Annotated in this window: 49 protein-coding genes and 1 riboswitch (1 of these 50 only partly in view); of the genes, 16 read left to right on the forward strand and 33 right to left on the reverse strand. The window is 72.3% G+C overall.

Annotated features, from left to right (window positions below; all coding sequences use genetic code 11):
• Positions 1–155 precede the first annotated feature (155 nt).
• Positions 156–1,028: a LysR family transcriptional regulator gene (locus AC2YHB_RS20475; protein WP_179647652.1), complete on the forward strand. Its 873-nt coding sequence runs from the start codon at positions 156–158 to the stop codon at positions 1,026–1,028.
• Between the two features lie 263 nt (positions 1,029–1,291).
• On the opposite strand, the gene AC2YHB_RS20480 is transcribed toward AC2YHB_RS20475, so the two are convergent.
• Both AC2YHB_RS20480 and AC2YHB_RS20485 read right to left on the reverse strand, forming a co-directional pair.
• Positions 1,292–1,798: an ASCH domain-containing protein gene (locus AC2YHB_RS20480; RefSeq protein WP_179647653.1), complete on the reverse strand. Its 507-nt coding sequence runs from the start codon at positions 1,796–1,798 to the stop codon at positions 1,292–1,294.
• Positions 1,771–3,273, reverse strand: a complete 1,503-nt coding sequence (locus tag AC2YHB_RS20485; protein ID WP_179647654.1) for a PIN domain-containing protein — start codon at positions 3,271–3,273, stop codon at positions 1,771–1,773. Before AC2YHB_RS20485 ends, AC2YHB_RS20480 begins: the two co-directional genes overlap by 28 nt.
• A 182-nt stretch (positions 3,274–3,455) precedes the next feature.
• Between AC2YHB_RS20485 and AC2YHB_RS20490 the strand changes: the two genes are divergently transcribed.
• Positions 3,456–3,779, forward strand: coding sequence for a hypothetical protein (locus AC2YHB_RS20490; RefSeq protein WP_179647655.1), 324 nt, complete (start codon positions 3,456–3,458; stop codon positions 3,777–3,779).
• A 374-nt stretch (positions 3,780–4,153) separates the two neighbouring features.
• Here the strand turns inward: AC2YHB_RS20490 and AC2YHB_RS20495 are convergent, their stop codons facing one another.
• Together AC2YHB_RS20495 and AC2YHB_RS20500 are read right to left on the reverse strand one after the other, a co-directional pair.
• The gene (locus AC2YHB_RS20495; RefSeq protein ID WP_179647656.1) at positions 4,154–4,504 is read right to left on the reverse strand and encodes a hypothetical protein; all 351 of its coding nucleotides are present in this window, start codon (positions 4,502–4,504) and stop codon (positions 4,154–4,156) included.
• Between the two features lie 13 nt (positions 4,505–4,517).
• A complete protein-coding gene (locus AC2YHB_RS20500; RefSeq protein ID WP_179647657.1) occupies positions 4,518–4,985 on the reverse strand; it encodes a VOC family protein in 468 nt (155 codons plus the stop codon).
• 88 nt (positions 4,986–5,073) lie between these two features.
• On the opposite strand from AC2YHB_RS20500, the gene AC2YHB_RS20505 reads away from it, so the two are divergent.
• On the forward strand, positions 5,074–6,078 hold the full coding sequence (locus AC2YHB_RS20505; protein ID WP_179647658.1) for an SGNH/GDSL hydrolase family protein: 1,005 nt from the start codon (positions 5,074–5,076) through the stop codon (positions 6,076–6,078).
• Here AC2YHB_RS20505 and AC2YHB_RS20510 read toward each other — a convergent pair.
• The 6 genes from AC2YHB_RS20510 to AC2YHB_RS20535 form a co-directional block, all read right to left on the reverse strand.
• Positions 6,075–6,779, reverse strand: a complete 705-nt coding sequence (locus AC2YHB_RS20510; protein ID WP_179647659.1) for a GNAT family N-acetyltransferase — start codon at positions 6,777–6,779, stop codon at positions 6,075–6,077. The two genes, AC2YHB_RS20505 and AC2YHB_RS20510, sit on opposite strands and share 4 nt — an antisense overlap.
• Positions 6,780–6,783: 4 nt before the next feature.
• Complete coding sequence (locus AC2YHB_RS20515; RefSeq protein ID WP_179647660.1) at positions 6,784–7,746, reverse strand: pyridoxamine 5'-phosphate oxidase family protein; 963 nt, start codon at positions 7,744–7,746, stop codon at positions 6,784–6,786.
• A gap of 9 nt (positions 7,747–7,755) precedes the next feature.
• Complete coding sequence (gene ilvD, locus AC2YHB_RS20520) at positions 7,756–9,438, reverse strand: dihydroxy-acid dehydratase (RefSeq protein WP_179647661.1); 1,683 nt, start codon at positions 9,436–9,438, stop codon at positions 7,756–7,758.
• A 38-nt stretch (positions 9,439–9,476) separates the two neighbouring features.
• Positions 9,477–11,324 carry a dihydroxy-acid dehydratase gene (ilvD, locus tag AC2YHB_RS20525; RefSeq protein ID WP_179647662.1) on the reverse strand — a complete coding sequence of 616 codons (1,848 nt, stop codon included), beginning with the start codon at positions 11,322–11,324 and terminating at the stop codon, positions 9,477–9,479.
• Positions 11,325–11,464: 140 nt separating this feature from the next.
• Positions 11,465–11,914, reverse strand: coding sequence for an SRPBCC family protein (locus AC2YHB_RS20530; RefSeq protein ID WP_179647663.1), 450 nt, complete (start codon positions 11,912–11,914; stop codon positions 11,465–11,467).
• 26 nt (positions 11,915–11,940) lie between these two features.
• Positions 11,941–13,020 (reverse strand): WD40/YVTN/BNR-like repeat-containing protein, encoded by a 1,080-nt coding sequence (locus tag AC2YHB_RS20535; protein WP_179647664.1) that lies wholly within the window; start codon positions 13,018–13,020, stop codon positions 11,941–11,943.
• Positions 13,021–13,169: 149 nt separating this feature from the next.
• Between AC2YHB_RS20535 and AC2YHB_RS20540 the strand changes: the two genes are divergently transcribed.
• Positions 13,170–13,484: a hypothetical protein gene (locus AC2YHB_RS20540; protein ID WP_036541448.1), complete on the forward strand. Its 315-nt coding sequence runs from the start codon at positions 13,170–13,172 to the stop codon at positions 13,482–13,484.
• 4 nt (positions 13,485–13,488) lie between these two features.
• Here AC2YHB_RS20540 and AC2YHB_RS20545 read toward each other — a convergent pair whose 3' ends face one another.
• Complete coding sequence (locus tag AC2YHB_RS20545) at positions 13,489–16,314, reverse strand: ATP-binding protein (protein WP_179647665.1); 2,826 nt, start codon at positions 16,312–16,314, stop codon at positions 13,489–13,491.
• Between the two features lie 214 nt (positions 16,315–16,528).
• Here AC2YHB_RS20545 and AC2YHB_RS20550 point away from each other — a divergent pair, with 214 nt between their 5' ends.
• From AC2YHB_RS20550 to AC2YHB_RS20575, 6 genes are all read left to right on the forward strand, one after another.
• Entirely contained in the window at positions 16,529–18,448 is a 1,920-nt protein-coding gene (locus tag AC2YHB_RS20550; RefSeq protein WP_487354534.1) for a hypothetical protein, read from the forward strand.
• A gap of 93 nt (positions 18,449–18,541) precedes the next feature.
• On the forward strand, positions 18,542–20,455 hold the full coding sequence (locus tag AC2YHB_RS20555) for a hypothetical protein (protein WP_487354535.1): 1,914 nt from the start codon (positions 18,542–18,544) through the stop codon (positions 20,453–20,455).
• Positions 20,456–20,543: 88 nt separating this feature from the next.
• On the forward strand, positions 20,544–21,434 hold the full coding sequence (locus AC2YHB_RS20560) for an EamA family transporter (protein ID WP_487354536.1): 891 nt from the start codon (positions 20,544–20,546) through the stop codon (positions 21,432–21,434).
• A gap of 63 nt (positions 21,435–21,497) precedes the next feature.
• Complete coding sequence (locus AC2YHB_RS20565; RefSeq protein ID WP_036541439.1) at positions 21,498–21,707, forward strand: hypothetical protein; 210 nt, start codon at positions 21,498–21,500, stop codon at positions 21,705–21,707.
• A 55-nt stretch (positions 21,708–21,762) separates the two neighbouring features.
• Positions 21,763–22,716, forward strand: a complete 954-nt coding sequence (locus AC2YHB_RS20570) for an alpha/beta fold hydrolase (protein WP_487354537.1) — start codon at positions 21,763–21,765, stop codon at positions 22,714–22,716.
• Positions 22,713–23,879 (forward strand): PQQ-dependent sugar dehydrogenase, encoded by a 1,167-nt coding sequence (locus tag AC2YHB_RS20575; RefSeq protein WP_487354538.1) that lies wholly within the window; start codon positions 22,713–22,715, stop codon positions 23,877–23,879. The genes AC2YHB_RS20570 and AC2YHB_RS20575 overlap by 4 nt, the downstream gene beginning before the upstream one ends.
• 34 nt (positions 23,880–23,913) lie before the next feature.
• Here the strand turns inward: AC2YHB_RS20575 and AC2YHB_RS20580 are convergent, their stop codons facing one another.
• The 7 genes from AC2YHB_RS20580 to AC2YHB_RS20610 all read right to left on the reverse strand — a co-directional run bounded on the left by AC2YHB_RS20580 (position 23,914) and on the right by AC2YHB_RS20610 (position 32,526).
• Complete coding sequence (locus AC2YHB_RS20580) at positions 23,914–24,840, reverse strand: hypothetical protein (RefSeq protein ID WP_487354539.1); 927 nt, start codon at positions 24,838–24,840, stop codon at positions 23,914–23,916.
• 65 nt (positions 24,841–24,905) lie between these two features.
• Positions 24,906–25,745, reverse strand: a complete 840-nt coding sequence (locus AC2YHB_RS20585) for an ECF transporter S component (RefSeq protein WP_487354540.1) — start codon at positions 25,743–25,745, stop codon at positions 24,906–24,908.
• Complete coding sequence (locus AC2YHB_RS20590) at positions 25,742–27,379, reverse strand: ABC transporter ATP-binding protein (RefSeq protein ID WP_487354541.1); 1,638 nt, start codon at positions 27,377–27,379, stop codon at positions 25,742–25,744. The genes AC2YHB_RS20585 and AC2YHB_RS20590 overlap by 4 nt, the downstream gene beginning before the upstream one ends.
• The gene (locus AC2YHB_RS20595; RefSeq protein ID WP_487354542.1) at positions 27,376–28,473 is read right to left on the reverse strand and encodes a CbiQ family ECF transporter T component; all 1,098 of its coding nucleotides are present in this window, start codon (positions 28,471–28,473) and stop codon (positions 27,376–27,378) included. Before AC2YHB_RS20595 ends, AC2YHB_RS20590 begins: the two co-directional genes overlap by 4 nt.
• Before the next feature lie 19 nt (positions 28,474–28,492).
• Entirely contained in the window at positions 28,493–29,332 is an 840-nt protein-coding gene (locus AC2YHB_RS20600) for an ICP22 family protein (protein ID WP_179647671.1), read from the reverse strand.
• Positions 29,333–29,371: 39 nt separating this feature from the next.
• On the reverse strand, positions 29,372–30,946 hold the full coding sequence (locus AC2YHB_RS20605; RefSeq protein WP_179647672.1) for a prenyltransferase/squalene oxidase repeat-containing protein: 1,575 nt from the start codon (positions 30,944–30,946) through the stop codon (positions 29,372–29,374).
• Positions 30,947–31,019: 73 nt separating this feature from the next.
• Positions 31,020–31,145, reverse strand: a riboswitch (cobalamin riboswitch).
• 88 nt (positions 31,146–31,233) lie between these two features.
• The gene (locus AC2YHB_RS20610; RefSeq protein WP_179647673.1) at positions 31,234–32,526 is read right to left on the reverse strand and encodes an HNH endonuclease signature motif containing protein; all 1,293 of its coding nucleotides are present in this window, start codon (positions 32,524–32,526) and stop codon (positions 31,234–31,236) included.
• A 446-nt stretch (positions 32,527–32,972) separates the two neighbouring features.
• Here AC2YHB_RS20610 and AC2YHB_RS20615 point away from each other — a divergent pair, with 446 nt between their 5' ends.
• A complete protein-coding gene (locus tag AC2YHB_RS20615; RefSeq protein ID WP_179647674.1) occupies positions 32,973–33,557 on the forward strand; it encodes an SH3 domain-containing protein in 585 nt (194 codons plus the stop codon).
• 37 nt (positions 33,558–33,594) lie between these two features.
• Entirely contained in the window at positions 33,595–34,716 is a 1,122-nt protein-coding gene (locus AC2YHB_RS20620; RefSeq protein WP_487354543.1) for a hypothetical protein, read from the forward strand.
• Here the strand turns inward: AC2YHB_RS20620 and gatB are convergent.
• The 3 genes from gatB to gatC are packed head-to-tail and all read right to left on the reverse strand — an operon-like array spanning position 34,694 to position 38,006.
• Complete coding sequence (gene gatB / locus AC2YHB_RS20625) at positions 34,694–36,187, reverse strand: Asp-tRNA(Asn)/Glu-tRNA(Gln) amidotransferase subunit GatB (protein ID WP_179647676.1); 1,494 nt, start codon at positions 36,185–36,187, stop codon at positions 34,694–34,696. The genes AC2YHB_RS20620 and gatB overlap by 23 nt on opposite strands.
• The gene (gene gatA, locus AC2YHB_RS20630; RefSeq protein ID WP_036541420.1) at positions 36,184–37,710 is read right to left on the reverse strand and encodes an Asp-tRNA(Asn)/Glu-tRNA(Gln) amidotransferase subunit GatA; all 1,527 of its coding nucleotides are present in this window, start codon (positions 37,708–37,710) and stop codon (positions 36,184–36,186) included. The genes gatB and gatA overlap by 4 nt, the downstream gene beginning before the upstream one ends.
• Positions 37,707–38,006: an Asp-tRNA(Asn)/Glu-tRNA(Gln) amidotransferase subunit GatC gene (gene gatC, locus AC2YHB_RS20635; protein ID WP_036541416.1), complete on the reverse strand. Its 300-nt coding sequence runs from the start codon at positions 38,004–38,006 to the stop codon at positions 37,707–37,709. Before gatC ends, gatA begins: the two co-directional genes overlap by 4 nt.
• Before the next feature lie 43 nt (positions 38,007–38,049).
• Between gatC and AC2YHB_RS20640 the strand changes: the two genes are divergently transcribed.
• Complete coding sequence (locus AC2YHB_RS20640; protein WP_179647677.1) at positions 38,050–38,487, forward strand: hypothetical protein; 438 nt, start codon at positions 38,050–38,052, stop codon at positions 38,485–38,487.
• Here the strand turns inward: AC2YHB_RS20640 and AC2YHB_RS20645 are convergent, their stop codons facing one another.
• Genes AC2YHB_RS20645 through ligA form a run of 3 tightly spaced genes read right to left on the reverse strand, consistent with a single transcriptional unit; the run spans position 38,488 to position 43,922 of the window.
• Complete coding sequence (locus AC2YHB_RS20645) at positions 38,488–40,761, reverse strand: protein kinase domain-containing protein (protein ID WP_179647678.1); 2,274 nt, start codon at positions 40,759–40,761, stop codon at positions 38,488–38,490.
• Between the two features lie 28 nt (positions 40,762–40,789).
• A complete protein-coding gene (locus AC2YHB_RS20650) occupies positions 40,790–41,824 on the reverse strand; it encodes an alpha/beta hydrolase family protein (RefSeq protein ID WP_179647679.1) in 1,035 nt (344 codons plus the stop codon).
• A gap of 4 nt (positions 41,825–41,828) precedes the next feature.
• Positions 41,829–43,922 carry an NAD-dependent DNA ligase LigA gene (gene ligA / locus AC2YHB_RS20655; RefSeq protein WP_487354544.1) on the reverse strand — a complete coding sequence of 698 codons (2,094 nt, stop codon included), beginning with the start codon at positions 43,920–43,922 and terminating at the stop codon, positions 41,829–41,831.
• A 192-nt stretch (positions 43,923–44,114) separates the two neighbouring features.
• On the opposite strand from ligA, the gene AC2YHB_RS20660 reads away from it, so the two are divergent.
• The gene (locus AC2YHB_RS20660) at positions 44,115–44,717 is read left to right on the forward strand and encodes a TetR/AcrR family transcriptional regulator (protein WP_051931525.1); all 603 of its coding nucleotides are present in this window, start codon (positions 44,115–44,117) and stop codon (positions 44,715–44,717) included.
• Between the two features lie 42 nt (positions 44,718–44,759).
• On the forward strand, positions 44,760–46,412 hold the full coding sequence (locus AC2YHB_RS20665; protein WP_179647681.1) for a DHA2 family efflux MFS transporter permease subunit: 1,653 nt from the start codon (positions 44,760–44,762) through the stop codon (positions 46,410–46,412).
• A gap of 65 nt (positions 46,413–46,477) precedes the next feature.
• Here AC2YHB_RS20665 and AC2YHB_RS20670 read toward each other — a convergent pair whose 3' ends face one another.
• From AC2YHB_RS20670 to AC2YHB_RS20710, 9 genes are all read right to left on the reverse strand, one after another.
• Positions 46,478–47,059, reverse strand: coding sequence for a hypothetical protein (locus AC2YHB_RS20670; protein WP_487354545.1), 582 nt, complete (start codon positions 47,057–47,059; stop codon positions 46,478–46,480).
• A gap of 67 nt (positions 47,060–47,126) precedes the next feature.
• Positions 47,127–48,140 carry a uroporphyrinogen decarboxylase/cobalamine-independent methonine synthase family protein gene (locus AC2YHB_RS20675; protein ID WP_179647683.1) on the reverse strand — a complete coding sequence of 338 codons (1,014 nt, stop codon included), beginning with the start codon at positions 48,138–48,140 and terminating at the stop codon, positions 47,127–47,129.
• Positions 48,137–49,261, reverse strand: coding sequence for a tRNA 2-thiouridine(34) synthase MnmA (mnmA, locus tag AC2YHB_RS20680; protein WP_218864868.1), 1,125 nt, complete (start codon positions 49,259–49,261; stop codon positions 48,137–48,139). Before mnmA ends, AC2YHB_RS20675 begins: the two co-directional genes overlap by 4 nt.
• A 24-nt stretch (positions 49,262–49,285) precedes the next feature.
• Positions 49,286–50,458 carry a cysteine desulfurase family protein gene (locus AC2YHB_RS20685; protein WP_179647684.1) on the reverse strand — a complete coding sequence of 391 codons (1,173 nt, stop codon included), beginning with the start codon at positions 50,456–50,458 and terminating at the stop codon, positions 49,286–49,288.
• A 102-nt stretch (positions 50,459–50,560) separates the two neighbouring features.
• Positions 50,561–51,478, reverse strand: coding sequence for an ABC transporter substrate-binding protein (locus AC2YHB_RS20690; protein WP_036541395.1), 918 nt, complete (start codon positions 51,476–51,478; stop codon positions 50,561–50,563).
• Positions 51,479–51,501: 23 nt separating this feature from the next.
• Positions 51,502–52,248: an ABC transporter permease gene (locus AC2YHB_RS20695; RefSeq protein WP_179647685.1), complete on the reverse strand. Its 747-nt coding sequence runs from the start codon at positions 52,246–52,248 to the stop codon at positions 51,502–51,504.
• Positions 52,248–52,889, reverse strand: coding sequence for an ABC transporter permease (locus AC2YHB_RS20700; RefSeq protein WP_179647686.1), 642 nt, complete (start codon positions 52,887–52,889; stop codon positions 52,248–52,250). The genes AC2YHB_RS20695 and AC2YHB_RS20700 overlap by 1 nt, the downstream gene beginning before the upstream one ends.
• Positions 52,886–54,019: an ABC transporter ATP-binding protein gene (locus AC2YHB_RS20705; protein WP_036541391.1), complete on the reverse strand. Its 1,134-nt coding sequence runs from the start codon at positions 54,017–54,019 to the stop codon at positions 52,886–52,888. Before AC2YHB_RS20705 ends, AC2YHB_RS20700 begins: the two co-directional genes overlap by 4 nt.
• Positions 54,020–54,167: 148 nt before the next feature.
• A complete protein-coding gene (locus AC2YHB_RS20710) occupies positions 54,168–55,622 on the reverse strand; it encodes an aromatic amino acid ammonia-lyase (protein ID WP_179647687.1) in 1,455 nt (484 codons plus the stop codon).
• Between the two features lie 131 nt (positions 55,623–55,753).
• On the opposite strand from AC2YHB_RS20710, the gene AC2YHB_RS20715 reads away from it, so the two are divergent.
• Positions 55,754–56,433: the 5' portion of an IclR family transcriptional regulator gene (locus AC2YHB_RS20715; protein ID WP_036541388.1), read on the forward strand. 73 nt of this gene lie beyond the right edge of the window; only the first 680 of its 753 coding nucleotides appear in the window; the start codon lies at positions 55,754–55,756; its stop codon lies off the right edge, out of view.

Genomic DNA, 56,433 nt, shown 5'->3' on the forward strand with positions numbered 1-56,433 from the left:
GCGAGGCGCGGGGCCCGGCGCGGGGACACGGACGGAACACGCATGACGACTCCTCGAACGGGGTGCGAAGGAAGTGGAACGCGTTCTAGATTCGTGGCGGGCGTCACACGACGTCCAAGACCCGTTCGGCATGCCCGGGAGAGAGGAGGCGGACGGTGAACATCCAGCAGCTGCGGTACGTCGTCGCGACGGCCGAGCACGGCAGCATGACCGCGGCCGCGGCGGCGGTCCCGGTGGCCCAGCCCGCCCTGAGCCGCGCCGTGCGCCAGCTCGAGCGCGAGCTCGGGACCACCCTGTTCGAACGGTCCGGGCGCGGCGTCGCCCTCACGGCCGACGGGGAGTCGTTCGTCCGGCGGGTCCGCGAGGTGCTGGCCAGCATCGACGCCCTGCGCACCGCCGCGACCAGTGCCGATCCCGCCGCTCCCCTGGTCATCGCGGCGTCGCCGACCCTGCAGGCGGCGATGGCGATCCCGATCCTAGCCGCGCTGCGCGACCACGGCGTCGTCGTACCGACGCGGCTGGTGGGGTGCGCGTCGTCGAACGAGGTGGTCGACCTGGTCGAGGCCGGTCGCGCCGACCTCGGCATCTGCGACAGCGCCGTGACCACCGGGCTGACCGTGTCCGGCATCGGCCGGGCCGAGGTCCGGCTCTACTCCCCCGCCGCGACCGACCTGCCTGAGCGGGTGACCTTCGCCGACCTCGCCGGCCTGCCCCTCGTGCTGCCGACCGCGGGCACGGCCCGGCGCGAGGCACTCGACGGCTTCTTCGCCCGGTGCGGCGTCACCCCCGAGGTGGCGGTCGAGACCGACGAGCGCAACGCGTGGCTCGCCGCCGTCAGCCACGGCCTCGCGTCGTGCATCTGGCACAGCGTCGACCGCTCCCGCGACCCGCTGCCCGGCGTCGTCGCCCGCAGCTTCGAGCCGCCGATGCACCGCGACCTGGCCGCCGTGCACCGCGCGGGCAACCCGTCGCCGGCGCTGGTGCCGCTGCTCGACGTGCTGCGGCAGGTGGGGTCGCTGGTCGGCTGAGGTCAGTCGGGCAGCACGATCGCCGACAGCCCCGGGTCGGGGTTGAACGCGATCTCCCACCAGAAGCCTCTGCCACGACTGGTCCGCCGAACTAGAAGCCGACTACATCTCACTTGTTGCGCCAATCAATCAGCAGCAGGGCCGGCACCTCGTGAAACACGCGGGAATGGCCGCCGTTCCTGCTGGTGAACCACACGCCGCCGCGAACCGTCTCCTTGAGACCCTTCGTGGCTACAGAATCTTGGTAAGCCGATGCGGCCGCGTCAGCCGACGGGCGCAGCCTCCGAGCCGTTCCTGAGGATCCGGCCGATCCCACGCCCGAGTTTCGCTGCCCCGCGAGCCAGTGACCGCTCCGGAGCAATCGAACCAATCACGTCCGCAGCCAAGTACTGGAATGACTGCGGCGGTCTGAGAGTCGGGTCGATCTCGGAGAGCGGTAGGGGCGAGGCGAGGCGCTGCACACGCCGGACCTTGATCACGTGTGCAGTGGCAGCACCGGCGTAGTAAGCGTTGAAGGCGGTCTTCTCGATTGCACCGACATCGCTGTACTTGCGCCAAGCACTCGACGGACTGAGTGCCTCGACCCCGTCTACTTCGAAGATGCCCACCACCATCTTCGTCGGGGCCGTCGCGTAGACAACGACGTGCGTTACGTCATCGGCGAGCGGCGTCCGACGGAACTCGACCGACTTGGTCCCAGCCAGAATCGCCTCGGCGTACTGCGGGTGGATCGAGAACAGTGCTACGCGCCCAATCGCTGCCGAAGCCATTGCGCTCCTTCGGGTCGCGTGCGTGTGATTGCTTGTGGCCAGGTCCGTGCGACGCCCGCCCGTTTCAGGTCTTCCAGCGTGATGGGGTCCTCCCTTAGAACCCGGTCCTGTCGAAACAACACGACTAGGACCTCTCCGTTCCGCACACGATCCTCGATCTGCGCGTAGGAGTAGACCGTCCGCCGACCGACCAACGCCGCGATCTCGGCGGGGTCTCGGCTGACGTACGTCTGCTCACACACACCCACCACAAAGACCGCCTTCTCATCGTGACTCCGATAAAACAGCAACGGAGATCCCGGCACGAGGAGGCGGGTCGGCGAGTTGCAGAGATACGCCTTCCGGAGCGCGTTTCCGAACGGCTGAGTCTGGTGTCCCAGCAGTTCCGGGAAGAGACCTCCCTGCGGATCGAATGGCTCGGCATCCGGAAACAGCACCTGATGCCAACGCGGCTCGATCGGCACCAGAAAGGGTTGCACCCCGACCATCCGCAGTGCGGGCGGCCCATGCGTCACGTGGAACTCAAGTGGAGACATCGAGGCAGGTGCGAGGGACCCTCGCAGATCTTTCGCCAGAACCAACTCGCCTGCGTCGGTCGTGACAGGCTGCACCCTGAACCCGAAGTCATCGAGCAAGTCGATCAGCGCCTGCTGCTTGGCAAAGACCGTGACGAAGATGCCCGCCATCTCGTCGGTGTGGGCTTGTTCAAAGATGGCCTTGAGGAGCAACTCTCCGTACTTCTGCCCGCTGTAGTTTGAAGCGACCTTGAAGGTACTGATCTTCAACAGCGGGCCAGGAACTCCGTGCTCTCCGCTTGGTTCAATCTTGAGCAGCGCGATCGCAGCGTGTGCATCGTTCTGTCCATCGATTAGGAGCGCGTCCCGCCCACCTTGCGCGGCCTTCTCCTGAAACCACCTATCGAAGGCCGCCCCTCCGTAGTCCTGGCGAAGACCGTCGAAGATCTCGTCATCCAGCCTCAGCTCGTGGGCCTTCACCCGGCGAACCGACGGCGGAGGAGTCGGAGGCGCCGGGTGCAAATTACGGAGGAACGCGATCGCGTCCGCAAGGGTCAGGACCCGGTCACCGATGCCGAGCCGATGGGCCTTCGAATGGATGCCTTGATCCTGTGTGACCAGATAGCCCACCGCGTGTCCCAAAACGGCGGCGAGCAGGTGTTGATCGACATCGTCGTTCGAGCCAGGAGTTGGCACACCAAGTTCGGCCCGCTGGTCGTCACTGATCGCGGGAGGACTCACGACGCGCTCGTACCGCTCGAACACGGTCAAGCGTGCCGATCGCTTCGCTGCATCCTTAATCCGCGCAAAGTCGTCCAGCGAGGCGGGATGCACCCGGAGGTCGTGGTGATGGGTCGTGGCCAGCCGGTGGAACTCCATCGCGAGGGCAGCGTCCGGCTCGACCGTTATGGACAGCGGATCACTCTTGATCGCGATGTTGCTGTCGAGCAGGAACAGCATGCCGACAGCATGGCGGCCGAACAGCGCTAACCAGGCGATTTCGACCGGAAATGCGGGGGCAGATCCAGACTGAACCGGCAAAATCGCCCGGTCAGCATCACCGAAAGGCGATTGGCACTTGAGTACAACGCGCTAGGACGATCGAACCGAGTCCTGGATCGATCCGTGGCTAGGATCGCACCATGTGGCGTCGCCATCAGCGCACGTGGTTCGTGCCGGTGCAGGACGGCGTGGTCGGCTGGGTTTCGGGAGGAGAGCCGATCGACGGCTGCGACCTAGTGTCGGCACTTATCTTCGCTCCCACGCCGGAGGCGGTAGAGCAACGGATGGAGCAGATCGGGCTGTGGAGCCCGTACACCATGCCGAAGTTCTACAAGCATGGCCGTTCTGGCGTCGCGGCCGCCGTTGCCGATCCCGAGGGTTTCGTCTGGAATCGTGCCGACGGAGGCTCATGGATGCCGTCGTCGGACTTGCCGCGCCCGCTGAGCGGTCCACCGTCGGAGTAGCCGAGTTTTCGCGACCTGCGGCGCTCTACCCCGGCAAGACGATCCGCCCAGACTGGGGTCTGGGTTGAAGGGGACCTCCCCACCGGCACCCGCCCGGGTCTGAGCAATCGCCCGCGTACCCGTGAACGAATCTCGGGGTGGTTCGGTCTGCCAAGAACCCGGTCATACCCGGACCTGTCGGCCTATCCGAGGACTCTTCTCAGGTGCTTGTCGGCAGCCTTCTGCGCCTCCTGCGCCGAGGCTCGCCATTGCCCGCCTCCCCCTGCGCCGCACGAACATCGCCATCGAAAGGGACCAGTGCGGAGACGTTCGTTGCTGGCGATCACCTCAATGATGTGTCCGTCCGTGAGTTCATCGTCATCCGTCACCACAAGTCACCAGACCCAGTGCTTCGACTGCTGGTCGAGTTCGGCGATGCCCGGCGCGTACAGGCGCACTGCCTCTGGGCCGACCCGGGCGTCCTCGTCCAGCGGGAACGCGAGACGGTTCTCTCCCGAGTCGATTGCGACGTAGCGATCCGGAACGACCTCTACATGATCAACCCGCTTACCGATCAGATAGGGCAGCGTCTTCTCACCTACGCCCCAACACGCGATCATTCCAAACGGCTTCGTATAGCCGGTCAGAACGATATCGCCGAAGTGCACCTCGATGAAGTCATGTACGAACGCGACGGCGGTGATCCTTTCACCCACGAGCACAGCGGCCAGCCCGGAATCGTCCATGGAGTGATCGTGCCTAATCCGGCAGCACAATCGCACCTAGTTTCGGGTCCGGGTTGTAGGCGATCTCCCATCGGTAGCCGTCCGGGTCTGAGAAGTAGCCCGAGTACCCGTGAACGAACCTCGGGGTTCCGTCTTCCAACAACCCGGTGTAGCCGCCCCAGTCGCGCCGTACGGCCTCCTCGACGTGGGGCGAGCCGGCGGCGCGGGCGGTCGACAGCACGGCATCGACGGCCTCGGGCGTGGCGAGGTTGTGGGCGATGGTGATCGGCGCGACGCCGTGGCCGGTCATCAGCGCGCCGACCTCGGCCTCGAAGTGGCTGCGCTCCCACAGCGAGAGCACGAGGTGCTCGCCGGCCCGGAACATGATCACCTCCCCCGGCACGTCGAGCTCGGGGGTCCAGCCGAGCCCGTCGACGTAGAAGCGGCGGGTGACGTCGATGTCCGCGACAGCGAGGGTGACGAAGCTGATCCGCTGGTCCATGTCCTCGACAGTGCCACGGCACGCCGACATCGCTCGCGCAGCTCGTCGACACGAGTGACGGCGGTCACTCCGGCTCGTTGGACCGGGCATGCTCCGACGCCGTCCCCCCACCCGTCCGGCTGCCCGCACCGCTGCCGTCGTGGCCGCGCTCACCTCCCTCGCACTCGCCCCGGCTGTCGCCGGCGGCGACGCTCCCGTGGCGCACGCGGAGCCCGCGGCGTCGTACACGGAGTACGTCGCGCTGGGTGACTCCTGGTCCGCCGACGTGGTCCTCTTCGACCGCAACGGCTTCCCGGACGCGACCCACGCGCCCGTGGACTGCTTCCAGTCGCACACCAACTACCCGAAGCTGGTCGCGAAGGCGCTCGGCGTCACGACCTTCCGCGACGCCACCTGCGGCTCGGCGACGACCGAGCACTTCACGCAGCCGCAGGAGCTGCCGATGGGCGGGGTCAACCCGCCGCAGTTCGACCGGCTCACGCCCACGACGGACCTGGTCACGGTCGGCATCGGCGGCAACGACGCGGAGGTCGCGAGCGGCGCGATGAGCTGCATCTCCGCCAGCCCGGTCAGCCTGCCCGCGCCGAGGCTGCCGCTGCCCGACATCATCCCGCTCATCGACGAGTCGACGCTGCCGCTCGGCGCGTGCAAGGAGCGCTTCACCGCCGGGGGCGTCGACCGGTTGGCCGAGAACGTCGCCGCCTCCGAGGACAAGGTCGTCGAGGCGCTCAAGGAGATCAGGCGCCGCTCGCCGCACGCGCGCGTGCTGCTGGTCAACTACCTGGACGCGATCCCCGAGCGCGGCTGCTGGCCGATCGTGCCGATCACCAACACCGACATGGCCTACCTGCACTCGGTCTTCGTGAAGCTCAACGACATGCTCGCCGAGGCGGCTCGCCGCGGCGGCGCCGAGCTCGTCGACACGCACCCGCTGAGCACGGGGCACCACGTGTGCACCGGTCCACTGACCCGGTATGTCGAGGGCCTGGGCATCGTCTCGCTCAACGACCTCGCCGTCGCCGTACCCGCCCACCCGAACGCCGCCGGAGCCCGCTCCCAGGCGCGGTCGGTGCTGGCGCAGCTGGGTCGCTAGCGCCGGGCCGCGAGCGAGGTCCGCTGCACGCCGGCGTCGTCGAAGTTGGCGGGGTCGAGCCAGCGCTGGTGCGCTGCGCGCACGGCCGGCCACTCCGCGTCGGTGACCGAGAACCAGTCCGTGTCGCGGTTGCGGCCCTGGGTGACCATGTGGTTGCGGAAGCGGCCCTCCTCGACGAAGCCGAGGCGCAGGGCGGCCCGCCGCGAGGGCTCGTTGAGGCTGTCGCACTTCCACTCGAAGCGGCGGTAGCCGAGCTCGTCGAACGCGTGCGCCATCAGCAGGTGGATCGCCTCGGTGGCCGCGCGGGTGCGCTGCAACGCCTTCCCGAGGAGCACCCCCGCGACCTCCACCTGTCCGTGCCCCGGCTCGATGCGCGTGTACGACGCCAGGCCGGTCGCCCTCCCCGCCCGCTCCCCCTCCAGCGGCACCAGCGCGAAGGTCACCAGCGCGGGGTCGTCGAGGTGGGCGGCGAGGTGCATCCACAGCTCCGCGAGCGTGGTCGGGCGCGGGATCGGCCGGTAGGTCCAGAGGTCTCCGTCGTCGGGCCCGCAGGTCGCGGCGTGGAGGTCGGCGTACTGGGCGGACGAGAGCGGGCGCAGCTCGACGTAGCGGCCGGTGATCGTGACCGGCTCCGGCCACGGACGCGGCTCCCAGCCGGGGACCTCGTCGCCGACGGCCTGCCCGAAGGCGTTGGTCACCACGGGGTCACCAGCGGTCGCGGAGCCGGGCGTCGACGTCGGAGGTGACGGGGTCGTCGGCGGAGCGCACGAACACGGCCGTCACGGTGCCCCCGTCCGTGCCGAGCCGGTCACGAAGGTCCCGCCAGTCGGCCAGGTTGGGGTGCTCGACGGCCGTGCACGCCTCCGCCGGCGACAGCGCGGTGATCGCCTCGTCGAGCTGCTCGGCGCTGACCTCCAGGCTCGCCGTGGACCCGTCGTGCTTCAGCACGGTCGCCAGGACCACGGCAGGCAGGCCGTGGACGCCACCGGGCCGGTTGACCAGGCCCGGCTCACCGTCCAGCGCGAGGCCGAAGGAGACCGGGAAGCGCCACCCCTCGATCTGCGCCGCCAACCGGTCCCGGATCGTGCGCAACCCCTCGACGGTCGACCACTCGCCCAGCGGGTCGAAGTCGAAGGCGGGCAGGCCGTCGATGCTGGTGCGGTTCTTGCGGCGGCGGTAGTCGGCCGAGCCCTCGATCCCCTTGCGCTCGAAGTACGGCTGCAGCAGGTCCCGCTCGCCGGCGTACTCCATCAGGGGCACGCCGAAGCCGCAGGAGTCGGAGATCCGCTCGATGTCGACGACGATCACGGCTCGGGCGCCCGGCAGATCGACGAAGAGCGGCTCGAGCAGGACGTACTCGTCGTCGTAGCGCGTGACGACCCGGCCGCGGCCGTGGAAGCGGACGATATTGGGCGCCCCCTCGAAGGCGCAGAACATGACCGTGACGCGACCGTTCTCGCGCAGGTGGGCGATGGTCTCGCTGCCGCTCCCCGAGGTGTCGAGCCAGGCGAAGGTGTGCTCGTCGAGCATCCGGAAGGTGCCCGGGATGCCGCGGGGCGAGAGGTTGACGTGGCCGTCCTCGGCGAGCGGCGAGGTCGCCACGAAGAACATCCGCTGGCTCTCGACGAAGTCGAGGAGGCGGCCGGTGACGCGGGAGTGGATCTTCATCGGCCGGTCCTACGACGTCACGGCGCCGACGGCGGCGGACTGGACGGTCCTGGCGTACTTGCCGAGGACGCCGCGGGTGTACTTGGGCGGCAGCGGCTCCCAGCCGGCCCGGCGCGCCGCGAGCTCGGCCTCGTCGACCGCGAGCTCGAGGGTGCGGTTGGCGACGTCGAGGGTGATCCGGTCGCCGTCGCGGACGAACGCGATCGGGCCACCGTCCACGGCCTCGGGAGCGATGTGCCCGACGCACAGACCGGTGGTGCCACCCGAGAACCGGCCATCGGTCACCAGCACGACGTCCTTGCCGAGCCCGGCGCCCTTGATCGCACCGGTGATGGCCAGCATCTCGCGCATGCCCGGGCCGCCCTTGGGACCCTCGTAGCGGATGACGACGACGTCGCCGGAGACGATCCGGCCCTCCTCGAGGGCGTCCATGGCCGCCCGCTCGCCGTCGAAGACGCGGGCGGTGCCGCTGTAGACCGAGTCGTCGAAGCCGGCGCTCTTGACGACCGCGCCCTCCGGGGCGAGGGAGCCCTTGAGGATGGTCAGGCCGCCGCTCTTGTGGATCGGGGCGTCGAGCGGACGGATGACCGTGCCGTCGACCGCCGGCGGGGCGAGCTCGTCGAGGTTCTCGGCCATCGTCTTCCCGGTCACGGTCAGGCAGTCGCCGTGCATGAGCCCCGCGTCGAGCAGGGCCCGCATCACCATCGGGATGCCGCCGATCTTGTCGACGTCGTTCATGACGTACCTGCCGAACGGCTTCATGTCCGCCAGGTGCGGCACCTTGTCGCCGATCCGGTTGAAGTCGTCGAGGGTCAGCTCGACCTCCGCCTCGTTGGCGATCGCCAGCAGGTGGAGGACGGCGTTGGTGGAGCCGCCGAGGGCCATCACCACGGCGATCGCGTTCTCGAACGCCTCGCGCGTCATGATCTGGCGGGCGGTGATCCCCTGGCGCAGGAGGTTCACCACGGCCTCCCCCGACCGGTGCGCGAAGCCGTCGCGGCGCCGGTCCACCGCCGGCGGGGCGGCGCTGCCCGGCAGCGACATGCCCAGGGCCTCGCCGACCGAGGCCATGGTGTTGGCGGTGTACATGCCGCCGCAGGCACCCTCGCCCGGGCAGATCGCGCGCTCGATGCGGTCGACCTCCTCGCGGGTGATCTTGCCGGCGAGGCACGCACCGACGGCCTCGAAGGCATCGATGATCGTCACGTCGCGGCCGTCGACCTGTCCGGGCATGATCGAGCCGGCGTACAGGAAGACACTGGCGAGGTCGAGCCGCGCGGCCGCCATCAGCATCCCCGGCAGCGACTTGTCACAGCCCGCGAGCAGGACCGAGCCGTCGAGGCGCTCGGCGTTCATCACGACCTCGACGGAGTCGGCGATGACCTCCCGCGAGACCAGCGAGAAGTGCATCCCCTCGTGGCCCATCGAGATGCCGTCGGACACCGAGATCGTCCCGAACTCCAGCGGGTAGCCGCCGGCCGCGTGCACGCCGTTCTTGACCGCCTTGGCGAGCCGGTCGAGGGACAGGTTGCAGGGGGTGATCTCGTTCCAGCTGGACGCGACGCCGATCTGCGACTTCGCGAAGTCCGCGTCGCCCATGCCGACCGCGCGGAGCATCCCCCGGGCGGCGGCCTTCTCGAGGCCGTCGGTGACGTCGCGCGAACGGGGCTTGATGTCGGGGGCGTCGCTCATGTCCCAAGGTTAGGGCGTCGCCCCCGCCCGCCGGACCGTCAGTCCGGAACCCGCCGGTAGGCGCCGTCGGAGGCCGCGGTGGCCATCGACGCGTAGGCCCGCAGCGCTGCCGACACCGGCCGCTGGCGGTCCTGCGGGGTCCAGGGCCGGTCCCGCTTCTCCTGCAGCACCCGGCGCTCGGACAGCGTGTGCTCGTCGACGTCGAGGTGGATCGACCGGTTGGGGATGTCGATCGAGATCGGGTCGCCGTCGTCGATCAGCGCGATCAGGCCGCCGCCGGCCGCCTCGGGCGAGATGTGGCCGATGGACAGGCCGCTGGTGCCGCCGGAGAAGCGCCCGTCGGTGATCAGCGCGCACTTCTGGCCGAGCCCACGACCCTTCAGGAAGGCCGTCGGGTAGAGCATCTCCTGCATGCCGGGGCCGCCCTTGGGGCCCTCGTAGCGGATGACCACCACGTGGCCCTCCTCGACCTTCTTGCCGAGGATCCCCTCGACCGCCGCGTCCTGGGACTCGAAGACGATCGCCGTGCCCTGGAAGACCAGGCAGTCGTCGGGCACGCCGGCGGTCTTCACGACGCAGCCGTCGACCGCGATGTTGCCGGTCAGGATCGCCAGCCCGCCGTCGGCGGAGTAGGCGTGCTCGAAGTCGCGGATGCAGCCCTCGGCGGCGTCGGTGTCGAGCGTGCCCCAGCGGTTCTCGGTGGAGAACGGCTCCGTCGTACGCACGCCGCCGGGCGCGGCCTGGAAGAGCTCCAGCGCCTCGGGCGACGGGTCCTCGCCGCGGATGTCCCACTTCCCGAGCCACGCGTCGAGGTCGGGCGAGTGAACCGAGTGCACGTCCTCCTTGAGCGCGCCGCCACGGCGCAGCTCGCCGAGGAGCGCGGGGATGCCGCCGGCGCGGTGGACGTCCTCCATGTGGAACTTCGGGGAGTTCGGCGCCACCTTGGACAGGCACGGGACGCGGCGCGAGATCGCGTCGATGTCGTGGACGTCGAAGTCGAGCTCCGCCTCGCGGGCGGCCGCCAGCAGGTGGAGCACGGTGTTGGTCGAGCCGCCCATGGCGACGTCGAGGGCGACGGCGTTCTCGAACGCCGACCGGCTGGCGATGTTGCGCGGCAGGACCGACTCGTCGTCCTGCTCGTAGTAGCGGCGGCACAGGTCCATCACGACCCGGCCGGCCTCCTCGAAGAGCGCACGGCGCTTGGCGTGCGTGGCCAGGGTCGAGCCGTTGCCCGGCAGCGAGAGGCCGATCGCCTCGGTGAGGCAGTTCATCGAGTTGGCCGTGAACATGCCCGAGCAGGAGCCGCAGGTCGGGCAGGCCGAGCGCTCGATGGTGTCGAGCTGCTCGTCGGTGACTGCGTCGTTGGCGGAGGCCACCATCGCGTCGACCAGGTCGAGCTTGCTGTGGACGATGCCCTCGATGGCGGTGGTCTTGCCGGCCTCCATCGGGCCGCCGGACACGAACACGACCGGGATGTTGAGCCGCAGGGCCGCCAGCAGCATGCCCGGGGTGATCTTGTCGCAGTTGGAGATGCACACGATGGCGTCGGCACAGTGCGCCTGCACCATGTACTCGACCGCGTCCGCGATCAGCTCGCGGCTGGGCAGCGAGTAGAGCATGCCGCCGTGGCCCATCGCGATGCCGTCGTCGACGGCGATCGTGTTGAACTCCTTGGCCACGCCACCGGACGCCACGACCGACTCCGCCACGATCTTCCCGAGGTCACGCAGGTGGACGTGTCCGGGGACGAACTCGGTGAAGGAGTTCGCGATGGCGATGATCGGCTTGCCGAAGTCCGAGTCGGTCATGCCGGTGGCGCGCCAGAGGGCACGCGCGCCGGCCATGTTGCGGCCCGAGGTGGACGTCGCGGAGCGGAGGGTGGGCATGGGTCAAGGGTACGGCTCGGCCTGTGGCGGGAGATTCACCGGCCGACCGGTGAAACTCCCGCACCTGGACGACGAAACTCACGCTTGGACGATGAAACTTCGTCGTCCAACCGTGAGTTTCACCGGCCGGCCGGTGAAACTCACGCGGCCTCGGCAGCCGCCTTCAGCGACGCCAGCCCCTTCGTGAAGTCCCTGCCGATCGCCTTGTCGAAGAACAGCTTCCCCAGCACCGCGAACGCCAGGTTGCGCTGGCCGGCCATCGTCCATGCCACCCTGGTGCCCTCGCCCGCGGGGGCGAGGTCGAAGGTGACCACGTTGCTGGCCTTGAACGGCTTGAGGAACTCGAGGTCGACGACCACCTGCTCCGGGGTGATCGAGGTGAAGGTCATCGACCCCTCGCCGGCCTTCTTGTTGCCGGACCAGGCGTACGACGCCCCGACCCCGGCGCCGTCGTACACACGGTGCAGGTCGGGGTCGAGGTCCTCCCACGGCGACCAGGCGCGCCACTCGTGGAAGTCGGCGACCAGGCCGTGGACCACGGCGGGCGGGGCGTCGATGGTCGTGGAGTAGGTGTGCGAGAACGCAGGCATGGTGCGAACGCTACTGAGGATCGGCGTCAGGCGACGCCGGCCTTGACCGACATCACGTCGGGCAGGTCGGCCGCGATCTGGCGCCACGACTCGCCGTCGTCGGCGGAGGCCCAGACCGAGCCGTTGCGGGCCCCGAAGTAGAGCCCGGCCGGGTCGTGGGAGTCGGCACACATCGCGTCGCGCATGACGCCGACGTAGAACGCCTCCGGCAGGCCCTTGCCGTACGGCGTCCAGGACTCGCCCGCGTCGTCGGAGCGCCACACCCGCGGCTCGGCGCCGGGCGGGTAGCGCCGGTCGCCGCCGCCGAGCGGGAAGACCCAGATCGTGTCCGGCTGGTGCGGGTGGACGACGATCGGGAAGCCGAAGTCGCTCGGCAGGTCGTCGCCGATGGACGTCCACGAGCCGCCCTCGTCGTCGGAGCGGTAGACGCCGCCGTGGTTCTGGGCGTAGAGCCGCTCGGGCCGCGACGGGTGACGGGTGACCTTGTGGACGCACTGGCCGAACTCCGGGTAGCGCTGGTCCTCGGGCAGGAAGTCGGCGCGGATGCCCTGGTTGCGCGGCTCCCAGGAGGCTCCGCCGTCGGTCGTGCGGTAGACGCCGCCGGTCGAGATCGCCACCGTCATCGACGACGGGTCGCTGGGGTGCGGGAGGACGGTGTGGAAGGCCTGGCCGCCGAAGCCGGCGCCCCACTCCGCACGGTGGGGGTGGTTCCACAGCCCCTCCTCGAGGGCGAAGGTCGCCCCGCCGTCGCGGGAGGTGAACACCGCCCCCGGCTCCGTGCCGGCGTGCAGGACGCCCTCACCGGCGCCGGGCACGACCTGCCAGATCCGCTCCACCGTCGCGCCGGCTCCCTCGGGGAAGCGGATCGCGCCGTTGGGGGTCTCCTGCCAGGTCTCGCCGAGGTCGTCGGACCACCGCAGCTGCGGGCCGAGCCAGCTGGAGGAGGCGCCGGCGAAGAGCCGTGGCGCACTCCCCCGGGTGTCGACGAGGCAGGAGTAGACCTCCTCCATGTCGTGGTGCGGCCCGGTGAACGACCAGTCCTCCCGGTCGTCCGAGCGGCCCACCCACAGTCCCTTGCGTGTCCCCACCATGAGGATCGTCGTCATCCCAGCCTCCAGCTCGTCGTCCCTGTCTCCCCACTGTGACCCCCACCACCGACAAAAGTCATCGGCGACCGGCCGGTCGTCCGGGCCGATCGTTGAGTCCGTGCCCGCCACGGATGTAGCGGGCCCGCCGCGGCCCCGACAGTGGAGCCATGACGACGCTGCTGGTGACGCTCGACCTCACTCCCGAGCGGAGCGAGGACGTCCTGGTCCGGCTCCGCGGCGAGGCGGCGCCCTGGCTGCGCCGGCTCCCCGGGTTCGCGACCAGCCGCTGGCTGCTGACCGGCGCCCACGACCGCTGCTATGTCGTCGTCGAGGTCGAGGACGGGTACGCCGACGACGCCTCCCGAGCGCTCCACGACGCGATGGCCCCCGGCGCCCACGACACCGCCCGGTCGTGGTGGTGCGAGCGGATCGAGGACGTCGTCGACCTCGGCCTGGCCGCGCGCCCGCCCGTCACTCCCTGAGCCGTCACTGCGTGAGGTACGACGCCAGGGCGCCCCGGTCCGCCGCCCCGGTCCGCTGCAGCAGCCGGGTCACATGGGTCTCGACCGTGCGGACGGAGAGGTAGAGGCGCTCGGCGATCTGCTTGTTCTGCAGCCCCTCGACGACGAGCTCGAGGACGTCGTACTCGCGTGCGGTGACGCCGATCCGCTGCAGGTGGGCGGGCACCCGCTGGCTGCCGGCCGCCTTGCGCGGCACCGCGAACCCGGCGTCGCGCATGGCGACGCGACAGCTCGACGCGGCCTCGGTCAGCCCGTAGCCGACCAGCCCGTCGAGGGCGTGGCGGAACCACCGCTCGGGCTCGCCCCAGCCGTCCCTCGCGGCGGCGATCGCGACCAGGAGCCGCGCCTGGAGCTCCGGCCAGGGCTCGCGGCCCGGCAGGCCCCACTCGGCGTCGGCGAAGACCCGCTCGGCCTCGGCGCGCTCGCCGGCCCGGCCGAGCGCGATGGCGTCGGCGTAGCGCAGGGCGAACCAGTTGTGGGGGCTGTTGGCCTGGGGCCCGCTACGGACCTCCTCGCGGGCGTCGGCGCCGTCGCCGAGGGCGGTCTCGAGCAGCGCCCAGAGCCCGCGCAGCGAGAAGGGCAGGCTCGGGAACCGCCGGTGGTAGTCCATCGCGGTGGCGAGGTGGCCCCGGGCCTCGTCGTACCGGCCGTGGGCGAGGGCGACGAACGACCGCACGTGGCCGGGGACGCCGACGGCGCGGACCGCCTCGTCCATCGGCTTGTCGGCGGCCGCGGCGAGGTCGGCCTCCATCGCGTCGAGCTGCCCCGCCAGGCCGCGGGTGGCGGCGCGGAGCACGTGCGCGACGGCGAGGTCGGGCAGCCGGAGCCGCTCCATCATCGTGATCGCGTTGTCGATCGCCTCCATGGCGTCGTCGAGCTCGAGGTAGCGCATCCGCAGGAGGTTGAGGTCGAGCTCGATGCGCGCCGCCGTCGCGATGGCGCCCGCCTCGAGCGCGACCCGGCGGGCCGCCGCGAGGCGCTCGTCGGTGGGCCGGCGGGCGGCGAGGTCGAGCGCGCCGAGCGCGGCGAGCAGGCGGGCACGCCACAGCGGCAGCCCGACCTCCTCGGCGAGCCGGTAGCCGGCCTCGAAGGCCTCCTCGGCGGCGACGAAGTCGCGAGCCCGCTCGGCCCGGCCGAGCACCTCCCACGCCTCGCAGGCGATCTCCGGACGGTCCGCGCCGACCACCGCCAGCGCTGCCTGTGCCCGCTCCGCGGCGCCCAGGTCGTCCTGCCGGCCCAGCGCGAGCCGGGCCGCGAGGACCTCCTCCTGCGCCGGGTCATGGCCGGCGGCGGCGACCAGCTGGGCCTCGGCCTGGTCCCACTCGCCGCCGGCGAGCAGCGCCCGCGCCAGCCGGAGCCGTACGACGGCCAGCCGGCCCGGCTCGTCGACGAGCTCCTCGGTCAGCCGCTCCCCCGCGGCGAGCGCCCGCGGCACGTCACCCGCGAGGGCCTGCACCTCGACCTCCAGCTCCCGCGCCTCCCGCTCGGCCGCGCTGCCGACCGGGACCCGGTGGAAGGCACGGTCCAGCGCCTCCTGGGCGCTGGCGAGCGCGCCCCGGGTGACCGCGTCGCGTGCGGTGGCGAGCCACAGCCCCGCGGAGCGGCCGTCGTCGCCGGCAGCCTCGTAGAGCTCGGCGAGCTGGAGGTGGTCCTCGGCCTCGTCCGCGGTGCGCCCGGCCAGTGCGGCGGCCAGCAGGCCGGCGAGCCGGGACCGGTCGGGCGCGAGCAGGCCGGCGAGCACCGCCTCGCGGGTGAGGGCGTGCCGGAAGGCGAACCGGTCGGGCGGGACGCTGACGACGAGCCGCTGGTCCGCCAGTCGGCGCAGGCCGTCCGCGAGGGCGGCCTCGTCCAGCCCGAGCGCGTCGCCGACGGCCCGCCAGTCGAACTCGACGCCCAGCAGCGCCGCCGCGCCGGCGATCTCGCGCCCGACGGCACCCGCCGCGTCCAGGCGGCCGTCCACCGAGCGGGCGAAGGGCCGTGGGACCACCACGGCGACCGGAGCGGTGAGCACCCAGCGCCCGTCCTGCTCGGCCAGCACGCCGCTGTCCCGCAGGTCGGCGAGCATCTCCTCGACGAAGAGCGGGTAGCCCGCGCTGTACTGCTGCAGCCAGCCCACCAGCTCCGCGGGCGGCTCGGCGTCGAGGCAGGCGCGGGCGACCGCGGCGACGTCGTCGTCGGGCAGCGGCTGCAGGTCCACCACGTCGGCCGAGCGCCGCCACTCGAGCGCGGTCACCAGCTCCTGCACCGCCGGCGCCTCGTGGAGGCGGACGGTCGCGACCACGACCAGGGGCACGTCGCGGGCGTTGTCGGCGACGTACTCGAGCACGGCGAGGGTCTCCGGGTCGGCCCAGTGCAGGTCCTCGACGACCAGCACCATGCCCGGCTCGGGGACGGCCTGGGCGAGGCGCAGCAGGCCCTCGCCGAGCAGCATCACCGACGACGGGCTGTCCGGCGCCGTCGGGCCGAGCTGGGGCGCGAGCCGCGCCATCGTCGGGAGGTACGGCGCCAGCGAGCGGTCGTCCGGGACGTCGTTGCGCCGCAGCCAGGCCAGCAGCGCCTCGCCGAGCGGGCGCAGGGGCGTGGGGGTGCCCGACGGGACGGCCCGCCCGGACAGCACCGCGAGCCCCCGGTCGGCGGCCTCGGCGAGCACCGCGCTCGCGAGCCGAGACTTGCCGATGCCCGGGTCGCCGCGCAGCACCCAGAGCCCGCCCTGACCTGCGGAGACGCCGTCGAGGGCGGCGCGGAGGCGCGCTCGCTCCACCGTCCGCGAGACGAGCACCGGGGAGCGCACGCCCGCATCGTAGTGAGGTTGGCTCCGCCTTGGGTCCGTGTTGTCTCCGTGCTGCCCTCCCTTGCTTCCGTGGCGGCTCCGGATGCCCGCGCACCCCGCCCCGGACGAACGTTGGCGACACCAGCCGGATCCCCCACCGGAAAACCTGCAAGGTCCACCGGCCCCGGCGCTCCCACTCCCAGGAGCAGGTCCCCCCAACGAAAGGCAGATCCCCATGCGCAGCAAGGTTCTCGGACTCGCCGCCGCAGCCATCACGGCCGGCGCCCTCACTTTCGTCCCCTCCGTCCCGGCAGGGGCCGTGGGGGGCATCGACGGCGGCAACATCAGCGGCTCGGGCGACGTCCCCAACTCGGTCGACGTCGCCGCCTTCGGCTCCGGCGACGCAGTCGCCGCGTGGGCCCGCCCGGTCCCCGGCGGCACGAAGGTGTACGCCGCCATCGCCACCAACGGCGTGTGGGGCGCACCCAAGGCCGTCACCGCGGCGGCGGTCACCGACGCACACGACGTGCACGCCGTCGCCAACGACGCCGGCGACCTCGCGGTCGTGTGGAACCAGACCACGGGCGGGGAGCACAAGGTGCGCGGATCGCGCTACCTCCCCAACGGCACCTGGGACGGCTCGACCCTGCTCAGCCCGGCCGTCGACATCGAGACCGTTACCGGTATCGGTGCTGGGATCGACGGCGCCGGGCGTGTGCATGTCGCCTACCAGTCCGAGGACGCGGACATCGAGACGGCCCGCGCGACGTTCTGGAAGAAGGACGCCGCTCCCCAGTTCACCGACTTCGGCGCGAACAGCTTCAAGCCCTCGATCGACGTCAACCCCGCGGGTGCGGCCCTGCTGTCGTACTTCAAGTTCACCAACGGCGGCTCGATCTTCGTCACCCGCCGCAATGCGTCGCTCGGCTGGCTGGGCCCGAAGGCGGTCGCCTGGCCTGACAAGACCACCGACGAGAGCGTCGTCGGGCTCGCCGACGACGGTCGCGGCGCCGTGCTGATCGGCGGCCTGGAGGACGCCAAGGCCCGCGCCGTGGTCTCGAAGGTCGGTACGAGCGGCAGTCTCGGCGCGGTCAACGTGCTGTCCAGCGGCAACACGGCCATCCACCGGGACCTCGCGGTCAGCCCGAACGGCACCCTGCAGGCGTCCTGGTCGACGTACGAGAACTCGTCGTACGTGATCCGCCAGGCGGTGGCGAAGCCCGACGAGGGCTTCGGGACCAGTGGCCTCGCCGACCCTTCCACCGTGACCTACCAGCCCCACGTCGGCCTGATCGGCGACCGCCGCAACCAGGTCGTCGTACACGACGACGCGGACGCCCTCACCCTGCGCCACCGCACCAACCCGATCCTGCCGTTCAGCACCTACGCCGCAGGCACCCAGGACAGCGGAGCGTTCGCGGCCGACATGGACCGCGACGGGAACGCCGTCGTCGTAGGCGTCCGGGAGAACGGGCTCTCCTCGTTCGTCAATGCCGACTGGCTCGATGTCACGGGCCCGCGGGCCGACGTGACCGCTCCGGGCCCCCAGGTGACGTCCAAGGCCTTCGACGTGACCTGGTCGGCGACGGACTCCCTCGCGGGTCTCAAGTCGAGCGACGTCATCTCCAGCTCGGCCGCGTGGAACAGCGGGACGTTCAGCGACCCGGAGGTCGTCGGCTCCAACCTGGTCTCCGGCCCGCTCCACGTCAGCGGCGGCCTCGGCCGGACCTACTGCTACGAGGTCCAGTCCGAGGACCTGGTCGAGAACATCGGCCAGCGGTCGGCCCGCCGGTGCACGTCGGTCCCGCTCGACGACACCGCCCTGCTCGGATCGGGCTGGAGCCGCGCTGCGAAGTCCGGCCAGTTCAACGGCACCTGGACCACCACCTCCACCAAGGGCCGCACCCTGACCCGCGCCGGCATCAAGGCCAAGCGCCTCGCCCTCGTCGCCAACCGGGTCCCCAACGGCGGCCTCGTCGAGGTCCGCTGGAACGGCACCCTGCTCAAGAAGGTCAGCCTCAAGGGCAGCGCCGCGACCAAGAAGGCCTACCCGATCGTCACCTGGGCCGGCCTGCACACCGGGACGCTGACGATCAAGGTCATCAGCGCCAGCGGCCGCCCCGTCCGCATCGACGGCCTCGTCGTCGCGAAGTAGTCGAGGACGCGGCCGGAGAAAGTGCAAGGTCCTCCGGCCGCGTCGCTCCTACCCGCACGAGCACCCGCTCCCTCCTCCACGAAAGGCACGACCATGCGCACGCAGCTCCTCGGACTGGCCGCCGCGGCCCTCACCGCCGGCACCCTCGCCCTCCCGACCTCCCCCGCCCAGGCCATCGGCGGGCTCGACAGCGGCACCATCAGCGCGACCGGCACCCTCCCCACCGCCGTCGCCGTGGCCGGTACGACGCCCGGGGACGCCATGGCGGCATGGGTCCGCCCGGCTCCCGGCGGCTTCCGCATCCAGGCCTCACAGGGCGCCGACGGCGCCTTCGCCCTGCCCGTCAACGTGACGCCTGCCGCGGTCACGTCGGCCACGGACCTCCAGCTCGTGGCCAACGACGAGGGTGACGTCGCCGCGCTGTGGATCCAGACCATCGACGGCGACGAGGTCGTTCGCGGCGCCCGCTACGTCGGCGGCGGCCAGTGGGACGGCGCCACCACCCTCAGCACCGTCGGCGTGACCGACGTCGACGGGTTCGACGCGGGGATCGACGGTGCCGGCAACGTGCTGGTGCTCTCGGCGATCGAGGACGGTCCGAGCGACGAGGTCCACCTCGCCGTCTGGCCGCACGGGCAGGACGCCGCCGCCGTGAGCCCGTTCGCCAACCAGGCGACCGACGCCACCCTGGCGGTCAACGAGGCCGGGCGCGCCGTCCTGGCGTGGTCGGGCGCCGGTGTGGTCAACAAGGTGCGGGTCACCACCCGCGGCGCCAACGGCGCGTTCACCCCGATCGACGAGGTGCCCTTCCCGAACAACACGATGAACCTCGAGGCCGGGATCGCGGACGACGGCCGGGCGACGGTCGCCTTCCTGGGCATCGACAACGGGGCGTTCCGGCTGGCGGCGAGCGACATCGACCTGGACGGCGGGGCCGGCTTCGCACACATGATCTCGCCGGCCGGCCTCCAGGCCGAGCCCTACTCCTTCGAGGTCGCCCGCGACGGCCGCGCCACCGCCAGCTGGGTGAGCACGGTCGACGGCGCCGAAGCCCTGCGGATGGCCAGCCGCGCGCCGGGCGGGTCCTTCGGCGGCTACAGCACCGTCCAGACCGGGCTGTCCGCGAAGGTGCCCTCCCTCGCCTTCGCCCGCAGCAACGGCGCGCAGGTCGTCGTCCACGCGTCCGGGTCGCAGCTGACCCTCCGCCACCGGTCGAACCCCGCCTTCACCTTCGCCACGTACGCCGCCGGCCCCGCCGACGGCCCGTTCGCGGCCGACGCGGACAGCCAGGGCAATGTCGTGGCCGTCAGCGTCGTCGACAACGGCGGGTCGTCGTACGTCCAGGGCGACTGGCTGGACACCACCGCACCCACGGCCGCGGTCACCGCTCCTGGCGCGCAGGTCGTCGCGAAGGCCTTCGACGTGACCTGGTCGGCCACGGACTCCCTCTCGGGCGTCAAGACGACCGACGTCATCTCCAGCTCGGCCGCCTGGAACAGCGCCACCTTCAGCGACCCGAAGGTCGTCGGCGACAACCTCGCCACCGGCCCCTTCCACCAGAGCGCCGGCTTCGGCCGCACCTACTGCTACGAGGTCCAGTCGATCGACAAGGCCAACAACCTGGGCCAGCGGTCGGCCAGGAAGTGCACCGCCGTCCCGCTCGACGACACCGCCCTGCTCGGCTCCGGCTGGAGCCGCGCTGCGAAGTCCGGCCAGTTCAACGGCACCTGGACCACCACCTCCACCAAGGGCCGCACCCTGACCCGCGCCGGCATCAAGGCCAAGCGCCTCGCCCTCGTCGCCAACCGGGTCCCCAACGGCGGCCTCGTCGAGGTCCGCTGGAACGGCACCCTGCTCAAGAAGGTCAGCCTCAAGGGCAGCGCCGCGACCAAGAAGGCCTACCCGATCGTCACCTGGGCCGGCCTGCACACCGGGACGCTGACGATCAAGGTCATCAGCGCCTCCGGCCGCCCCGTCCGCATCGACGGCCTCGTCGTCGCGAAGTAGCCGGTCGGCACCCGCGAGCCGCCGGTCCCTTGTGGGGAGGGATCGGCGGTTCGTCGCGTCCGGGGCAGACGTCCTATGTTCGTCCATCGTGACCGCACGCACCGAGCACCACCGGCCCGCGCTGCCGGCCGCGGTCGGCCTCGTGCTGGTGGGCATCGCCTCGGTCCAGCTCGGCGCGGGCTTCGCGAAGCTCCTCTTCGACGACATCGAGCCCAACGGCGTCGTGTGGCTCCGGCTCGCGACCAGCGCCGTCGTCCTGCTGCTGTGGGCGCGTCCCCGGCTGTCCGGACGGAGCCGGGTCGACTGGCTCGTCGCGGCCCGGTACGGCGTCTGCCTGGGCACCATGAACTGGGCGATCTACCAGTCGTTCTCGCGGATCCCGATCGGTGTCGCGGTCACGATCGAGTTCATCGGTCCGCTCGTCCTCGCGGCGATCGGCTTCCGCCGTCCCCGCGACCTCGGCTGGGTGGCGCTCGCCGCGCTCGGCGTGGTCCTGCTCGGCTTCGAGCGGGGCCACCTGGACGCCGCGGGAGTCGGCTACGCACTGCTGGCCGGCGTGGCGTGGGCCGGCTACATCCTCTCCAGCGCCGCCACCGGCGAGCGGTGGCCGGGCATCGACGGACTCGCCGTCGCCGCCCTCGTCGCCGTCCTGCTGCTGTCGCCGCTGCTGCTGACCGTCGACGGCGGCGACCTCGTCGACGGCCGGATCCTGGCGATCGGCGCCGCCGTCGGCCTGCTGTCCTCGGTCGTCCCCTACAGTGCGGAGCTGGTGGCGCTGCGCACGCTGCCCGCGGCGACCTTCGGCGTCCTGATGAGCCTCGAGCCCGCGGCCGCCGCCCTGGCCGGGCTGGCGGTGGTCGGGGAGGACCTCGCCGCGATCCAGTGGGTCGCCATCGGCTGCGTCGTGGTGGCGAGCGTCGGCGCCACGCGGGCGACCCGCCCGGACCGCGCGATTCACCCAGATGTCACCTCGGAGTGACCCGTGCTGCACGTGTGCGTCCCTAGGCTGGAGCCTCCCCGACCCCGTCCGGAGGCCACCGCCATGACCCTCCTCAACCTCGCCCAGGCCTGGACCCGGTCCTGGGCCCAGCAGTCCCAGCAGCACGCCCGGCGCAACGCCATGATCGCCCTGACCGAGTGCACCCAGCGACGTGCGGAGCGCGAGGAGGTGGAGCGCTACCTCGCCGAGCGCGGAGCCGCGCGTGCCGCCCGACCCGCACCGCGCGAGGTCACCGTCTCGCTGCACGCCTGACCGGTCGTCGTACACCTCCCTCGCGGGAGGGGCGGCGTCGGGCACAATCGCGGTCATGGCGACCCCTGCTCCCCGGCCCGAACAGGCCGTCCGGTCGGCTTCCCTGGCCTTCCGCGACATCCTGTCCGACGACGGCACGCACGTCCGGGCCTGGACGAACGACCCCGACGGGGTCATCGACGGCCCGACGGTGGTGCTCTGCAACGGCCTCGGCACCAACCCGTACCTCTGGCCGTGGCTGCTCGACCCCGCGTGCGGGGTCCGCATCGTGTCGTGGAACCACCGGGGCGTCGGCGGCTCGGAGCGCCCCCGGGACCGCAAGCACGTGGAGATCGAGCACTTCGTGCAGGACGGCCTGTCCGTCATGGACCACTTCGGGATCGACCACGCGGTGCTGATGGGCTGGTCGATGGGCGTCAACACCGCCTTCGAGCTCGCCTACCGCCACCCGGAGCGGGTCCGCGGCATCTTCGCGATGTGCGGCGTCCCGGGCGACACCTTCGCGACCATGCTCGCGCCCTTCCACCTGCCCCGCTTCGCGGCCCGCGCGATCACGGTCAACGCCTGCCGGGTCGCGCAGTTCTCCGGCTTCGTCGCCAACCCGGTCGTCCGCCGCATCCCGATGGGCCTCCGCACGGTCCGGCTGCTCGGGCGCACCGGCTTCATGTTCCCGGTCGCCGACCCCGAGGCCGCCGCGCTGGGCCTGCAGGAGTTCCTGACCACGCCCGTCGACTGGTACGCCCGGCTCGCGATCGGCACCTCCCGCCACGCGCGGGTGCGGCTGAGCCGGATCGACGTCCCGACGATGTTCGTCTCCGCGACGTACGACGTCCTGGCGGGCGCCCGCGACATGGCCAGTGCCTCGCGGCGGCTCGCGGACCGCGGCATCGACACCGACTACGTCGAGCTCAGGGGCTCCCACTTCGTCCAGCTCGAGCAGCCCGAGCGGGTCCACCAGCTGCTGCTCGACTTCCTCGCCGGCGTCGAGGGCAGCGAGGGCCGGGCGTGACCCGCCACGCCCTGGCCGGCTCCCTCGCGGCGCTGGCACTGCTCGCGACCGCCTGCGGGCAGGGCGGCAACGAGGTGGACGTCGACGTCTCCGGCACGGCCACGGCGGCGCCGACCGGCACCGTGCAGGACGGCAAGATCACCTTCGAGGTCGACGGCGTCCCCGACGTCGTCGCGACGATCGCGTCCGGCCTGGCCGTCCCGTGGGGCATCGACTTCCTTCCCGACGGCCGCGCCGTCGTGACCGAGCGCGACTCCGCGCGCGTGCTCGTCGTGACGGCGCCCGAGGTCGCCGGGGGCAAGCCCACGAAGGAGGGGGGCGAGGTCGTCACCGCCGGCGAGATCGCCGAGGCCGACCCGGGCGGCGAGGCCGGCCTGCTCGGCGTGGCCGTCTCCCCCACCTTCGAGAGCGACAGCCTCCTGTACTTCTACGTCTGCACCGCCACCGACAACCGGGTGGTGCGGGCGCAGCTCACCAGCAAGGGCCTCGGCGCGACCGAGGCCGTGCTGACCGGCATCCCCACCGGCTCCAACCACGACGGCGGCCGCCTCGCGTTCGGACCGGACGGCTACCTCTACGTCTCCACCGGCGAGACCGGCGACCGCAAGCTGGCGCAGAGCAAGAAGTCGCTCGCCGGCAAGATCCTGCGGATCACCACCGACGGCAGCCCCGCGCCGGACAACCCGTTCGGCACCGCCGTCTGGTCGTGGGGCCACCGCAACGTCGAGGGCCTCGCCTTCGACACCGACGGCTCGCTGTGGGCCTCGGAGTTCGGCGACAAGCGCGCCGACGAGCTCAACCGGATCCTGCCCGGAGAGAACTACGGCTGGCCCGTGGTCGAGGGCACGGGCGGGCCGAAGAGGTTCACCCAGCCGCAGCTGACCTGGCGCACCGACGAGGCGTCCCCCTCAGGGCTCACCTATGCCGGGGGCTACCTCTGGATGGCCGCCCTTCGCGGTGAGCGGCTCTACCGGATCAAGGTCGCCGCCGGCCAGGTCAGCGACCCGGCGGCGTACTTCGAGGGCACGGCGGCCGGCGAGTACGGCCGCCTCCGCACCGTCGCCCGCGCCCCCGACGGCCGCCTGTGGCTGACGACCAGCAACAAGGACGGCCGCGGGACGCCCGGCGCGGACGACGACCGGATCCTGCTCGTCGAGCCGTAGGTCCGGTCGTCGCCGCAGCGGAGCAGTCAGGCGGTCAGGCTGCCTTGTTGGCGTGCATCACGCCGGGCTGTCCGAACGACCCACCCGCGTCCTTCGAGAATCCCGTCAGCTGGGCGTAGGCGCAGCCCGCCGGGATGTTCTTCACGGTGACGGTCAGGTTCTTCTTTCCCAGCTTCGCGAGTGGAGGGGACTGGTAGGTCCCGGCGAGTGCTGCGGCCGTCACGTCGAGGCTGCCGTCCTTCACTGTCACCGTCCCGCACCCGTAGGGGCCGTCGATGCGGAAGCCGATGGTGGCGGGCGTGCTCGACGTGGAGTTCTGCAGGATCGCCGTGAAGGTCGCGACCTGGGTGCCGGAGATCGTCGGGGCGGTGGCGATCTGGTAGCCCCGCCCGGGACCGCCGACCGCGGCTTGGCTGCCCTGCTTGATGAACAGGTCGTGCGACGTGGCTCCGGTCAGGAAGGCCGGCTCCTCGGCGATGAGGTAGAAGGTGTCCAGGTAGGTGCCGTCGGTCGCGTAGAGGTTGACCGTCGAGTAGTGCTCGTACGCCGCCGTTCCGCCGGGGACGGCGATCTTGATGGTCAGCGTCTGGTTGCCACCCTCCGGGATCGCCTTCGTGTAGTAGCCGTCCGGGCTGCTGGCCAGCGACTTCAGGAGCAGTGACCCGTCGTACAGGTGTGCCTGAGCGCCGGTCCAGTCGTTGATCTGGATGCGGAACTGGGCGAGCGTGCTGCCCGTGTTGCGCACCTGGAACGTGTAGGTGAGCGTCACGCCCTCCTTCCCGACCTGGCTCACGAGGTAGCCGTCGGTGTAGGCGGAGCCGCCGGGTCCCTTGACGACGAGGTTGCCGTCGTGGCTGGCGGCCGAGGCGGACGGTACGACGGCGAGGGAGGCGGCCAGCACGGCGACCGCCCCGGTGACGAGGACGACCAGCGTCCTCCGGATCTTCTTCAGGACAGGCATGGTGGAACCCCCGGGGAGCTCGGGTTGCGGGTCACCCCCATGACGACCCGCTGACGCTCGCGACGCTAGTGCCGCGGGCCCTCCCCGACATGGCCCGAAGTGACCACTTCGCCCCGTGTGATCCGTGCCTTGCGCGCGGCCCGGCGCAGGGTGGTCAGCACCGCGGGGCCGAGCAGCGCGATGGCGAGCGCGTTCATGATCGCCCGCCCGGTGTCCCAGCCGCCGGTCGACGTCAGCAGCGTGTAGACGAGGAAGTGGTGCAGGTTCTCGAGGACGGGTGCGCCGGGCACGTAGGACAGCTCCGTGGAGTCCTGGCCGGGCACCTGCACGCCGGCGATGAACGGCCAGCCCTGCAGGTTCATCAACAGCCCGTAGAGGTACGCCGACAACACGCCGTAGGCGACGAGCATCGCGATCTCCGCGCGGCCGGTGACGCGGCGCGGCAGCAGGCCGGCACCCATGCCGACCCAGGCCGCGACGAGCATCTGGAAGGGCAGCCACGGCCCGACGCCCGCGGTCATCAGGGCGGAGGCGAAGAGCGACGTGCAGCCCAGCACGAAGCCGAAGCCGGCGCCGAACACCCGGCCGCCGAGGATCAGCAGGAAGAAGACGAGCTCCAGGCCCGCCGTTCCGGCGCTGACGACGCGGAGCACGGCGTTGACCGCGGACAGGACCCCGAGCAGGGCGAGCACGCGCGCGTCCATGCCGCCCTCGCTGACCTCCGCCGCGACGACGGCGAGGATCAGCGGCAGCAGCGCGAGGAACAGGAACGGCGGGTCGACCCGCTCGGCGCTCGGGTCGACGTCGAGGAGCAGCGGCCACGCGAGCATCAGCAGCCCGATCACCGACGTGAGGGCGAGGACCAGCCGGGAGCGGCCGGCGAGCGGGACTGCGACGCCGTTCACGGCGCCTCCTGCTCGGTGGCGGGCTGCAGGGCGGCGGCGACCTCGGCGACGGTGAGCCAGCCGTGCCCGAGCACCTTCGCCACCTGGGGCGCGAAGGCGGGCGACTCGGCGACGGTCTCCGCGACCGGGCCGTGGGAGACCACCTCCCCGTCGGCGAGGACGACGAGCTCGTCGGCGACCTGCGCCACGAACTCCACATCGTGGGTCGCCACCAGCACCGCCCGCTGCGCGCCCGGCTCGGCGGCGAGCTCGCGCACCACCTCGGCCAGGGCGTGCTTGGCCGGGTAGTCCAGGCCGCGGGTCGGCTCGTCGAGGAGCAGCACCGGCGGCCGCGCGGTGAGCACGATCGCGACGGCCAGCGCCAGCCGCTGGCCCTCTGACAGGTCGCGGGGGTGCTGCGCAGCATCGATGCCCGGGGCGAGGCGCTCGAGCAGACCGGCACAGGTGCCGGCCGCCGCGTGGGCCGAGGAGTCCGCGGCGGCGCACTCCTCGGCGACGGTCTCCAGGTAGAGCAGGTCGGCGGGGCTCTGCGGCACCAGTCCGGTCGTCGCGCGGCGCTGCTCCGCCCTGAGCTGCGCCGGGTCGGCGCCGGCCACGCGCACCGTGCCACTCGCCGCCGTGTGGCGCCCCTGCAGGGTCCAGAGCAGCGTGGACTTGCCGGCGCCGTTGCGGCCCATGAGCGCGGTCACCACACCGGGCCGCAGGCTCAGGTCCACCTCGCGCAGCACGGGCGTGCGGCCGTGGCTCACCACGAGACGTCGTACGTCGACCACGGGCTCGGTCGCGGCCGGCACGGGCCGGACCGGGGCGGCCGGCAGCCGCTCCAGCAGCGCCGGCGCCCGGCGCCGCGCGTCGCGGACCGCGAGCGGCAACGGGTCCCAGCCGGCCAGGCGGCCGAGCTCGACCAGGGGCGGTGCCGTCGGAGCGTCGCGCAGGACCTCGGCGGGCGCGCCGATCCGGACACTGCCCGGCCGGTCGGCGTCGGCGCCGAGCACGCAGAGCCGGTCGGCGAAGGGCACCACCCGCTCGAGCCGGTGCTCGGCCAGCAGGACCGACACGTCGAGGTCGTGGACCAGCCGGGTCAGCGTGGCCAGGACGTCCTCGGCGGCCGTCGGGTCCAGCGCCGACGTGGGCTCGTCGAGCACGAGCAGCCGCGGGTGGGTGGTGAGCACGGAGCCGATCGCGACCCGCTGCTGCTGGCCGCCGGACAGTGTGCGCAGGTCACGGTGACGCAGGTCGGCGATGCCCAGCAGGTCGAGGGTCTCCTCCACCCGGCGGCGCATGGTCGCGGGCGCCAGGCCCAGTTGCTCCATGCCGAAGGCCAGCTCCTCCTCGACCGTGTCGGTGACGAACCAGGCCGGCGGGTTCTGCCCGACGAAGCCGATCGTGTGGGCGCGCTCGCGCGACGGAAGGTCGATCACGCTGGTGCCGTCGAGCAGCACGTCGCCGGTCAGCGTCCCCCCGGTGAAGGCCGGCACGAGGCCGGCCACCACCCCGAGCAGGGAGGACTTGCCGACACCGGTGGGACCGGCGAGGACGACCAGCTCGCCGGACTCGATCGTCAGGTCGACCCCGTCGAGCACGGGGTGCGCCCGGTCGTCGTACACGAGGCGGAGGTCGCGCAGCTCCATCATGAGGCCACGACCTCCCGGCTGCGGGCCGTCAGCGGCGGCGGCGCGGTCCACACCGGCACCACCGCGACCAGCACCGCGGCGAGAGCGGGCAGGGTGACGACGGGGACGGCGAGGACCCCCGGGTGGGCGACCGCGACGTCCCACTCGGCGAGCGCCCACAGGCCGGCGCCGGTCGCGACGCCGGACAGGGCGACGACGACCTCGGCCGCGCGCCAGCGGTCGGGGCGGTAGCGGGTCCGCTCCACGCGCCGGCCGGCCGAGACGAAGCCCGCGAGCGCCAGGGCGGTGCCGAGGGCCAGCATCGGCAGCGCGAGCAGCCGCGGCGCCGTCGAGTCGAGCATCGCGTAGACGCCCACCACGACGCCGAGCAGCCCGGCGACCATCAGGGTGCCGGTGGTCCGGCGCTGGCCGAGCGTCGCCGCGCCGCTGCGACCGTAGCCGCGCGCGTCCATGCCGGCCGCCAGGGCGAGCGAGCGCTCGAAGGCGTCCTCCAGGACGGGGACGAGCAGGCGTCGTACACCCCGCACCCGGCGGAACCGTCCCTCCGGGCCACCGCGCAGCTGCTGGGCGGCCCGCACCCGAGCGGCGCTGTCCGCGAGCTGCGGCAGCACGTTGATCGCCACCGTCATCGCGGTCCCGATCTCGTAGAGCGCCGGCGGCAGCGACTTCATCAGCCGCTTCGGGTTGGCCAGCGCGTTGGCGGCGCCGACGGCGATCAGCAGGGTCGCCAGGCGCATGCCCTCGTACGTCGACGCGAGCAGCTCCTCGCGCGTGAACGGCCCGAGCAGGTCGATGCCCGCCGCGACGTCGGGCAGCGGGACGCTCGGCAGCGTGAACAGCACGTGGCCCGGCGCGTTGCCGCCGAGCAGGATGCGGAAGAGCACCCGCACGACCACCACGACCACCCCGAGCCACACGTAGAGCCGGAACGACCGCGCCCACGGCTGGTCCGAGCGGCAGGTGAGCACGGTGAGCGTGATCGCGCCGAGCAGGAGCCCGAGCAGGAACGGGTTCGTCGTGAACGACGTCCCCACCGCCAGCCCGAGGGCCCAGACCCACCAGGCGACGGGGTGCAGGTCCCGCGCGATCCTCATCTGCTCGCCCGCCGGTGGCTCAGCCGAGCCGGCGCCGGATGAGGGGTACGGCGCCCGCCGCACCGAGCACGCCGACACCCAGGCCGACCAGGGCCCAGGTGGGGAACGGACCCGACTCGTCGTCGGTGTGCGCGACGTCGTCGGTCTCCGGGCCCGCCGTGATGTCCTCGGCGCCCGGCACGGCGCTGCTGGACGCGTCGGTCGGACTCGCCGTCGCCGTCCCGCTCGACTTGCCGGTCGGGCTCGCGCCGGCCGAGGGGGTCCCTGACGGGGTGGCGCTGGTGCTCGGGTCGGTCGGGGTGTCCTCGTCGCCACCCTTGTCGCCAGCCTTGTCGCCCTTGTCGCCCTTGCCGCCGGTGCTGCCGCCGGTGCTGCCGGAGTCCTTGGTCGGGCTGGTGGTCGGCGTGGACGTGCGGGGATCAGGTCGTACACCCGGCGGGGTGCCCTGCGTGCCAGAGCCCTCGTGCCATGAGAAGGCGACATACCCGCCCGCCGGGGCGTCAAGCGAGTCGACCCCGAGGGTCGAGTACTTCCACGGCCCACCCTGGCCGTCGGCCCACCACAGGCTCCAGTAGGCGTCGGCTCCCGTGCAGTCGCGATCGGCAGGCTTCTCGTTGACGGTGCAGACATAGCCCTGCATGCCCGGCGCCGGGCTGTACGCCAACCGGAAGCCCGCCTGCTGGAACGCCTCCGCTGCCGTGCTGGCGCTCGCTGCGCATCCCTTACGGAGGTCGTCACTCCCGCCGACGAGCTCGTTGAAGTCAACGAACACGACGGTGCCCGCCGTGCCGCCGCAGCCCGCAGCTGCCCTCGCCTCCGCGGACGCGCCGAACAGCCCGGTCGCGGCGACGAGCGCCACGGCCGGGCCGATCCCAATAACGAGTCGGCGGAGGAGCACTCAACTCACCCGGAAGGACTTGGTACCCACGCGGTTGGCGAAGGCGCCCTGGACCCGGACCGACTTCAGGCCCGTCGTCCGACCGAGGGGGAAGGCGTAACCGTAGGTTCCGGTCGACGTGGCCTTGCCGGTCTTGATCACCTTGCCGCCGTAGATGACCTTTACTGGCTCGTTGGCGGCGAGACCGGTGACCCGGACCGTCTGCGTCCCACCGCGAGGCACGACCGTGCGGGTCACCGTCGGGCTGAGCGTCTTGGCGGCGAGGGCCTTCACCGTGGTGGTCGCGGACGTCCCGTCGGCGACCGTCAGGGTGATCGTCTTGGTGCCGGTCGCTCCGGTCGGCACCTTGGCGCTGATCGAAGCCGTGCCGGCGAGGCCGGCCGAGCCCGGGACAGTGCCGGCGCACACCCAGGAACCGGGAGTCAGGCCCGTTGCCTTGACGGTGGCGCGGCCGCCGGTCTGGACGTACGTCGTCGGACCAGTGAGGGTCGGGGTGCTGGCGGACGTCGGCGCCCACGTGAGGGCCGGGAGGGCCTGGGCCGACCCGAGTCGCCACTGGTACTGCTTATCGATGGGGATACCAGCCGTCCGCCCGCCCGCCAGCGCGGCGTCGTCGTAGGCGATCGCACCAACCTGGGTCGCGAGCTGGTCCGTGCATCCCGTCACCGTCTGCACCTGGTGGCGGCGCAGCCAGATCGCGGCGTTGGTCGCAGCGTCGACGTCACCTAGCTCGCCGAGCGCCCATCCGGCAAGGCCGGTGCTGTTGGTGTTGGAAGAAGCGGTCGAGGCACCGCCGTTGAACGAGCCGTCCGTCTTCTGGCGCGACAGAAGCCATGCCTCCGCCTTGCCGACAGCACGTGCGACCCGCGGAGTGGCGTTCGCGACGTCCTCGCCGAAGACGATGAGGAAGAAGGACGTGACATCGGGGTCGGCCGCATCATTGCCCGGGCAGCTTCCCTCTTCCTGCCCGATGTCGAGTGCGAACCCACCGCCCTCGCACTGGTGAGCCAGCAGCCAATCGGTTGCCTTCTCTGCCTCGGGGCTGCTGGCCGTAGCGAGCGTCTTGGCGGCGAAGGTCTGGGAGATCGTGTTGGCGTAGTTGCCAAAGGTCGATGTGTCATTGGCCGCGCCGGTCGTGTCGTCGACCTGCGTCTCGAGGCGCGTGATCAGGTTGACGCCGCCGAAGCTCGTCGCATCGCCGCCGGTGGTCTGCGCGAAGTAGGCGCTCTTGGCGACCGGTCCGGCATAGGTGCTTCCCGTGTCACCGAAGGCATCACCCGTGATGTAGCCCTCGATCTCGCCGGCGACCGCATCCCTGATGGCGGCGACGTCCGCGTCGTGGTCGCCGACGACCGCCAGGGCAAGCGCGATGTCAATGCTCGTGCTGTAGTCCTGACTGTCGTACTGATCGTTGTGCACGATGCCGCTGGTCAGCTGGCTGATCAGCCACGTAGCGCCGTCGCCGACCGGGGCCGCCGTGGCTGCGTGCGCCTGCGGGGCGATGAGGAATGACGACGCGGCCAGGACGCTGACGGCGAATGCGCCGCCGACGCGACTTCCGGTGCTCGCGAGCATGCTGTTTCCTTCCCGCTGCACGCAGGCGGGAGGCGGTCGAGCCGACATCCCGCTGCTCTCCACGACAGCGATTCGTGTCAGGACGTGCGCAGCAGGTGCTCCGGCTCGCCACCCCGAGGCGGCCTACGGTTGCGGGTCAGCGCCGGACTTCGACCGGCTTCCCCCACCACGGACGTGGACTGTGAACTATCGACCGCAGGATACCTCTCTGCGACCGATCGGCCGCCTCGACGAACCTCCGGACATGCCGCTGGCCCCGCCGGAGGGCGGGGTGTGGGGCTTGGTGGTCAGTAGCCGTCGAGTGGTGTTGTGCCGGCGGGGCCGACGTGGAAGTGGTGGCCGTGGGGGCTGGTCCACAGGTAGTGGCCCGGCGCGATGACGAGGTAGCGCCATTGGCTGTGGGTCTTGGCGCGGTGGTGCCTGCGGCAGAGTGGGACGAGGTTGCACGGGCAGGTCTTGCCGCCCCCGCCGTGGGGCTTGGCGTGGTCGAGGTCGCAGCGGACCGCCTGTTGGGGACAGTTCGGGAACCGGCAGGTGTGGTCGCGGAGCCGGACTCGTCGCTGGTGGCGGTCGGGGATCTCGTAGGAGTCGACCGGAACGCAGTCGGCCAGGTTGATGACCGGTCGCACGATGACGGTCGTGCCCGGGACCTGCAGCCACTCCTTGACCTGGGTGACGTGGACGGGTGACCTGGTCTCCTCACACCGCCCGACGTTGTTGTCGCCGGTGAAGGCGGTGTCGGTGATGTGGACGTTCAGCTCCACCCGCCGGCCGGGAGCTTGGGCGATGACCTCGCCAGTCGTCTCGTCGGCGATCAGCAGGTCGAGGGCGAGGTCACGGCGGGCGATCGCACCCACGGCCTTCGCCCGCCGGACGTCGAGGGAGTCGGTGTCGCCGAGCTGGCCTCGCAGTGCTGCTTCGCGGGCGACGGCTTGGTTGAAGTCGTGGCCGTCGGCCGCATCGAGGTAGGCGTCGAGGTGCACGCCGCCGTGCTCATCGGTGTCGGTGATGTTGCAGTGACGGTGCTCGTTCGCGGCCTGGCGTTCGGCCTCGGCGCGTTCGGGGTCGAACCGGAGGATCGCCTCGGTCACGAGGCGTTCGAGCTGGGCCCAGCCGACGCCGCCGACGGCGGCGTTGAGGTGCCGGTCCACGAACTCCGCTGCTTCTGCCGGCAGCGACCTCGTCAGGTCAGCGATGCGCTGGGCCCGCCACGGCGCAACCCGGCCGTCCACCACCGCGGCGTACAAGAGGGGGAGGCGCCAGGCGCACTCGATCACCTGACCCACATACGACCGCCCACCATCCGGCGACCTGCCAAGCACCGCGATCAGCTCCATCAGCTGGAACTCCGACACGAGCGGGGCACCCGGGCCGGCGATCGGGACACCCGTGTCGAGGTAGCCCTCCGTCAGGGTCGCGGCGCCCTCGGGACTGTCGACGATGTTGGCCTCGGCCCACGACGTGATGGCCTGCCACTCGCGGACGATGAGGGCGTCGCGGAGGTCGACACCGTCACGGATCTCGGACAGCAGCGACGCTGTCGAGACAGCTGTCGCGGTGCCGCTGATTCCGAGATCCATGACTGGATTCTCCCATCGACCTCCGACACAACGAAGCGACGGAAACCCGCCTGTGGACAGGGGAAAGTCCCTCGACGGGGTGTGCAGAACAAGTGGCGCAACGAGCGAACACGAGGCCGCCGGACCGCACCCGACCGCGCAACCGAGCCCCGCGCCCAGCCTCCTCGTCGCTGCGCTTGAAGACCCGACCACAGGCATACCGCAGGGCACAGCAGGTGCACCGGAGCAAGAGGTTTCGAGGCTCGGCGCTGGCGCGCCTCGCACCTCAACCAGCGGAGGGGGCACAGCGGGTGCACCGGAGCCAGGGGTCTCGAGACGGTCGCTGCGCGACCTCCTCGACCACCGAGGTCGCTGCGCGACCTCCTCGACCACCGGAGGCGTCTCGCAACTTTCCGGGCGGAGCCGGCGTCTCCTCCAGCAGCACTCCTTCTCGGAAAGGTCGAACCATGAAGCGCCTCACCCTCACCCGCTCCACACTCGCCGGGCTGCTCGTCGCAGCCGGCACCGCCCTCGGCTTGGCCGCACCGGCCGGGCCGGCGCTGGCCGACGTCACCACGCACGCCGCGGCGCCGACGTACACGGGCGTCGTGACCTCGGCGACCGGGCTCACCCAGCGCGTGGCGCCCAGCACGCACGTCCCGCGCTCGGGCACCGCCATCCGGCGAGGCGCCGTGCTGGTCCTCGACTGCCAGCTCAACGGGACCGTCGTCGACCGGAACCAGCGCTGGTACAAGATCCACGGGCGCAACGCCTGGGTGTCGGCGCGCTACGTGCGCAATGTCGGTGCCGCGCCGCTCGGTTGCACGGCCGGTGACTGGGCCTACGAGGTCAAGGTGGGCACGAACATCCGCCAGGGGCCGAGCACGCTGGACCGCGCGATCGGCTCGCTGGCGCGCGGCACGGAGCTGAACACGCGCTGGATCACCCGCACCGGGCAGGCCGTCGACGGCAACCGCACGTGGGTGGCCGTCGCCACGGCGAGCGGCAACCGGGGCTGGATCTCGGTGACCAACCTGCGCCTCGTCGGCTGACCGGGAACCCGTGGGCGCGGCGGCGCGTCGGACCACCATGCGACGACACGCCGCCGCGGCTCTCGGGACCCTGCTGCTCGCCGCCCTCACCGGCTGCGCCGACGACGGAGCCCCCGCCCCCACCGGTACGACGGCAACGCCGGCCACCATCGCGAGCCACGCCCCCGACGTCCTCGTCTCCGTCAGCTCCACCGGCGGCGAGGGCTCCCCCGCCCCGGGAGTCCCCGACGTCGAGGTCCGCGCGGACGGCACGGTCTTCCTCCGCACGGACGACGGCCTCGGCGTCGCCACCGCCACCCTGTCCGGGGACGGCCTGGCCCAGGTGCGCGAGGCCTTCGCGCCGGTGTCGATGCGGCAGGCCGACTACGCGGAGAGCGACTGGACGGACCAGCCGACGACGTCGGTCCTCTCGACGCTCGGCGAGCGTCCGGCGTCGATCAGCGTCTACGGCTTCGGGCACGACGACGAGGTCGACGACCCGGACTGGGACCGCCTCGCCGCGGCGCTGGAGACCCTGGACGACCTGGCCGCGGCCGCGACTCCCGCCGCCTACCGCCCGTCCACCGTCACCGTCGTCCTCTCCCCCGTCACCGAACCGGGCCGGGCGTGGCCGCTCACCCCACTGGCCCGGCTCGCGCAGGGCTGGACCGCGACCGGGCAGCCGTGCGTCCTCGCCCGGGGCCGCGACGTCGCCACCCTGCAGGAGATCGCCACGCACGAGGGGCGCGAGGGCCTGGTCTGGGCGGGCCTGGCGGTCGACGTCCGGCCGGTCCTGCGTGACGCCCCCTCCGGCTGCGCGGCGGCGCCCGCCGACGGGATCGGCATCGGCTGGTTCCACCGGGTCCGCCTGGCCCCGGCTCCGCACCGGCCGACGCCCGTCGAGGCGTGGCGGGCCGCCGAGGCCGTCGAGGTCGCGGCCAGCGCTGCGACCGGCCAGGAGCCGCCGGAGGGGCAGCTGTCGTCGTACGACACCGTCTGGAGCGCCGGCGGCGCCGGCCGGCACCGCTGGATCGAGGTCCGGGCGACCTACCCGGCGCAGTTCCGCGACGACCGGCCCGACGTCCCCACCACGTGGCGGGTCCGGGTGGACGCCGCCACGGGCGAGGTGCGCGCCCTCGAGGTCGAGGGCGAGGACGTCAGGACAGCTTCTCGAGGATGAGCTCGCGCACGCGGGCGGCGTCGGCCTGCCCGCGAGTCGCCTTCATGACCGCGCCGATGACCGCGCCCGCGGCGGCGTGGTTGCCGCCCCGGATCTTGTCGGCGATGTCGGGTTGCGCGGCGAGGGCCTCGTCGATGGCGGCCAGCAGCGGGCCGTCGTCGGAGACCAGCGCCAGGCCGCGCTTCTCGATGACCTCGGCGGCGGTGCCCTCACCGGCGATCAGGCCGTCGAAGACCTGGCGCGCCAGCTTGTCGTTGATGGTCTTTGCGTCGACCAGTGCCTGCACCTCGGCGACCTGCTTCGGCGTGACGCCGACCTCGGACAGCTCGACGCCGGCGTCGTTGGCGCGGCGCAGCAGGTCGGCGACCCACCACTTGCGGGCCGACTGCGGGGCGGTGCCCTCGGCGACGGTCGCCTCGATCAGCGGCAGCGCCCCGGAGGCCCAGACGTCGCGCATCTCCAGGTCCGAGAAGCCGTACTCCTCCTGCAGGCGCGCCCGCTTCTGGGTCGGGTTCTCCGGCAGGGTGGCGCGCAGCTCCTCGACCCACTCGCGCGACGGCGCGACGGGGACGAGGTCCGGCTCGGGGAAGTACCGGTAGTCCTCGGCGTCGGACTTCTCGCGGCCCGACGAGGTGGAGCCGTCGTCCTCGTGGAAGTGCCGGGTCTCCTGGAGGACCTTGCCGCCCGCGTCGAGGATGCCCGCGTGGCGCGACATCTCGTAGCGGACCGCACGCTCGACCGAGCGCAGCGAGTTGACGTTCTTGGTCTCCGAGCGGGTCCCGAGCGTCGTGGAGCCCTTGGGCGCCAGCGAGAGGTTCACGTCGGCGCGGATCGAGCCCTGGTCCATCCGGGCGTCCGAGACGCCGAGGGCCACGATCAGGTCCCGCAGCTGGGCCACATAGGCCCGGGCCACGGCCGGCGCCTTCTCGGCGGGCACGAGGATCGGGCGGGTCACGATCTCGATGAGGGGGATGCCGGCCCGGTTGTAGTCGACCAGCGAGTAGTCGGCGCCGTGGATCCGGCCGGTGGCGCCACCGACGTGGGTGGACTTGCCGGTGTCCTCCTCCATGTGGGCACGCTCGATCTCGACCCGGAAGGTCTCACCGTCCACGTCCACGTCCAGCCAGCCGTCGAAGGCGATCGGCTCGTCGTACTGCGACGTCTGGAAGTTCTTCGGCATGTCCGGGTAGAAGTAGTTCTTCCGGGCGAAGCGGCACCACTCGGCGATCGAGCAGTTCAGCGCCAGGCCGATCCGGATGGCGCCCTCGACGGCCTTGCCGTTGACGACGGGCATCGCGCCGGGCAGGCCCAGGCAGGTCGGGCAGACCTGGGTGTTCGGGTCGGCGCCGAACTCCGTCGGGCAGCCGCAGAACATCTTCGTGTTCGTGTTGAGCTCGACGTGGACCTCGAGGCCCAGGGCCGGGTCGTACTTCGCGACGACCTCGTCGAACGGGACCAGCGTGTCGCTCATCGTCCACCCTCCAGGGTCGGAGCCTTCGCAAGGATCGGACCGCCCCAGCGGGACGTCAGCGCCGCCTCGACGGCCGCGCCGACCCGGTAGAGCCGGTCGTCGGCGAGCGCCGGGGCGAGCACCTGGAAGCCGACCGGGAGGCCGTCCTCCTCGGCGAGGCCGGCGGGCACCGAGATGCCGGGGACGCCGGCGAGGTTGGCCGGGATGGTGGCGAGGTCCTGCAGGTACATCGCCAGCGGGTCGTCGAGCTTCTCCCCCAGCGGGAACGCCGTGGTCGGGGAGGTCGGCGACACGAGGACGTCGACCGACTCGAACGCCGCGGCGAAGTCGCGCGAGATCAGCGTGCGCACCTTCTGCGCCGTCCCGTAGTAGGCGTCGTAGTAGCCGCTCGAGAGGGCGTAGGTGCCGATCATGATGCGGCGCTTGACCTCGTCGCCGAAGCCGGCGTCGCGGGTCGCCTTCATGACCGCCTCGGCGCTCGGGTCGCCATCCGGTACGACGCGCAGGCCGTAGCGCATGGCGTCGAACTTGGCGAGGTTGGAGGAGCACTCGGCCGGCAGGATGAGGTAGTAGGTCGCCATCGCGTGCACGAAGGTCGGGCAGGACACCTCGGTGACCTCGGCGCCGAGCTCCTTCAGCAGGTCGACCGTCTCGGCGAATCGCTGCATGACGCCGGGCTGCCAGCCGTCGCCGGCGAGCTCCTTGATCACGCCGACGCGCAGGCCGGAGAGGTCGCCGGTCGCACCCTGGCGCGCCGCCTCGACGTAGGCGCCGACGGGGACGTCGACCGACGTCGAGTCGAGCGGGTCGTGCCCACCGATCAGCTCGTGCAGCAGCGCGGAGTCGAGGACGGTCCGGGTGACCGGGCCGACCTGGTCGAGGCTGTTGGCGAGCGCGACCAGGCCGTATCGCGACACCCCGCCGTAGGTCGGCTTCACGCCGACGGTGCCGGTGACGGCGCCCGGCTGGCGGATCGAGCCGCCGGTGTCGGTGCCGAGGGCCAGCGGGGCCTCGAAGGCCGCCACGGCCGCGGCCGAGCCGCCGCCGGAGCCGCCCGGGATGCGGGTCTGGTCCCACGGGTTGCGGGTCGGGCCGTACGCCGAGTGCTCGGTCGAGGAGCCCATGGCGAACTCGTCCATGTTGGTCTTGCCGAGGATCGGCAGGCCTGCGGCCTTGATCTTGCGGACCACGGTGGCGTCGTACGGCGGCACCCAGCCCTCGAGGATCTTCGAGCCGCACGTCGTGGGCAGGCCCTGCGTGGTCAGCACGTCCTTGACGGCGATCGGGACGCCGTCGAGCAGGTGACGGGTCTCGCCGGCGGCGCGGCGGGCGTCGGACTCGGCGGCCTGCACGAGGGCGCCCTCGGCGTCGACGTGGAGGAAGGCGTGCACGCCGGCCTCGGCGTCGCCGTCGACCGCGGCGATCCGGTCGAGGTGGACCTGGGTCAGCTCGACGGACGTGGTCTCGCCGGCGGCCAGGGCGTCGGCCAGCTCGGCGGCGGTCTTGCGGATCAGCTCGCTCACTGCTCGTCCCCCAGGATCCGCGGCACCCGGAAGCGCTGCTCCTCGGCCTCGGGCGCGCCGGAGAGCGCCTGCTCGGCGGTCAGGCCCGGCACCACCACGTCCTCACGGAAGACGTTGGTGAGCGGGACCGGGTGCGAGGTCGGCGGCACGTCGTCGCCAGCCACACCACTGATGGACGCGACCGCCTCGAGGATCACGTTGAGCTGGGGGGCCAGGTGGTCCAGCTCGGCGTCGTCGAGGTCGATCCGGGCGAGGTCGGCCAGGTGGGCCACCTCGTCGCGGGACAGTTGGGACATGCCCGCGATTCTAGGGCGGAGAGCAGTCCCTAGAATCCGCCGGGTGGACCTCCCTGCCCCGATGCCGCCGCGGCTCCCGCAGCGCGTCGTCGTCGCGGGCAGCCCCGCTCCCCTGCTCACGACCTTCCTGGAGCGGCTCGCCGCCGTCCTCGACCTGCCGCTGGTGCCGCTCTCCGAGCTCGCGGGCCGCGCCGACCTCGAGGCCCTCGCGGCGTTCGACGGCTGGGTCACCACCGCCGAGAGGTACGACGCCCGGGCGGTCCTGCTCGAGCGCGCGGACCTGGTGGTGACGGTCCTGGCGGAGGAGCCGGGCACGTTGCGGAGCCTCGTGCGTCGTACCGTGCGCCGGATCAGGTCGGACGCGCCGGAGGTCGACCTGGCCTGGGTGGAGGCGCTGCCGGTGTCGCACCCCGACCTGCCCGCCGTGCGGCTCGTGGGCAGCGACGCGGTCGAGGCGTGGCTGGCCGGCCTCGGCGCGTGATCAGCGGCTGACGCCGACCAGGATCGAGCCGTCCTCGTCGACGTGGGCGTCGACGCTCGTGCTGCCGGTCTCGGTGAAGCCGTCGGACGTCCGCGCATAGCGACGGGCCTCGGCGGTGTTGCGGTCGACCAGGACGAGGTCCGTCGTGCCGTCGCCGTCGGTGTCGCCGGCGACCGAGCGGGTCCGGTCGAAGGCCAGGTCGCCGATGACGACCTCGTCGTCCTCCTCCAGCCTGGTGCCGTCGGAGAGCAGGGTGGCGACGCCGAGTCCGTCGCCGCCGAAGTCGCGCAGCGCGACCACATCGGCGTCGCCGTCGGCGTCGACGTCACCGAGGCCGATCCGCGTGGTGTTCCAGGACCAGTCGCGTGCGCTGAACCAGCCGCGGTTGGCGTCGAACGTGCCGCCCGCGAGCGACGCGAAGACCCGGATGTCGATGCCACCCTCGGGCGGCTGGCCCATCTCGACGAAGTCCGCGCGCCCGTCGCCGTCGACGTCGGCTGCACCGATCCGCATGTCCTCGTAGGTCCAGCCGTCGATGCCGGCCCACGACTCAGGCGTTCGGAAGCCCGTCCCGTCCGCCAGCGCGACCTCGATCGAGATCGCCCCGGTCCCCGCGCCGGTCAGGAAGGCCAGGTCGTCCTGGCCGTCGGCGTCGAAGTCGCCCGCGGTCACGCGGAACTCGTCCGGCAGGTCGGGTGTCGCCCACTCCACGGGCTTGCTGAACCTTGCGCCGTTGGACGCCGCCACTCGCACCAGTCCGGGCTCGGCGAGCGCCAGGTCGGCCCACCCGTCGCCGTTGAAGTCCCCGCGCACGACCAACGCGTCGCCGTACGCACTGGTGCTCCAGCGCTGCTGCGCGCCGAAGCCGCTCTGGCTGCGCGGGTCGGAGAGGAGCACGACGGTCTCGTCGTCGAGGTCGTCGAGCAGGATCGTGTCGTCGAAGCCGTCGCCGTTGACGTCAGCCGGGGCGATCGGCCCGTCGATCGGTCCCGGTGCGCCCGCGGAGCGCGGCGAGTCCGACGAACCGGGGCTGGACCCGCCCGTGGCGGAGCCGGCGGCCGACGGGCTGTCGCCGCCGTCCCCCGTGCTGCCGTCGCCCTTGCCGTCGTCGCGCAGCAGGCTCCAGCCCACGCCCCCACCGACGCCCAGGAGGACGGCGAGGACGACCAGCGCGGCGACCAGTCCGGTACGCCGCCGCGGCTCGTCGCGGCCGGGCGGCATCAGCGGCGTGGGATGGGGCGCGGGACGCGGCACGGGTTGGGGAGGCGGCGCCTGCGGGACCGACGCGGTCGACGGCGCGGACGGGTACGACGGCGCCGACGGGTGCGAGCCGACCGACGGGATCGGCGAGGTCGGGGGCGCCGGCGGGTAGGAGCCCGCCGAGCCGGCCGAGGACGGGTACGACGGCACGGGCGGCTGCGGGGGCGCCACGAACTGCCCGCTGGGGAGGCCGCCGGCGGCCCGGATCGCGCGCAGGTGCGCGGCCGCCGCGCCGGCCGACGGGTGCCGCGCCGCGGGGTCCTTGGCCATCGCCCGACGGAGGAAGGCGTTGAGCTGGGCCGGGGCGCCGGGCAGCTGCGGGATCGGCGAGAACTCGTGCTGCGTCGCGAGCTGGACCGGCCCGCCGTCGTACGGCGCACGACCGGTCAGCAGGAACCACACCAGGCAGCCGAGGGCGTAGATGTCGCTGGCCGCCGTGGCGGGCTCACCACGGAACCGCTCGGGCGCGAGGTAGGCGTAGGTGCCGGCCACCACCCCGCTGCTGGTCAGCGACGACTCGTCGTCGCGGGCGATGCCGAAGTCGCAGAGGTAGGCGTGCACCTGGTCCTGGCCGGCGCGCAGCAGCACGTTGTGGGGCTTGACGTCACGGTGCACGACGCCGACCGCGTGGGCGTCCGCGAGCGCCGAGGCGACCTGCGCGGCGAGGTCGAGCGCGCTGTCCGCGGGCGGCAGGCCGTCGCTGGCCACCCGGGCCGCGAGGTCGCCGCCCGGGACGAACTGGGTGGCGAGGTAGAGGACGCCGTCGTGCTCGCCGTGGCTGTAGACCTGGATGATGTGCGGGCTGTCGCTGCGCGCCAGCACGGTCGCCTCCCGCAGGAAGCGGCTGCGGAACTCCGGCTCCTCGGCGAGCTGGACGGCCAGCACCTTGAGCGCGACCCGTCGCCCGAGGCCCTCCTCGACCGCCTCGAAGACGACGCCCATGCCACCGGCCCCGAGCTGCCGGGTGATCCGGTAGGGGCCCAGGGAGTCACCGACACCGGGGATGCGCGCCACGGCGACAGCGTAGTGACTTCGGCGTCTCTCAGAGCTGCCGTCTGAGGAACCGGTCGGTCCGCTGCATCGACAGCTCGAACTGGGGCCCGAACGCGTGTCCCTCGCCGGGGTAGGTCCGCAGGGTGACGTCGACGCCGGCGGCCCGCATCAGCCGGGCAGTCTCCCGGCTCCAGCGCAGCGGGCAGGTGTCGTCGGCGGTGCCGTGGTGGATCAGCACCGGCTCGGTGACGTCGCCGAAGTAGGTGCGGGCGCTGATGCCGGCCCAGAAGTCCGGGTTGTCCGCGGGCTCGCCGTACCGCCGCAGGACGAGCGCGGCGATGCCGCCGCGGCCCGGGGCGTCCCGGACCCAGCGGTCGAAGTTGTCGACGGCGTCGGAGCTCACCGGCGCGAACGCCACCCCGGCGCGCACGAGGCCCGGCTTGGCGGCCAGCACGTTCATGACGATCCCGCCGCCCATCGAACGGCCGACGAGCGCCACCCGGTCGTCGTCGACCGGCCCCCGCCACGCCCGCAGCGCGAGGACGGCGTTGACGACGTCCTCGGTGTAGCCCATCCGCATGTCGAGCCCGCGACTGCGGTCCGGGGAGGACTCGGCGTGGCCGCGGTAGTCGACGTGGAGGGCGACATAGCCGTGGTCGGCCAGCCACTCGCGCTCGCGGGTCAGGCCCTGCCCGTTGCGGTAGACGGCCGGGTCGATGTAGCCGTGGGCGAGCACGACCGCCGGGAACGGCCCGTCGCCCACCGGCACCGCGATCCGGCCGGAGATGGTGAGGTCAGCGCTGCGGTAGGTGACCCGGTACTGCCGCTGGGTCGCGGTCCGCAGGACCTCCTCCCCCAGTCGCAGCCGGCCGCCGTTGAACGACTTCTGCGCCAGCGCCGGCAGCGACACCGGGTCCGGCTCAGGTACGACGGAGGCCGAGTCCGTCGGCGTACCGGAGGTCGCGGAGGACGACGCCGGGCCGGGCTGGGGCGATCGCCCCGAACCGGCGTCGGGCGCGCCGGAGCACGCCGCGAGCAGCGCACCCACGGCGAGGAGCGCGATCGCGTGTCCGGCGCGGCTCACGGCGTCAGCCCGCCGCGTCCGGGCCGTTCTCCAGCAGCCGCTTGAAGCCGTCCTCGTCGAGCACCGGCACGCCCAGCTGCTCGGCCTTGTCGGCCTTGGAGCCGGCGTTCTCGCCGACGACGACGTAGTCGGTCTTCTTCGACACCGAGCCGGCCGCCTTGCCGCCACGGGACAGGATCGCCTCCTTGGCGGAGTCGCGGGAGAAGTCGACGAGGGACCCGGTGACCACCACGGTCAGTCCCTCGAGGGTGCGGGCGACGGACTCGTCGCGCGCGTCCTCCATGGACACGCCGGCGGCGGTCCACTTGTCGACGATCGCGACGTGCCAGTCGACCTCGAACCACTCGATGACGGCGCGCGCGATGGTCGGGCCGACGCCCTCGGCGGCGGCGAGCTCCTCCTCGGAGGCGGCGCGGATCGCGGCCATCGAGCCGAACTCCTGGGCCAGCGCGCGGGAGGCGCTGGGCCCGGTGTGGCGGATCGAGAGCGCGACGATCACGCGCCAGAGCGGGACGTCCTTGCGGGCATCGAGGTTGGCGAGCAGCTTGGCGCCGTTGGCGGTGAGCTGCGGCCCCTCCTCGTCCTTCTTGGGGGCCCGGGTGAAGAGGTCGGTCCGGCGGAGCTTGTCGGCATCGAGGTCGAAGACGTCGCCCTCGTCGGTGATCACACCGGCGTCGAGCAGCGCCACCGCCGCCTCGTAGCCCAGTCCCTCGATGTCGAAGGCGCTGCGCCCGGCGACGAAGAAGACCCGCTCGCGGACCTGCCCCGGGCACTTCTGGTGGTTGGGGCAGCGGCGGTCCTTGTCGCCCTCCTTCTGCTCCACCAGCCCCGTGCCGCACGCCGGGCAGGTCGTCGGCGCGACCCAAGGCTCGAGGCCCTCGGGCCGCAGCGGGAGAACCGGGCCGACGATCTCCGGGATCACGTCACCGGCCTTGCGCAGGATGACGGTGTCGCCGGGGCGGACGTCCTTGCGCTCGACCTCGTGGAAGTTGTGCAGCGTGGCGTTCTCGACCGTGGAGCCCGCGACCTTGGTGGGCACCATGACGCCGTACGGCGTCACGCGGCCGGTCCGGCCGACGTTGACCGCGATGTCGAGGAGCTTGGTGTTGACCTCCTCGGGCGGGTACTTGAACGCGATCGCCCACCGCGGCGCCCGGCTGGTGGAGCCGAGCCGTCGCTGGAGGGTGACGTCGTCGACCTTCACCACGACGCCGTCGATCTCGTAGGGCACGATCGTGTGGCGGTGCTCGCCCGCGTGGGTGATGTAGGCCTCCACGTCGGCCAGCGTCGGCACCACCCGCACCTGCTCGCTGATCGGCAGGCCCCACGCCGCGAGCGCGGCGTACGCCTCGGACTGCGCCTTCGGCTCGAAGCCCTCGCGCGCACCGATGCCGTGGCAGACCATGCCGAGCGCGCGCGAGGCGGTGACCCGCGGGTCCTTCTGGCGCAGCGACCCGGCCGCGGCGTTGCGCGGGTTGGCGAAGGCGGGCTTGCCGGCCTCGGTCATCGACACGTTGAGCGCCTCGAACGCGGCGACCGGGAGGAACACCTCGCCGCGCACCTCGACGAGGTCGGGCACCGGGTAGTCGTCGGTGCCGGTGAGCCGGTGCGGCACCGCCTTGATCGTCATCACGTTGGGCGTGACGTCCTCGCCGGTGCGGCCGTCGCCGCGGGTCAGCGCCCGGACCAGGCGGCCCTTCTCGTAGAGCAGGTTGATCGCCAGGCCGTCGACCTTGAGCTCGCACAGCAGCGCCGCGCCGGACGCTCCCTCGCGGTCGAGCCGCGCGTGCCACGAGGCGAGCTCCTCGAAGGAGAAGGCGTTGTCGAGGCTCTCCATGCGCTGCAGGTGGTCCACGGCCGTGAAGTCGGTCGAGACCGCCCCGCCGACCTTCTGCGTGGGCGAGTCCGGCGTCCGGAGCTCGGGGTACTGCTCCTCCAGCGCCTCCAGCCGGCGCAGCCGCTTGTCGAAGTCCGCGTCGGAGAGCGTCGGGTCGTCGAGGACGTAGTAGCGGTAGCGCGCCTCCTCGATCTCCTCGCTGGTCGTCGCGTGCTCGTCACGCACCTCGGGAGGTACGACGGGGAGGTCGGCCTGGCTCATGGGGAACATCTTGCCGGGCGCCACCGACGGCCGGGCCCGGGAGGCGGGCACGCGCCGATGTCGGTGCTCTCCGGAAGGCTTTCGCACGCCCGGGAATGGATCCGGCGACAACGCGCTTGACAGAACGAAACCGTTCCGTACTATCTACTTGGAACGAAACCGTTCCGTTTCATCGAAGAACCCGGAGTAGCCATGGTCCCCCGCATCAGCCGCCGTGAGGCACCGGCCCGACCCCGCGTCGAGGGCGACCGTGAGCAGGAGATCCTCGACGCGGCCATCGCCGTCCTCGTCGACGCGGGCTACGACCGGCTGACCATGGATGCCGTCGCCACGAAGGCCAAGGCGTCGAAGGCGACGCTCTACCGCAAGTGGGACGGCAAGGCCGACCTGGTCATCGACGCGCTCATGTCGCAGAAGACCCCGCTGGAGACGCCGCCCGACACCGGCAGCCTGCGCGGCGACCTGCTCAGCATGTACTGCGGCCACGGTGGACTCACCGACGAGCACCAGACCGCGCTCCTCGGCAGCGTGGTCACCGCCATCGGCCGTGACCCCGAGTTCGCGGCGGCCTTCCGCGACCGGTTCATCGCCCCCAAGGTCGAGGTCGGCCGCGTCGTCTACGAGCGGGCCCGCCAGCGCGGCGAGCTCCGCGACGACGTCGACCTCGACATCCTCACCGCGGCGCTGCCCGGCATCGTGCTGCACCGCGGCTTCCTGCTCGGAGACCCACCGACCCAGGACCTGATCGCCCGCGTCGTCGACCAGGTGATCCTCCCGGCCGCGACCCGCGGCTGACGAAGCGCCCACCTCCCTCACCATCCACACGAAGGAACCTCCATGACCGACGTCGAATCCCTCGACCCTGCGGCGACGACCTCGCCCGCAGACGTCGAGGCAACACCCACGAAGCACGCCGGCCTCGCGCTGGTGCTGATCCTCACCGCGCAGCTGATGGTGGTCCTCGACTCGACCATCGCCAACATCGCGCTGCCCTACATCGGCAACGACCTCGACATCTCCCAGGCCAACCTGACCTGGATCGTCACGGGCTACGCGCTCGCGTTCGGTGGCCTGCTGCTCCTGGGCGGACGCCTCGGTGACCTCTACGGCCGCCGGCGCCTGTTCACGATCGGCCTGGTGACCTTCGCGGTCGCCTCCCTGCTCGGTGGCGTCGCCGCCAACGAGGCGATGCTCCTCGGCTCGCGCGCCCTCCAGGGCGTCGGTGCCGCGATGGCCGCGCCGGCCGCGCTGGCCCTGATCACCACGACGTTCCCGGCCGGACCGGCCCGCAACCGCGCCATGGCGGCGTACGCCACCATGTCCGGCGTCGGTGCCGCGATCGGCCTGATCCTCGGTGGCTGGCTGACCGGCCTCGACTCGTTCGCCGGGCTCGACGTCGAGGGCTGGCGCCTGACCTTCCTCATCAACGTCCCGATCGGCCTCATCGCCGCCGCCGCGGTCCCGCGGATCCTCGCGGAGTCCGAGTCGCACCCCGGCCAGATGGACATCCCCGGCGCCATCACCGGCACCCTCGGCCTGCTCGGCATCGTCTTCGGCCTGTCGCGTGCGGGCGAGGAGGCCTACGGCTGGGACCACGCCCAGACCATCACGTCGCTGGTCGCCGGTGTCGTCCTGCTGGTCGCCTTCGCGATCGTCGAGTCGCGGGTCGAGCACCCGCTGCTGCCGGTCCGGATCTTCGCCAACCGGACCCGCGCCACGAGCTTCGTGGCGATGATGATCGCCCCGGCCGCGATGTTCGCGATGTTCTACTTCCTGAGCCTGTTCATCCAGCAGATCATGGGCTTCAGCCCGCTCGAGGCCGGCTTCGCCTTCCTGCCGTTCTCGTTCGGCATCGTGATCGGCGCGGGCCTGGCGTCCAACCTGGTCGCCCGGGTCGACGCCCGCTTCCTGGCCGGCACCGGCACCCTGCTCGCGGCCGCCGCGCTCTTCATGTTCTCGCGGATCCCGGTCGACGAGTCGCCGAAGGCGGTCCTGACCGCGCTCGCCGACGGTGGTGCCGACATCAACTACTGGACCCACCTGTTCCCGTTCATCGTCCTGATGGCGATCGGCATGGGCCTGGTGTTCGTCCCGATGACCCTCACCGCGGTCCACCACGTCCGCGCCGAGGACTCGGGCATCGGCTCCGGCGTGCTCAACACCATGCAGCAGGTCGGCGGCGCCCTCGGCCTCGCCACCCTGAGCACGGTCGCGCTGCACTTCACCAACGACCAGGCCAGTGAGGTCGCCAAGCCGATGGCCGAGGCGATCACCGCCACCGGCGGCGACCCGACGGCCGTCGTGCCGGGCACGGACCTCAGCTTCCTCGAGGCCGCGATCTTCGGCTCCAGCTTCCCGGAGGGTGCGGTCCACGCCTTCCTGGTCGCCTCGATGCTGATGCTGGCCGCCTCGGCCGTGATCTGGACGTTCCTCAACGTCAAGCACACCGAGCTCGCCACGGACGCACCCGAGGGTGTCCACGTCGGCTGACCCTGCCGTCGCACCTGATCGAGGCCCGCTGGAGGAGATCCCTCCGGCGGGCCTCGTCGCGTCCGTCAGGAGGCGTCGCCCGACCAGCCCGGCAGCGGGGCGTCCGCGAGCTCGGCCGGAGCGACCAGCCCGAGCCGGTCGTCGGCCAGCAGCTCCTCGAAGCGCGACACGGGGACCTCGAGGCCGGCCTGCTCCCGCGGATCGCCGGTGATCGGCTGGCCGGCGTAGAAGACCTCCTCGAGCACGCCGTCGTCGAAGTGCCGGAGCACGAGGAGCCCGGGGTCCTCCTCGGGGGCCTCGGTCTCCCAGACCAGCTGGAAGTCGCCCTCCTCCGCCGACCAGTCGGCGCACGCCGCGTCCGCGCAGGCCGGCAGCCCGTCGGCCTCGGCCACGGTGAGCACCACCAGGTCGCCGTCGTCGCCCTCGCCGGCGTTGAACCTGATGCCGACGCCGATGCCCTCGTCCTCGCCCGGGGACTCGAACGAGTCGGGCTCGATCCCGAGGACCTCGGTGGCGAGCACCGCCAGCGTGCGCGCGGTCGTCGGCACCGTCCCGTCGTCCTGCTCCGCGCTGTCGGCGTCGCCGCACCCGGCCAGACCCGTCAGGACGCCCAGCACGGCCAGCCCCGCCACTCCCCGTCGACCCATGCCCGAGATCCTCTCCTGCCGTCGTTGGTCGGTGTGACGCACGGCCGCCCCGAAAGGTTCGGGCGCCCTAGCCTGCGCCGAGCGACCTCGCCACCGAGCGCACCAGCTCGGTCGCCCGCCGTGCGTCGGCCGCAGCGGAGCCGGCGAGCCCGCACGCCGGGGTGACGACGATCCGCTCCCCCACGACCGCGGGGTCGAGGCCGACCATGTCGAGCCAGCGCCGCACGCGCTCCACGAGCGCCTTGTCCGACGGCATCGCCCCCGAGGTGGGTACGACGCCCAGCGCGATCGTGTCCCCGGCCTCCAGGGCCTCGGCGGCAGCGTCGTGGCCCTCGGCGCCGAGCAGCGCGAGGTCGACCATCACCCCCCGCGCACCGGCCCCGCGCAGCAGGCCCAGCGGCACGTCCGGGGCGCAGCAGTGGACCCACGGCTCGGCACCGGCGTCGCCGGCGGCGCCGAGGACCCACTCAAGGGCCTCGCTGGCCTCGGGCGGGTGCACCGTGCGGTGCTTCCCGAAGCCGGACGCGGTCGGGACCGCGCCGGCCAGCACGGCCGGGAGCGCCGGCTCGTCGAGCTGGAGGACGACCCCGGTCGCGCCGGGCACCCGTCGGCGCACGTCGGCGACGTGGTCGGCGACCGCCACCGCGAGGGCCTGGGCCAGGTCTCGGCGCGCGCCGTGGTCCGCGAGCAGCTTGTCGCCGCGGGGCCGCTCGACGGTCGCCGCCAGCGTCCACGGTCCCGCGAGCTGGACCTTGACCGGACCGGCGTAGTCGGCCATGCGCTCCTCGAACGTGTCGAGGTCCTGCGCGACCAGGCTGCGGGCACGACGCTGGTCGAGCGTCGGGGCGCCGGAGGTGCCGGTGAGGCGCCAGCCGCTCGGCTGCAGGTCGGCGTCGAGCTCGCCGACGAGACCGAGCGAGCGACCGGTCATGGCCGCGACCGCGCCCCGACCGGGGACCTCGGGGAGGAACGGGATGCCGCCGTCGGCCGCCAGCTCGCCGAGCACGACGGACAGGGCCTCGTCGAAGTCGCGCTGGGAGTCGCCGGGGAAGGACCCGACACCCGTGGCCCGGACCGTCACCCGGCCGCTCCCGCGGGGACCCGGTCGGCGCGGGTGATCGTGGCCGAGCCGACGACCCGGGTGCCGTCGTACACGACGACGGCCTGGCCGGGGGCGATGCCGTGGGCCTGCTCCACGAGCTCGACCTCCAGCTGCCCGTCGAGGACCCGGACGACCGCACGGTGCTCGGCGCCGTGGGCGCGCAGCTGGACGGTGACGTCCGGCCCGTCGAGCACGGTCCCGGCCGGGAGCGGGGCGCCGCACCAGCGCAGCCGGTCGCCGGTGATCCGCTCGACGGCGAGCCGCTCGCGGGGGCCGACGGTGACGGTCCCGCTGACGGGCTCGATGTCGAGGACGTAGCGCGGGCGGCCGTCCGGCGCGGGGTGGCCCAGGCGCAGGCCCTTGCGCTGGCCGATCGTGAAGCCGTAGGTGCCGGTGTGCTGCCCGAGCACCGTCCCGGTCGCCTCGTCGACGATCTCGCCGCCCTGGTTGGGCGCCCGGTCGCCGAGCTTCTCCCGCAGCCACCCGGTGTTGTCGCCGTCGGCGACGAAGCAGATGTCGTGGCTGTCCGGCTTGTCGGCGACGAGCAGCCCGCGGGCGGCCGCCTCCTCGCGGACCTTTGTCTTCGGGGTGTCGCCAAGTGGGAACAGCGAGTGCCGCAACTGCTGCTCGTCGAGCACGCCGAGGACGTAGGACTGGTCCTTGGCGCCGTCGACCGCGCGGTGCAGCTCGACGCCTGCCGGGCCCTGGACCACGCTCGCGTAGTGGCCGGTCGCCACCGCGTCGAAGCCCAGCGCCAGCGCCTTGTCGAGCACCGCCGCGAACTTGATCTTCTCGTTGCAGCGCAGGCAGGGGTTGGGCGTCTGCCCGGCCGCGTAGGTGTCCATGAAGTCCTCGACCACGTCGGTGTGGAAGCGATCGGAGAGGTCCCAGACGTAGAAGGGGATGCCGATGACGTCGGCCGCGCGGCGGGCGTCGTTGGCGTCCTCGATCGTGCAGCAGCCGCGGGCGCCCGAGCGGTATGACTTCGGGTTGCGCGAGAGCGCCAGGTGGATGCCGGTGACCTCGTGGCCGGCCTCCTTGGCGCGCGCGGCGGCGACGGCGGAGTCCACTCCCCCGGACATGGCGGCGACGACCTTCAGCGGCTCCACGGGCTCGCCCCCGGATCAGGCGCGGGCCGCACGGGCCCGCTCCACGCAGGGAGCGATCGCGGCGACCACGGCGTCGACGTCGGCCTCGGTGCTGGTGTGGCCGAGGCTGAACCGCAGCGAGCTGCGGGCGTCGGCGGCGTCGCGACCCATCGCCAGCAGCACGTGGGAGGGCTGCGGGACGCCGGCCGAGCAGGCCGAACCCGTCGAGCACTCGATGCCCCGGGCGTCGAGCAGCATCAACAGCGAGTCGCCCTCGCAGCCCGGGAAGCCCAGGTGCACGTTGCCCGGCAGGCGCTCCACCGGGTCGCCGTTCAGCACCACGTCGGGCACGGCGTGGCGCACACCGGCGATCAGCCGGTCACGGAGCACGACCAGCCGCGCGGCGAGGTCGGCCTGCTGCTTGACCGCGATCTCGACCGCGGCGGCGAACCCGGCGATGGCGGGCACGTCGAGCGTGCCGCTGCGCACGTCGCGCTCCTGGCCGCCGCCGTGCAGCAGCGCGGTCAGGTCCACCTCGCGTCGTACGACGAGAGCGCCCACGCCCTGCGGACCACCGACCTTGTGCCCGGAGACCGACAGCGCGTCCACGCCGCTCGCCGCGAAGTCGACGGGGACCGAGCCGATGGCCTGCACCGCGTCGGTGTGGACGGGGATGCCGTGCTGGTGCGCGAGGGCGACGACCTCGTCGATCGGCTGGAGGGTGCCGACCTCGTTGTTGGCCCACATCACGGTGAGCATCGCGACCGTGCGGGGATCGCGCTCGATCGTCTCGGCGAGGGCGTCGACCCGCAGCCGTCCGAGCCCGTCGACGGGCACCAACACGACTGCCGCGGCCTCGTGCTCGTCGAGCCACTCGAGCGGGTCGAGGACGGCGTGGTGCTCGACCGCGCTGGCCAGGACCCGGGTGCGGACCGGGTCGGCGTCGCGGCGGGACCAGAAGAGGCCCTTCACGGCGAGGTTGTCGGCCTCGGTGCCGCCGGAGGTGAAGACCACCTCGCCCGGGCGGCAGTTGAGCGCCTGCGCCACCGTCTCGCGGGACTCCTCGACGATCCGCCGCGCCCGGCGGCCGGAGGCGTGCAGCGAACTGGCGTTGCCGACCTCGCGCAGCCGCGCGGTCATGGCCTCGACCGCGACGTCGGTCATCGGCGTCGTCGCGGCGTGGTCGAGGTAGACCGTCGGTGCTTCCATGGCACCCCCAAGGTTACGGCGCGTGCCCACGGCGTACCCAACCCGGCAGCGGGCGGGGACACAGGAGGCGGCCGTCCCGCAGGGACGACCGCCTCCGGTGCGTCAGTCCAGGCCGTTCGCGGCGAGGAACTCCTTCGCCACGTCAGCGGCGTCCTTCTTGTCGAGCACGACCTGCTCGAGCAGGCCGGCGAGGGTCTCGGTGTCCAGCGCCGCCGACACCGCGTTCAGCGCGTCCGTCACCGTCTCGTCAGCCTTCGACTTCGCGATGAGGGGCACCACGTTCTGGGCCGCGAAGAGGTGCTCCGGGTCCTCCAGCGCCACGAAGTCGTTCGCGGGGATGTTCGGGTCGGTCGTGAACAGGTTGGCCGCGTCGACCTGGCCGTTCTTGAGGGCCTGGACGCTCAGCGGGCCGCCGGCGTCCAGCGCCCGGAAGCTGTCGAACTTCACGCCGTACAGCTTCTCGAGGCCGGGTACGCCGGTCGGGCGCGTCTTCCACTCCGGCGGGCCACCGAGGGTGAGGTCACCCGCGACCTCCTTGAGGTCGCCGATCGAGGCGAGGTCGTACTTGTCCGCGGTCTTCCGCGTCACGACGACGGCGTCCTTGTCCTCCGCGTCGGACTTGTCGAGCACGATGAGGTCCTTCGGCAGCGCGGCCTGGAGCTCGGTGTAGACCTCGTCGGAGTCCGTGGCGGAGGCGTCCTTGTCGAAGTACTGGTCGAGGACACCGGTGTACTCGGGGATCAGGTCGATCGACCCGTCCTGGAGGGCGGGGATGTAGGCCTCGCGGCTGCCGATGTTGAGCGTCTTCTTGACCTTGATGCCCTTCGCCTCGAGGGCGCCGGCGTAGATCTCGGCGAGCAGGGTGCTCTCGGTGAAGTCCGCGGACCCGACGACGACGGTGCCGGAGTCGGAGCGCGGCCCGCTGTCGTCGGAGGCCAGCGGGTCCTCACCACCACAGGCGGACATCGTGAGGAGGCCGGCAGCGATGGCGCTGACCAGCGGGATCGTCCGTCGATTCATTTTCGGTCTTCCTTCTCTGAGGGTCAGGGAGCGGGTTGCAGAGCGGCCGCGGCGGCGCCGGCGCGGCGGTTTCGGGAGCGGGACGCGCGGCCGACGCGGCCGGTCAGGCCCGGCGAGACGACGTAGCGCTGGACCAGCGCGAACACGAGGTCGACGATCAGCGCGAGTGCGGCGACCAGGACGGCACCGGCGGCCATCTGCGTGTAGTCACGCACCGCGAGGCCGTCGATGAGGAAGCGGCCGAGACCACCCATGCCCGCGGTGGCGGCGATGGTGGCCGTGGCGACCACCTGCAGGGTTCCCGAGCGCAGTCCGGAGAAGATCAGCGGCAGGGCGCAGGGCAGCTCCACCTTGGCCAGGACCTCGGTGCCCCGCATGCCCATGCCCTTGGCGGCATCGCGGGCGGCCGGGTCGACCTCCTCCACGCCGGCGTACGCACCCGCCAGGATCGGCGGGACCGCGAGGACGACCAGCACGATCTCGCTCGGCACGAGGAAGGCGGCGTCGCCGTCGAGCCGCGGTCCGAGCAGGAGGACGGAGACGAAGAGCAGGCCGAGGCTCGGGATGGCGCGGATGGCGCCGACCAGGTTGACCACGACGAACCGGCCGCGGCCGGTGTGGCCGATGTAGAGGCCGAGCGGGATCCCGATGAGGGCTGCGATCACCACCGCGGTGAAGGAGTACTGCAGGTGCTCGAGGAGGCGGTTCGGGACGCCGTCCTCACCCGTCCAGTGCTCGGATGCGGTGATCCAGCTGATGACGCCGTTCATCAGGCCCTCCTGACTCGTTGCCACGGGGTGATCAGACGCGTCGCGCCGATGATAGCGAGGTCGAACAGCAGCGCGAGCAGCACGCACGCGATGATGCCCACGACGATCGGGTCGGTGTAGTTCAGCCGGAAGCCCTCGGTGAACAGGGACCCCAGCTGCGGCACGCCGATGATGGCCGCGACGCTGACGATGCTGACATTGCTGACGGCGGCCACGCGCAGGCCGGCCGCGATGACGGGGGTGGCGAGGGGCAGCTCGACCATGAACAGCCGGCGCACCCGCTTGAAGCCCATCGCGGTCGCCGCCTGGTTGACCGAGTCGGGCACGGCGCTCAGCCCGTCGGCCACGGTGCGCACCAGCAGCGCCACGGTGTAGATCGTCATCGCGACGATGACGTTGAGCGGGTCGAGGATCCGGGTGCCGATGACGAGCGGCATCAGGATGAACAGCGCCAGCGACGGGATCGTGTAGAGCAGCCCCGTGCCCATGATCAGGGGCGCGTGGAGGAACCGGTAGCGCTTGGCGAGCCAGCCCAGCGGGATCGCGATGACCAGGCCGAGGACCAACGGCAGGCCGGCGAGGACGATGTGCTTGCCGGCCAGCGAGAGCACATCGGAGTAGTGGTCGAGGAACCAGGTCATGTCGCGCTCCCGAGCAGGTCGGTGGCGCCCGCGTCCGCCGCGGGACGCTCGGCGTTCTCGATCGCGGCGAGCACCTGCTGGCCGAGGACCGTGCCGGCGAAGACGCCGTCGGCGTCCACGATGACGCCGCGTCGGCTGGGCGAGGACAGGGCCGCGTCGAGCGCCGCCCGGAGCGTGCCGTTGACCGCGGCGACGGTGCCACCGCGGTGGAGGGTCTCGCGCTCGACGACCCCCTCGATCCGCTGCGGCTCGATCCAGCCCAGCGGGCGACCGTCGTCGTCGACGACCAACGCCCATCCGTCGGCGCCGGCAGCGCGCGCCTCCTCGCTGGTCGCGCCCACACGGATGGTCGTCTCGGACCGCAGGCTCAGCTCGGGCACCGTTTGGAAGCCCAGCCCACGGTAGCCGCGGTCGCGTCCGACGAAGTCGGCCACGAAGTCGTCGACCGGGTGGGCCAGGAGGTGCGCGGGATCGCTCAGCTGGGCCAGCTTGCCGCCCACCCTGAGGACGGCGATCTGGTCGCCGAGCTTGATCGCCTCGTCGATGTCGTGGGTGACGAAGATGATCGTCTTGCCGAGCTCGCTCTGCAGCCGGAGGAACTCGTCCTGCAGCTGCTCGCGGACGACCGGGTCGACGGCGCTGAACGGCTCGTCCATCAGCATCACCGGCGGATCGGCCGCCAGGGCGCGGGCGACGCCGACGCGCTGCTGCTGCCCGCCGGAGAGCTGGCTGGGGTAGCGGTTCGCGAAGGACAGCGGCAGGCCGACGCGCTCGAGGAGCTCCATCGACCGGGCCCGCGCCTTCTTCTTGTCCCACCCCAGCAGCAGCGGCACCGTGGCGATGTTGGCCGCGATGGTGCGGTGCGGGAAGAGGCCGGCGTGCTGGATGACGTAGCCGATGCCTCGCCGCAGCTCGGCCGCGTCCATGGTCGCGGTGTCGCGGTCGTCGGCCCAGATGCGCCCGGCGGTGGGCTCGATCATCCGGTTGATCATCCGCAGCGACGTCGTCTTGCCGCAGCCGGAGGGCCCCACGAGGACGGTGATCTTGCCGGTGGGCGCGACCATGTCCAGGCCTCCCACTGCGACGGTGCCGTCGGGATATGTCTTGGTCACTGAGTCGAACCGGATCATCCGGAGCTCACCTCGATTGCTGTCATGTCGGGTCCGCGCCCGGTGCGCGTGATCCGTGCCTCATTCCACGCCGACGGCCACCTGCGTGTACATGGCCTCGGCGTCCATCATGTCCGATATCCCAGACAACCCGCACGAGGCGCGTTCCTCAGATGCCCGAGAGCTCCGGAAGAAGACCGGCGGCGAGCTCGACGTCCGCGGTCAGCGAGCGGTCCTCGAGCGCGGGTTCGAGGACTTCCACGGCGCGGTCGAAGGCTTTTCCGACCGGCAGGTGGGCGATGTCGGCGTCCTGCATCCGCAGTGCCCGGACGGCGGCCACCAGCTCGCAGGCGAGCACGAGCCGGAAGGAGTCGACGGCGGCGGTCGCCTGGCGGGCCGCCTGGGTCGAGAAGCTCGCATGGTCCTCCAGGCCCCGCGAGACCACGGCCGTCCCGAGCGTCACCGGCAGCGCGGCGTGCCGGAGCTGCGCGAGCGCGTCCTGGGCGACGTACTCCAGGATCATCACGCCCGAGCTGCCCGGCGGCCCCGATGCGAGGAACGGCGGCAGGTCGGTCATCCCCGGCTCGACCAGGTCGCCCAGGCGCGCCGTCGACAGCTCGGCGACGTGGTGCAGGGCCGCCCGCGCCTGGTCGAGCGCGACCGCGACGTACGCCGTGTGGAAGTGCGCGTGGTGGAAGACGTCCCCGAGATCGGTGGAGACGAGCGGGTTCTCGGCCGTCGCGTTGACCTCGATCTCCAGGATGCGCTCGAGGTCGGCGAGGCTGTCCAGGGCCGGCCCCTGCACCTGCGGGAAGGCCCGCAGCCCGAACGGGTCCTGGATGCGGCGCCCCGCCACGGCCGAGCCCTCCATGCCGAGGAGCCGACGCATCTCGGACGCGCAGAGGACCTGGCCCGGGTGCGGCTTCGCCCGGTGGACGGCGGCGGCGTACGCCTCGGGCGAGCCGCCGAGCGCACGGTAGGACAGCGCGGCCACGACATGGCTCGCGCGCAGCAGCACCTGGAGGTCACCGCAGGCGAGCGCGGCCTCCGCCAGCGTCGCGGCGTTGCTGCTCATCAGCGCGAGGGCGTCGCCGAGATCCACCTGGACGGCCGGCAGCCCGCCGACCGCCCACGGGCGCTCCCCCGCGAGGGTGAGCCCGATCTCGGCGAGCATCGTCAGGTCCCCCGTCCCGATGGCGCCGAGCCGGTGCACCGCGGGCAGGGCGCCCTCGACCAGGGTCCGCGCGAGCGCCTCGAGCATCCGCGGATGGATGCCGGACCCGCCGGCGGCGAGCTGGTTGAGGCGGACGACGAGGGTGGCCCGCACGTGGTCGTCCCGCAGGAGCGGGCCGGCGCCGCCGGCATGGCTCCGCAGCAGCCGCAGGGCGTGCCCCACGGCCGCCTCGCCGTCGACCGCCTCGTGGCGGTTGGCTCCCACCCCCGTGGTGCGGCCGTAGACCTGTCGTCGCTGGGCGATGCTCTCGGCCTGCTCCCAGGCCTCCCGCGCGCGCTCCAGCGCCGCCGGATCGAGCTGGACGCCGACGTCGTCCCGCGCGACCTGGGCGATGGTGCGGCAGCTGAGGCTGTGGCCATCGATGCGGAGGGTGGCCTGGCCCTGCGTCATGTGTGCTCCTCGTGGTCTCGTGGGCTCCCATTCCACGGCGCGCGTGGCGGGGACACCAGTCGTCCGCAGGCGATATCTGTCCGGGATCCCGGACACTAGGGTGATCCCTGGGCGCGAGGAAGGGAGGAGCCATGGGAGTGCCGGCCGCGGAGCAGACGCTGGCCATCCTCCGCTACCTGTCGAGCCAGGCCCGGCCGGTGCAGGCCACGGCGATCTCCCGCTCCCTCGACCTCCCCCGCTCGACGACGTACCACCTGCTCAACACCCTGATCGACTACGGCTTCGTCGTGCGCTACCCCGACCAGCGTGCGTTCGGGCTGGGGTTGGGGGCGCACGAGCTCGGCAGCGGCTACGCACGACAGGAGCCGCTGCAGCGACTGGCGCGGCGTCCCGTCGCGACGCTGGCCGACCGCTGCGGCAACAGCGCGCACTTCTCCGTCCTGCTCGGTCGCGACGTGATCTACGTGATCGAGGAGCGCGCGCCGGGTCGGCCGCTGCTCGTCACCGACGTCGGCGTGCGCCTGCCAGCGATGACGACCGCATCCGGCCGGGCGATGCTCGCGGCACTGCCGCCGGCCCAGGTCAAGGCGCTCTACGGCGACCGAGACGCCTTCGTCGGCCACGGCCCGGACGCACCGACCTCGCTCTCCACGCTCCGCCGGCTCCTGGTCGACGTCCGCGCCCGCGGCTGGTCCACCGAGGACGGCGAGGTCAGCGAGGGCATGGCGTCGATCGCGATGCCCGTCCTGGACGGGACGGGCTATCCCGTCGCAGCCGTCGCCGTCACGTTCCCCGAGGCCGAGCGGACCCC

This window comes from Nocardioides sp. SRI_004 (assembly GCF_057586415.1).

Bases quoted from the DNA above. Each gene is read 5' to 3' on its own strand.
- AC2YHB_RS20480 (WP_179647653.1), bottom strand. From the start codon at position 1,798: ATGGCTTCGGCAGCGATTGGGCGCGTAGCACTGTTCTCGATCCACCCG.
- AC2YHB_RS20485 (WP_179647654.1), bottom strand. From the start codon at position 3,273: ATGCTGTTCCTGCTCGACAGCAACATCGCGATCAAGAGTGATCCGCTG.
- AC2YHB_RS20490 (WP_179647655.1), top strand. From the start codon at position 3,456: ATGTGGCGTCGCCATCAGCGCACGTGGTTCGTGCCGGTGCAGGACGGC.
- AC2YHB_RS20495 (WP_179647656.1), bottom strand. From the start codon at position 4,504: ATGGACGATTCCGGGCTGGCCGCTGTGCTCGTGGGTGAAAGGATCACC.
- AC2YHB_RS20500 (WP_179647657.1), bottom strand. From the start codon at position 4,985: ATGGACCAGCGGATCAGCTTCGTCACCCTCGCTGTCGCGGACATCGAC.
- AC2YHB_RS20505 (WP_179647658.1), top strand. From the start codon at position 5,074: ATGCTCCGACGCCGTCCCCCCACCCGTCCGGCTGCCCGCACCGCTGCC.
- AC2YHB_RS20515 (WP_179647660.1), bottom strand. From the start codon at position 7,746: ATGAAGATCCACTCCCGCGTCACCGGCCGCCTCCTCGACTTCGTCGAG.
- ilvD (WP_179647661.1), bottom strand. From the start codon at position 9,438: ATGAGCGACGCCCCCGACATCAAGCCCCGTTCGCGCGACGTCACCGAC.
- ilvD (WP_179647662.1), bottom strand. From the start codon at position 11,324: ATGCCCACCCTCCGCTCCGCGACGTCCACCTCGGGCCGCAACATGGCC.
- AC2YHB_RS20530 (WP_179647663.1), bottom strand. From the start codon at position 11,914: ATGCCTGCGTTCTCGCACACCTACTCCACGACCATCGACGCCCCGCCC.
- AC2YHB_RS20535 (WP_179647664.1), bottom strand. From the start codon at position 13,020: ATGACGACGATCCTCATGGTGGGGACACGCAAGGGACTGTGGGTGGGC.
- AC2YHB_RS20540 (WP_036541448.1), top strand. From the start codon at position 13,170: ATGACGACGCTGCTGGTGACGCTCGACCTCACTCCCGAGCGGAGCGAG.
- AC2YHB_RS20550 (WP_487354534.1), top strand. From the start codon at position 16,529: ATGCGCAGCAAGGTTCTCGGACTCGCCGCCGCAGCCATCACGGCCGGC.
- AC2YHB_RS20555 (WP_487354535.1), top strand. From the start codon at position 18,542: ATGCGCACGCAGCTCCTCGGACTGGCCGCCGCGGCCCTCACCGCCGGC.
- AC2YHB_RS20565 (WP_036541439.1), top strand. From the start codon at position 21,498: ATGACCCTCCTCAACCTCGCCCAGGCCTGGACCCGGTCCTGGGCCCAG.
- AC2YHB_RS20570 (WP_487354537.1), top strand. From the start codon at position 21,763: ATGGCGACCCCTGCTCCCCGGCCCGAACAGGCCGTCCGGTCGGCTTCC.
- AC2YHB_RS20580 (WP_487354539.1), bottom strand. From the start codon at position 24,840: ATGCCTGTCCTGAAGAAGATCCGGAGGACGCTGGTCGTCCTCGTCACC.
- AC2YHB_RS20590 (WP_487354541.1), bottom strand. From the start codon at position 27,379: ATGATGGAGCTGCGCGACCTCCGCCTCGTGTACGACGACCGGGCGCAC.
- AC2YHB_RS20595 (WP_487354542.1), bottom strand. From the start codon at position 28,473: ATGAGGATCGCGCGGGACCTGCACCCCGTCGCCTGGTGGGTCTGGGCC.
- AC2YHB_RS20605 (WP_179647672.1), bottom strand. From the start codon at position 30,946: ATGCTCGCGAGCACCGGAAGTCGCGTCGGCGGCGCATTCGCCGTCAGC.
- AC2YHB_RS20610 (WP_179647673.1), bottom strand. From the start codon at position 32,526: ATGGATCTCGGAATCAGCGGCACCGCGACAGCTGTCTCGACAGCGTCG.
- AC2YHB_RS20615 (WP_179647674.1), top strand. From the start codon at position 32,973: ATGAAGCGCCTCACCCTCACCCGCTCCACACTCGCCGGGCTGCTCGTC.
- AC2YHB_RS20620 (WP_487354543.1), top strand. From the start codon at position 33,595: ATGCGACGACACGCCGCCGCGGCTCTCGGGACCCTGCTGCTCGCCGCC.
- gatB (WP_179647676.1), bottom strand. From the start codon at position 36,187: ATGAGCGACACGCTGGTCCCGTTCGACGAGGTCGTCGCGAAGTACGAC.
- gatC (WP_036541416.1), bottom strand. From the start codon at position 38,006: ATGTCCCAACTGTCCCGCGACGAGGTGGCCCACCTGGCCGACCTCGCC.
- ligA (WP_487354544.1), bottom strand. From the start codon at position 43,922: ATGAGCCAGGCCGACCTCCCCGTCGTACCTCCCGAGGTGCGTGACGAG.
- AC2YHB_RS20660 (WP_051931525.1), top strand. From the start codon at position 44,115: ATGGTCCCCCGCATCAGCCGCCGTGAGGCACCGGCCCGACCCCGCGTC.
- AC2YHB_RS20665 (WP_179647681.1), top strand. From the start codon at position 44,760: ATGACCGACGTCGAATCCCTCGACCCTGCGGCGACGACCTCGCCCGCA.
- AC2YHB_RS20670 (WP_487354545.1), bottom strand. From the start codon at position 47,059: ATGGGTCGACGGGGAGTGGCGGGGCTGGCCGTGCTGGGCGTCCTGACG.
- AC2YHB_RS20685 (WP_179647684.1), bottom strand. From the start codon at position 50,458: ATGGAAGCACCGACGGTCTACCTCGACCACGCCGCGACGACGCCGATG.
- AC2YHB_RS20690 (WP_036541395.1), bottom strand. From the start codon at position 51,478: ATGAATCGACGGACGATCCCGCTGGTCAGCGCCATCGCTGCCGGCCTC.
- AC2YHB_RS20695 (WP_179647685.1), bottom strand. From the start codon at position 52,248: ATGAACGGCGTCATCAGCTGGATCACCGCATCCGAGCACTGGACGGGT.
- AC2YHB_RS20700 (WP_179647686.1), bottom strand. From the start codon at position 52,889: ATGACCTGGTTCCTCGACCACTACTCCGATGTGCTCTCGCTGGCCGGC.
- AC2YHB_RS20705 (WP_036541391.1), bottom strand. From the start codon at position 54,019: ATGATCCGGTTCGACTCAGTGACCAAGACATATCCCGACGGCACCGTC.
- AC2YHB_RS20710 (WP_179647687.1), bottom strand. From the start codon at position 55,622: ATGACGCAGGGCCAGGCCACCCTCCGCATCGATGGCCACAGCCTCAGC.